General features: G+C 40.4%; 48 protein-coding genes and 3 pseudogenes (1 of these 51 running past the window's edge). 27 read left to right on the top strand and 24 right to left on the bottom strand.

All coding sequences use genetic code 11. The annotated features are described in order from the left end of the window. The 3 genes in view from B4F91_RS17445 to B4F91_RS17435 are tightly spaced (at most 43 nt apart) and all read left to right on the top strand, a layout consistent with a single transcriptional unit that may run on beyond the window. Window positions 1-1,415, top strand: partial view of a hybrid sensor histidine kinase/response regulator gene (locus B4F91_RS17445; RefSeq protein ID WP_286937348.1) — the 3' portion only. Its footprint begins 613 nt before the window's first position; 1,415 of the gene's 2,028 nt are visible here — the last part of the coding sequence; its start codon lies off the left edge, out of view; the stop codon is at window positions 1,413-1,415. Between the two features lie 16 nt (window positions 1,416-1,431). After that, window positions 1,432-1,683 (top strand): hypothetical protein, encoded by a 252-nt coding sequence (locus tag B4F91_RS17440; protein ID WP_096042852.1) that lies wholly within the window; start codon window positions 1,432-1,434, stop codon window positions 1,681-1,683. Window positions 1,684-1,726: 43 nt separating this feature from the next. Beyond that, entirely contained in the window at window positions 1,727-2,182 is a 456-nt protein-coding gene (locus B4F91_RS17435) for a PH domain-containing protein (protein ID WP_157743019.1), read from the top strand. Between the two features lie 104 nt (window positions 2,183-2,286). On the opposite strand, the gene ahpF is transcribed toward B4F91_RS17435, so the two are convergent. The 6 genes from ahpF to B4F91_RS17405 all read right to left on the bottom strand — a co-directional run bounded on the left by ahpF (window position 2,287) and on the right by B4F91_RS17405 (window position 10,374). Next, window positions 2,287-3,870, bottom strand: coding sequence for an alkyl hydroperoxide reductase subunit F (gene ahpF, locus B4F91_RS17430; RefSeq protein WP_096042850.1), 1,584 nt, complete (start codon window positions 3,868-3,870; stop codon window positions 2,287-2,289). 156 nt (window positions 3,871-4,026) lie between these two features. Next, window positions 4,027-4,596: an alkyl hydroperoxide reductase subunit C gene (gene ahpC / locus B4F91_RS17425; RefSeq protein ID WP_004587118.1), complete on the bottom strand. Its 570-nt coding sequence runs from the start codon at window positions 4,594-4,596 to the stop codon at window positions 4,027-4,029. A gap of 168 nt (window positions 4,597-4,764) precedes the next feature. Next, complete coding sequence (locus B4F91_RS17420; protein WP_286937346.1) at window positions 4,765-5,805, bottom strand: flavin reductase family protein; 1,041 nt, start codon at window positions 5,803-5,805, stop codon at window positions 4,765-4,767. 136 nt (window positions 5,806-5,941) lie between these two features. Continuing rightward, complete coding sequence (locus B4F91_RS17415; RefSeq protein WP_096042848.1) at window positions 5,942-7,087, bottom strand: aromatic ring-hydroxylating oxygenase subunit alpha; 1,146 nt, start codon at window positions 7,085-7,087, stop codon at window positions 5,942-5,944. Between the two features lie 10 nt (window positions 7,088-7,097). Beyond that, a complete protein-coding gene (locus B4F91_RS17410) occupies window positions 7,098-7,298 on the bottom strand; it encodes a hypothetical protein (RefSeq protein ID WP_096042847.1) in 201 nt (66 codons plus the stop codon). 4 nt (window positions 7,299-7,302) lie between these two features. Next, the gene (locus B4F91_RS17405; protein ID WP_096042846.1) at window positions 7,303-10,374 is read right to left on the bottom strand and encodes a hypothetical protein; all 3,072 of its coding nucleotides are present in this window, start codon (window positions 10,372-10,374) and stop codon (window positions 7,303-7,305) included. Window positions 10,375-10,495: 121 nt separating this feature from the next. Between B4F91_RS17405 and B4F91_RS17400 the strand changes: the two genes are divergently transcribed. From B4F91_RS17400 to B4F91_RS17375, 6 genes are all read left to right on the top strand, one after another. After that, window positions 10,496-11,077, top strand: a complete 582-nt coding sequence (locus B4F91_RS17400; protein WP_096042845.1) for a TetR/AcrR family transcriptional regulator — start codon at window positions 10,496-10,498, stop codon at window positions 11,075-11,077. 129 nt (window positions 11,078-11,206) lie between these two features. Continuing rightward, window positions 11,207-11,731, top strand: coding sequence for a hypothetical protein (locus B4F91_RS17395; RefSeq protein ID WP_157743018.1), 525 nt, complete (start codon window positions 11,207-11,209; stop codon window positions 11,729-11,731). Continuing rightward, complete coding sequence (locus B4F91_RS17390) at window positions 11,731-12,651, top strand: sterol desaturase family protein (protein ID WP_096042843.1); 921 nt, start codon at window positions 11,731-11,733, stop codon at window positions 12,649-12,651. The genes B4F91_RS17395 and B4F91_RS17390 overlap by 1 nt, the downstream gene beginning before the upstream one ends. 336 nt (window positions 12,652-12,987) lie before the next feature. Further along, window positions 12,988-13,407: a DUF3429 domain-containing protein gene (locus B4F91_RS17385; RefSeq protein WP_054981772.1), complete on the top strand. Its 420-nt coding sequence runs from the start codon at window positions 12,988-12,990 to the stop codon at window positions 13,405-13,407. Between the two features lie 67 nt (window positions 13,408-13,474). Next, a complete protein-coding gene (locus B4F91_RS17380) occupies window positions 13,475-13,873 on the top strand; it encodes a hypothetical protein (protein ID WP_286936981.1) in 399 nt (132 codons plus the stop codon). Between the two features lie 3 nt (window positions 13,874-13,876). Then, the gene (locus tag B4F91_RS17375) at window positions 13,877-14,701 is read left to right on the top strand and encodes a class I SAM-dependent methyltransferase (RefSeq protein WP_248450414.1); all 825 of its coding nucleotides are present in this window, start codon (window positions 13,877-13,879) and stop codon (window positions 14,699-14,701) included. On the opposite strand, the gene B4F91_RS17370 is transcribed toward B4F91_RS17375, so the two are convergent. Beyond that, complete coding sequence (locus B4F91_RS17370; RefSeq protein ID WP_286936983.1) at window positions 14,696-16,306, bottom strand: GMC family oxidoreductase; 1,611 nt, start codon at window positions 16,304-16,306, stop codon at window positions 14,696-14,698. The two genes, B4F91_RS17375 and B4F91_RS17370, sit on opposite strands and share 6 nt — an antisense overlap. A gap of 176 nt (window positions 16,307-16,482) precedes the next feature. On the opposite strand from B4F91_RS17370, the gene B4F91_RS17365 reads away from it, so the two are divergent. The 4 genes from B4F91_RS17365 to B4F91_RS17350 all read left to right on the top strand — a co-directional run bounded on the left by B4F91_RS17365 (window position 16,483) and on the right by B4F91_RS17350 (window position 20,862). Next, window positions 16,483-17,490 carry an AraC family transcriptional regulator gene (locus tag B4F91_RS17365; protein WP_273612050.1) on the top strand — a complete coding sequence of 336 codons (1,008 nt, stop codon included), beginning with the start codon at window positions 16,483-16,485 and terminating at the stop codon, window positions 17,488-17,490. A gap of 31 nt (window positions 17,491-17,521) precedes the next feature. Next, window positions 17,522-18,523, top strand: coding sequence for a Gfo/Idh/MocA family protein (locus tag B4F91_RS17360; RefSeq protein WP_064387041.1), 1,002 nt, complete (start codon window positions 17,522-17,524; stop codon window positions 18,521-18,523). A 512-nt stretch (window positions 18,524-19,035) separates the two neighbouring features. Beyond that, window positions 19,036-19,785 (top strand): FadR/GntR family transcriptional regulator, encoded by a 750-nt coding sequence (locus B4F91_RS17355; RefSeq protein WP_004587131.1) that lies wholly within the window; start codon window positions 19,036-19,038, stop codon window positions 19,783-19,785. Window positions 19,786-20,004: 219 nt separating this feature from the next. Beyond that, window positions 20,005-20,862 carry an EamA family transporter gene (locus B4F91_RS17350; protein ID WP_273605361.1) on the top strand — a complete coding sequence of 286 codons (858 nt, stop codon included), beginning with the start codon at window positions 20,005-20,007 and terminating at the stop codon, window positions 20,860-20,862. Window positions 20,863-20,937: 75 nt separating this feature from the next. On the opposite strand, the gene B4F91_RS17345 is transcribed toward B4F91_RS17350, so the two are convergent. Together B4F91_RS17345 and B4F91_RS17340 are read right to left on the bottom strand one after the other, a co-directional pair. Further along, window positions 20,938-22,116: an MFS transporter gene (locus tag B4F91_RS17345; RefSeq protein ID WP_286936987.1), complete on the bottom strand. Its 1,179-nt coding sequence runs from the start codon at window positions 22,114-22,116 to the stop codon at window positions 20,938-20,940. 78 nt (window positions 22,117-22,194) lie between these two features. Next, window positions 22,195-23,289: an NADH:flavin oxidoreductase/NADH oxidase gene (locus B4F91_RS17340; protein WP_273605359.1), complete on the bottom strand. Its 1,095-nt coding sequence runs from the start codon at window positions 23,287-23,289 to the stop codon at window positions 22,195-22,197. 415 nt (window positions 23,290-23,704) lie between these two features. Between B4F91_RS17340 and B4F91_RS17335 the strand changes: the two genes are divergently transcribed. Continuing rightward, window positions 23,705-26,122 (top strand): TonB-dependent receptor, encoded by a 2,418-nt coding sequence (locus B4F91_RS17335; protein ID WP_286936989.1) that lies wholly within the window; start codon window positions 23,705-23,707, stop codon window positions 26,120-26,122. An 85-nt stretch (window positions 26,123-26,207) separates the two neighbouring features. Next, a complete protein-coding gene (locus B4F91_RS17330) occupies window positions 26,208-27,791 on the top strand; it encodes a tetratricopeptide repeat-containing sulfotransferase family protein (RefSeq protein ID WP_286936992.1) in 1,584 nt (527 codons plus the stop codon). Window positions 27,792-27,975: 184 nt separating this feature from the next. Here the strand turns inward: B4F91_RS17330 and B4F91_RS17325 are convergent, their stop codons facing one another. The 3 genes from B4F91_RS17325 to B4F91_RS17315 form a co-directional block, all read right to left on the bottom strand. Then, a complete protein-coding gene (locus B4F91_RS17325; RefSeq protein WP_286936994.1) occupies window positions 27,976-28,209 on the bottom strand; it encodes a hypothetical protein in 234 nt (77 codons plus the stop codon). Between the two features lie 110 nt (window positions 28,210-28,319). Next, window positions 28,320-28,865, bottom strand: coding sequence for a hypothetical protein (locus B4F91_RS17320; RefSeq protein WP_286936995.1), 546 nt, complete (start codon window positions 28,863-28,865; stop codon window positions 28,320-28,322). A 114-nt stretch (window positions 28,866-28,979) separates the two neighbouring features. Beyond that, window positions 28,980-29,849, bottom strand: a complete 870-nt coding sequence (locus B4F91_RS17315) for a DUF2971 domain-containing protein (RefSeq protein WP_286936997.1) — start codon at window positions 29,847-29,849, stop codon at window positions 28,980-28,982. Between the two features lie 437 nt (window positions 29,850-30,286). Between B4F91_RS17315 and B4F91_RS17310 the strand changes: the two genes are divergently transcribed. From B4F91_RS17310 to B4F91_RS17300, 3 genes are read left to right on the top strand one after another with little or no spacing between them, the layout of a single operon-like run. Further along, on the top strand, window positions 30,287-32,140 hold the full coding sequence (locus tag B4F91_RS17310) for a CIA30 family protein (protein ID WP_288636108.1): 1,854 nt from the start codon (window positions 30,287-30,289) through the stop codon (window positions 32,138-32,140). A gap of 27 nt (window positions 32,141-32,167) precedes the next feature. Continuing rightward, a complete protein-coding gene (locus B4F91_RS17305; protein ID WP_348689199.1) occupies window positions 32,168-33,208 on the top strand; it encodes a sensor histidine kinase in 1,041 nt (346 codons plus the stop codon). Continuing rightward, entirely contained in the window at window positions 33,205-33,993 is a 789-nt protein-coding gene (locus B4F91_RS17300; protein ID WP_288636105.1) for a LytR/AlgR family response regulator transcription factor, read from the top strand. Before B4F91_RS17305 ends, B4F91_RS17300 begins: the two co-directional genes overlap by 4 nt. A gap of 16 nt (window positions 33,994-34,009) precedes the next feature. Here B4F91_RS17300 and B4F91_RS17295 read toward each other — a convergent pair whose 3' ends face one another. Then, complete coding sequence (locus B4F91_RS17295) at window positions 34,010-34,420, bottom strand: hypothetical protein (RefSeq protein ID WP_024032740.1); 411 nt, start codon at window positions 34,418-34,420, stop codon at window positions 34,010-34,012. 192 nt (window positions 34,421-34,612) lie between these two features. On the opposite strand from B4F91_RS17295, the gene uvrA reads away from it, so the two are divergent. Continuing rightward, window positions 34,613-37,174: an excinuclease ABC subunit UvrA gene (gene uvrA / locus B4F91_RS17290; protein WP_288636104.1), complete on the top strand. Its 2,562-nt coding sequence runs from the start codon at window positions 34,613-34,615 to the stop codon at window positions 37,172-37,174. Here the strand turns inward: uvrA and B4F91_RS17285 are convergent. The 3 genes from B4F91_RS17285 to B4F91_RS17275 form a co-directional block, all read right to left on the bottom strand. Further along, complete coding sequence (locus B4F91_RS17285; protein ID WP_286937025.1) at window positions 37,171-37,662, bottom strand: DUF2798 domain-containing protein; 492 nt, start codon at window positions 37,660-37,662, stop codon at window positions 37,171-37,173. The genes uvrA and B4F91_RS17285 overlap by 4 nt on opposite strands. A 76-nt stretch (window positions 37,663-37,738) precedes the next feature. Next, window positions 37,739-38,356: a LysE family translocator gene (locus B4F91_RS17280; protein ID WP_064387054.1), complete on the bottom strand. Its 618-nt coding sequence runs from the start codon at window positions 38,354-38,356 to the stop codon at window positions 37,739-37,741. Window positions 38,357-38,424: 68 nt separating this feature from the next. Next, window positions 38,425-40,887: a S9 family peptidase gene (locus B4F91_RS17275; protein ID WP_286937024.1), complete on the bottom strand. Its 2,463-nt coding sequence runs from the start codon at window positions 40,885-40,887 to the stop codon at window positions 38,425-38,427. 165 nt (window positions 40,888-41,052) lie between these two features. Between B4F91_RS17275 and B4F91_RS17270 the strand changes: the two genes are divergently transcribed. From B4F91_RS17270 to B4F91_RS17260, 3 genes are all read left to right on the top strand, one after another. Next, the gene (locus B4F91_RS17270; RefSeq protein WP_286937023.1) at window positions 41,053-42,033 is read left to right on the top strand and encodes a LacI family DNA-binding transcriptional regulator; all 981 of its coding nucleotides are present in this window, start codon (window positions 41,053-41,055) and stop codon (window positions 42,031-42,033) included. Next, entirely contained in the window at window positions 42,030-43,259 is a 1,230-nt protein-coding gene (locus tag B4F91_RS17265) for a glycosyltransferase (protein WP_286937022.1), read from the top strand. The genes B4F91_RS17270 and B4F91_RS17265 overlap by 4 nt, the downstream gene beginning before the upstream one ends. Before the next feature lie 107 nt (window positions 43,260-43,366). After that, window positions 43,367-44,593 carry a threonine/serine ThrE exporter family protein gene (locus B4F91_RS17260; RefSeq protein WP_029773039.1) on the top strand — a complete coding sequence of 409 codons (1,227 nt, stop codon included), beginning with the start codon at window positions 43,367-43,369 and terminating at the stop codon, window positions 44,591-44,593. 56 nt (window positions 44,594-44,649) lie between these two features. Here B4F91_RS17260 and B4F91_RS17255 read toward each other — a convergent pair. From B4F91_RS17255 to B4F91_RS17240, 4 genes and pseudogenes are all read right to left on the bottom strand, one after another. Continuing rightward, window positions 44,650-45,708, bottom strand: a pseudogene (locus B4F91_RS17255) (alcohol dehydrogenase family protein). A gap of 11 nt (window positions 45,709-45,719) precedes the next feature. Continuing rightward, the gene (locus B4F91_RS17250) at window positions 45,720-46,226 is read right to left on the bottom strand and encodes a TetR/AcrR family transcriptional regulator (protein ID WP_286937021.1); all 507 of its coding nucleotides are present in this window, start codon (window positions 46,224-46,226) and stop codon (window positions 45,720-45,722) included. A 418-nt stretch (window positions 46,227-46,644) separates the two neighbouring features. After that, window positions 46,645-46,816 (bottom strand): annotated as a pseudogene (locus tag B4F91_RS17245) (transposase); the annotation flags it as partial. Between the two features lie 495 nt (window positions 46,817-47,311). Continuing rightward, window positions 47,312-48,307 (bottom strand): transposase, encoded by a 996-nt coding sequence (locus B4F91_RS17240; RefSeq protein WP_286937020.1) that lies wholly within the window; start codon window positions 48,305-48,307, stop codon window positions 47,312-47,314. A 354-nt stretch (window positions 48,308-48,661) separates the two neighbouring features. Here B4F91_RS17240 and B4F91_RS17235 point away from each other — a divergent pair, with 354 nt between their 5' ends. Beyond that, on the top strand, window positions 48,662-50,569 hold the full coding sequence (locus B4F91_RS17235) for a tetratricopeptide repeat-containing diguanylate cyclase (protein WP_286937019.1): 1,908 nt from the start codon (window positions 48,662-48,664) through the stop codon (window positions 50,567-50,569). A 10-nt stretch (window positions 50,570-50,579) separates the two neighbouring features. Here B4F91_RS17235 and B4F91_RS17230 read toward each other — a convergent pair whose 3' ends face one another. From B4F91_RS17230 to B4F91_RS17220, 3 genes are read right to left on the bottom strand one after another with little or no spacing between them, the layout of a single operon-like run. Then, window positions 50,580-50,798 (bottom strand): DUF6500 family protein, encoded by a 219-nt coding sequence (locus tag B4F91_RS17230; protein ID WP_286937018.1) that lies wholly within the window; start codon window positions 50,796-50,798, stop codon window positions 50,580-50,582. 26 nt (window positions 50,799-50,824) lie between these two features. Then, window positions 50,825-51,082, bottom strand: coding sequence for a hypothetical protein (locus B4F91_RS17225; protein WP_286937016.1), 258 nt, complete (start codon window positions 51,080-51,082; stop codon window positions 50,825-50,827). A gap of 57 nt (window positions 51,083-51,139) precedes the next feature. After that, the gene (locus B4F91_RS17220) at window positions 51,140-51,391 is read right to left on the bottom strand and encodes a hypothetical protein (protein WP_286937013.1); all 252 of its coding nucleotides are present in this window, start codon (window positions 51,389-51,391) and stop codon (window positions 51,140-51,142) included. 316 nt (window positions 51,392-51,707) lie between these two features. Here B4F91_RS17220 and B4F91_RS17215 point away from each other — a divergent pair, with 316 nt between their 5' ends. Beyond that, window positions 51,708-52,133, top strand: coding sequence for a hemerythrin domain-containing protein (locus B4F91_RS17215; RefSeq protein WP_286937011.1), 426 nt, complete (start codon window positions 51,708-51,710; stop codon window positions 52,131-52,133). A gap of 84 nt (window positions 52,134-52,217) precedes the next feature. Here the strand turns inward: B4F91_RS17215 and B4F91_RS17210 are convergent, their stop codons facing one another. Next, on the bottom strand, window positions 52,218-52,631 hold the full coding sequence (locus B4F91_RS17210) for a hypothetical protein (RefSeq protein WP_064387061.1): 414 nt from the start codon (window positions 52,629-52,631) through the stop codon (window positions 52,218-52,220). Window positions 52,632-52,978: 347 nt separating this feature from the next. Between B4F91_RS17210 and B4F91_RS17205 the strand changes: the two genes are divergently transcribed. From B4F91_RS17205 to B4F91_RS17195, 3 genes and pseudogenes are all read left to right on the top strand, one after another. After that, on the top strand, window positions 52,979-55,333 hold the full coding sequence (locus tag B4F91_RS17205) for a TonB-dependent receptor (protein ID WP_288636101.1): 2,355 nt from the start codon (window positions 52,979-52,981) through the stop codon (window positions 55,331-55,333). A gap of 16 nt (window positions 55,334-55,349) precedes the next feature. Continuing rightward, window positions 55,350-57,503, top strand: coding sequence for an FAD-dependent oxidoreductase (locus B4F91_RS17200; protein ID WP_286939024.1), 2,154 nt, complete (start codon window positions 55,350-55,352; stop codon window positions 57,501-57,503). Window position 57,504: 1 nt separating this feature from the next. Then, window positions 57,505-57,671 (top strand): annotated as a pseudogene (locus B4F91_RS17195) (DUF547 domain-containing protein); the annotation flags it as partial.

The following is a 57,671-nucleotide window of genomic DNA, read 5'->3' as shown; positions in this document are numbered from 1 at the left end:
ACCAGCCAATAGTTGATAACGCGATTGAATTTTACAAAGAGGGTTCCAGCAGAGAAGCCATAAATAAAGCGGTAGAAAACGCCATAAACAAAGGTGAAAAATGGGATTTAGAGCTTGAGGTTATTACTGCACAAAACCAAGAAATTTGGATTTCGACTTTTGGAGAAGCCGAGTTTCACGAAGGTAATTGCATAAGGCTATTTGGTACATTTCAAGACATTACCGAATCAATCTTGCTTAGAGAAGCGCTAAAAAAGAAAAAAGCCGAAGCAGAGCATATGTTAGAAGATAGAAGTATGCTATTTGCTAAAATTAGCCACGAGTTACGCACCCCCCTAAATGGCATAACTGGCATGCTCACCACCTTAATAGATGAAAAAGACACTGAAAAACGAGACGAAAAAATAAAAATAGCGCTACGCAGCGCTGATATTTTACTTAACATTATCAACGAAGTACTCGATTTTTCTAAAATTAATCATGGTGAATTAAAACTAGAGCCAACCGATGTACTACTTAAAACCATATTTAGTGACTTAGCCTCTTTATATACCCCGTTATTTAAAGAAACCCATGTTGAATTAATCATAGAAAATACAATTGATGATAGCTGCTGGGCCTTTTGCGACAGTACACGCCTGAGCCAAATAACCTCTAACTTATTAAGTAACGCATTAAAATTTACCGAGCAAGGCCATGTAAAACTTAAAACACAGCTCATAAATAATAACGATGCGTTATCTCTTGGTATCACTGTTTCTGACACTGGTCGCGGAATGACCCCCGCTTTTTTAGAGTCTTTATTTTCGCCGTTTACACAAGAGGTTGACGCTAAAAATAATAAAGGGGGCACAGGGCTTGGCCTAGCAATTATAAAAGAGCTTGTAGAATACATGGGCGGCACAATAAAGGTGACGAGTGAGCTACAAAAAGGCTCAACGTTTAGCATTAATATTCCGCTAGAGCTTGGTAAAGAGCAAGTAATAGACGATATTAAATCAAAAATTGAGTTAAACAGCCATTCGCTCAGTGTACTTATTGTTGATGACAACGATATAAACCGCCGTGTGCTTGATGCCTCTCTTGATAAGTTAAACGTAAAAGCCGACTGCGCCATTGATGGCCAAGACGCTATTTTTAAGTGTAAGCAAAAGCATTACGACCTTATTTTTATGGATTGCATTATGCCAATCCTGGATGGTTTTGAAGCCACTAAAACGCTGAGAGCGCAACGTATTTGCCCTAGCGAAAGCACCTACATTGTAGCGCTAACTGCTAATACATCGTCGCAAGATAAACTAGCTTGCCAGCAAGCAGGCATGGATATGTTTGTCTCTAAGCCATTTAAGTTTCCGCATATCGAAAAAGCGCTCTCTAATGCCTTAGAACATACAGCTAAAGTAAATTCGCTTTAACTAGTAAGGATATAAAATGAAAAATATAATAAGAACATTACTTTTTACTGTACTGTTGTTAGCCATATTTAAAGGCATTTCTACAGGGCAATGGGGTTCATCAATAATCGTTGTTATTGTATCAAGCGTATTGCTATTAGTTACGTTTATCAGTGGTAAGGCATCACAAGGCCGTTCAACTTATACAAGCACTGACTCTTCAATTTATGCTAGTAATAACTCACACTCTAATAATGATTGCGGTGGGGATTCTGGCGGCTGTGATTAATAATTTAAAGCGGCCTATTAAAGCTTTGTAGAACGGAGGTATTTTGCCAACAATTAAAATTGCTAAATTCTGGCGTTCTCTTGAAGCATTTGGAGAAATTTGTACGCGAATCCTTGGCCTAGGATTAGTCTATCTAATTTTCTCATTCATAGGGCAAGAATTAATAGGTGAGCAGTTCAAAAATGATGTTCTACTAAGCTTAGTCGTCTTACCTGCAATTTATGTCTTAAAAGATTCTCATAAAATTCTGGAAGCAGTTTTCATAAAAGTTATTGCAAAAGATAACTCGATAACCGTATTTAGTGGAATACTAACAAGAAGAGAAGACAAGCTAGGCTTCAAAAGTGTCGAAAATGTTGAACAAGTAACAACATTTTTAGGCCGTATTTTTGGTTACTCTACAATCCACTTATATGCTTATGGAAGCTGGGTTAGGATACCTTTCATCAAAGATCCTAAAAGCCTTAGAGTTTGGCTTGAAGAACGAATACCTAACTAAGTTCTCAAAGTCGTTAAAAAAGCCGCCTTTGGAGAGGGCGGCTTGGGTTAACAAACAGCTTTTGGGTGTACCTATTGCTGTTACATCAAGAGACGATTTGCCTATTAAGCTGCATTTTGGTCTTGGTCGCTTTGCTCGCTATGGCGAATTAAGTAATCAAACGCCCCTAAGCTTGCTGTTGCACCACTACCCATTGCAATAATGATTTGCTTAAATGGCGTATTTGTCGCGTCACCCGCACCGTAAACGCCCGGTAATGAGGTTGCGCCTTTAGCGTCAATTTCTATCTCGCCAAACTTGCTTAGTGTAAGGTCGCTCTCTTTTAACCATTCGGTATTAGGGATCAAACCTATTTGTACAAAAATACCTGCAAGTGCTAATGATTTTTCCTCGCCTGTTACACGGTCAGTGTAATTAAGTCCGGTTACTTTTTTACCATCGCCTACTACTTCAGTGGTTTGCGCATTTTTAATAATAGTGATGTTGCTTAAGCTATTTGCTTTGCGAATAAGTACTTCGTCAGCGCGAAGCGTGTCAGCAAACTCAAGCACAGTTACATGCTCTACAATGTTAGCTAAGTCGATAGCCGCCTCTATACCCGAGTTACCACCACCAATAACGGCAACAGGCTTACCCTTAAATAGCGGACCATCACAGTGTGGGCAGTAAGCTACGCCATGGCCGCGATATTCTTGCTCACCAGGTACGTTCATTTCACGCCAGCGTGCACCGGTTGCTAAAACAAGCGATTTAGCTTTTAAAGTAGCCCCGTTTTCAAGGGTAATTTCATAACCATTACTACCGCGACCAAGCCCTGCTGCGCGTTGGTTATGCATTACATCTACATCGTATTCTTTAACATGCTCTTCAAGCTGAGCAACAAGCTTTGGACCTTCAGTGGCTTTTACCGAAATAAAGTTTTCAATAGCCAACGTATCGGCAACTTGACCACCAAATCTATCGGCAACTATACCGGTGTTTAACCCTTTACGAGCAGAGTAAATAGCGGCTGAGGCACCCGCAGGTCCGCCACCGACTACTAATACATCAAACTCGTCTTTTTCGCTTAGTGCTGCAGCTTGCTTAGCAGCGCCTTTAGTGTCTACTTTATTTAAAATGTCGGTCAGGCTTAATGCACCTTGGCTAAATGGTTCGCCATTTAAGTACACAGCTGGTACTGCTAAAATATTGCGCTCTTCTACTTCGTCTTGAAAGAGTGCGCCGTCAATCATTGTTGCTTTAATTTTGCTGTTTGTTGCTGCCATTGTATTTAGCGCCTGCACTACTTGCGGGCATGTTTGGCAACTTAAGCTTATGTATACTTCAAAATTAAGTTCTTGATTGAGTGATTCTATTTGTTCAATGTCTTCGCTTTTTGCTTTACTTGCGTGTCCGCCAGTGTGTAAAAGCGCTAACACTAAACTTGTAAATTCGTGACCCATAGGTACGCCTGCAAACGTAATGTGGGTATTTTTAACCGGTGAATGTACAACCATAGACGGGCGACGTGCGCTGGTATCAGGGTTGCTCACTACCGTAAATTTGTCGCTTAATGATGCTAAGTCGTTTGCTAAGCTTTCTACTTCTGCTGATTTTTTGCTGTCATCCAAGGCAATAAGCAGCTCAACAGGTTGAGTAAGCGATTCAAAATGGCTTTTTAATTGATTTTTAATGTTGTTATCTAACATGGCTTAACCCTTTTTAGGAAAATTTAAACAGCAAGCCTCCCATGCCAACTAATGCATGTGCTAATGAGTCCGAGTTGAGATAGGAGGCACCAACAAACGAAATGATGTTGGTTTAAGGGCAGTTACCTGCCCTCATAAAAGTGGGTAAACCTGTACTTAGATTTTACCAACTAGGTCTAGTGAAGGAGCAAGTGTGTCTTCACCTGGCTGCCAAGATGCAGGGCAAACTTCACCGTCGTGAGTTGCAATGTATTGAGCAGCTTGTACTTTACGTACTAACTCTTTAGCGCTACGGCCAATACCTAAATCGTGAGTTTCGATTACTTTAATTTCGCCCTCTGGGTTCATTACAAAAGTACCGCGAAGTGCAAGGCCGTCATCTTCAATCATAACGCCAAAGCTGCGAGTAATACGGCCAGTTGGGTCGCCAATCATTGGAAATTTAATTTTACCAATAGTGTCTGACGTGTCATGCCATGCTTTATGCGTGAAGTGAGTATCAGTTGATACTGAGTAAACTTCTACACCCATTTCTTGTAGCTGCTCGTAGTAATCAGCAACATCGCCAAGCTCAGTAGGACATACAAACGTGAAATCTGCAGGGTAAAAGAAGAAGATTGACCACTTACCTAGTACGTCTTTTTCAGACACTTCTACAAAGTCACCATTGTGGTATGCAGTTGCGTTAAAAGGTTGAATTTTTGTGTTGATCAATGAAGTGCTCATAGTATTCCTCATTTATATTTAAAGTGTTTTAAAGTTACTCAACGCAGCCAAAATGTGTGGCCTTTCGCGTTGGCTTGATTAATACAATAAGCCCATTGATAAACTAAATAAAATTGATTGTTTAGATTAAAACAATCGATTTTAATGATCGGTGAGTTTTAGCCTCTATTAATTACCTTCATGGCTAATACGTACATAGGATGACAACGGATAAGACTGGCATGATAAAATCAGGCCTGCTTTCTCTTGTGGTTCATTTAAGTAGTAGTTATTTTTCATAGTGATATCGCCATCCAGCAGCAAGCATTGACACTGTCCACACAAACCAGACTCACATGAATATGCAGGAGCAATACCCTGTTGCTTCATAGCACTTAGCAAGCTCTCTCCTTTATTTACTTCTATTGTATTAGTTCCCTGAGGATGAATTACGTTAAGTTTAGCCTGTTGTATATTATCTGCTTTAACTTCATTGCCCTCAAAAGACTGCTTATGCAAGAGTATTTCTGGTACATCTAAATCGGTTAAATGTTGCGAAACAAGGTTTAGAAATGAGGTAGGCCCACATACATGATACTCGCAGCGCTGAGCACTAGGTGCATATTTAGTAAAGTAGTCAGCTATATCGTTTTGGCTAATAGCTCCTTTGTGCCAACTAACAGCATCAAATAGCCTAGGCTGGCTGTAACTCAAAATAAAATTAAAGCGATTGGAGTACAGTTTTTCAAGTAGCTTGGCTTGCTTTAAAAAAATGGCATGTTTTTCATTTCTGCACCGATAAAATAAATTCACTCGGCTATAAGGCTGCGCGACTAATATATTTTCTATCATGCTAAAAAGGGCTGTGATCCCTGAACCTGCGGCAAATAAATATAATGTTTTTCTGGTATGGATATTACTATCATTAATTAGCGGCTTGCCTATTGGCGTGCTCACCTCAACCAAATCACCCACTTTAAAGCTATTATTAACAAGGTGAGAAACTCTTCCTTTATCAATCCGCTTTACGGTAATTTTTAGTGACTTCCATGAAGATATTGAGTAACAGCGGGTTAAATATTCACCCTCATAGTTAACTCGTATCATAACATGCTGACCTGAATCCCAAGAAAACTTAGTCTCACGTGAGCTCGGTAATGTAAATATGATTGAGGTTGTATCATTTGTTTCTTTGATAACCTCACTAATACTTAATTTATAAAATTGCATATAGATCCTAGGGCCACCGCTAAAGAGGCAAACCTTTTAGTATTTTATATCGAGTGTAAAAAATTGCTTTAACCTGCTATTTACTGCTTAGCTAGGTTAAAGCATATTAAAGCAATACGTACTTAGCCTAATTTACTTATAAATAGAGGTTTAAATAACTCATAACGACTCGCTGATGCTCTCTTATAGGTAATTCGCCAAACTCAGCACTTGGACCTAATTCAAAATTAGGGCTTTCAAAAGATTTTTGTTGTTGTTCACACACATAAATATCTTCTTTCATAAAATCAGCAGAGCCCAGTGGGTGTTGATTATCAAAATCATTGTATTTAGGACGTATACGCTTTTGCCAATACTTTTGTGAATTGCTTCCTTTCAACCAATAACTCAACCCACTTGTTGGCATTGATTTAATGCGTATTTCAACGCGTGTCTCGTTAACACTAATGGGAATAATATGAAATACAGACCAAGATGATTCGCTTTCACTTAGCCCAACCCCCGGAAACAACATAGGAACAAATACGCCCAGCATCTCTTTAGGCATAGGTTTAATTAAAGGCAGCTCAGTGTATTTTTCTAAATCAGCTGCATATGACTTTTCTAATGGCTCCCAAAAAGCAAAATGTTTGCCCTTAAAGCCAAACTCAGCCTTACTATGATCGTACATATTTAGCGTGCCGCTATGTAATTGAGCTAAGTGATAATGATCAATGTAGTTCTCAACTACAATCTTCCAATTAGCGTTAATTGTTTCCGACACAGATTGTTCTTTAAGCTCTACTAAATCTTCAACTTGATGTGGGCCTAAATGATCTTCTATCGAGCTAAACCACTGAGATATTGACTGCGCACTTTCATCTGGGTGTAGCCATATCATCCCTCGCCATATATCTACTGAGGCTGCCTTTAAACCCAAACATGATTTATCTAAATCAGAAAATTCTTTTTCTTGGTGTGGAATACCAATTAAGCTTCCTTCAAGATCGTATGTCCAATCATGATACGGACACGTGATGGACTTTTTGAGGTTACCTTGCGCTTGCAATAAGCGTGTACCTTTATGCCTACACATATTATGAAAAGCCCTAAGACGGCGATCCCGCCCCATAATAATAATGTAATTATTGAGACCTATTTGCTTGGTAGTAAAATCACCTGGAGCAGCAATATCTTCTTTAAGCGCAGCAAAGCCCCACACTTTTGAAAAAATATGTTTCATTTCTAAATCAAACCATTTTTTATCTGTGTAAGCATTGACGGGTAAACCATCGTTTTTCATAACGCTTTCCTTAAACCCAAGCAGGGTAAATAAAACAAGTAATAGCTAAAGCAAGCCAAATGGTCATAGTTAGCCAATACATTGTGGGTTCGTTTTTACGCTCATAAGTTTGCCACAACGTCGACTTAGAACGCGCTAGGTCAATAAAAAACCAGATAAGTAAGCCAAAACCAATCCAATAACTTATAGGTAACTGCATAAACCATTGCATAATATTAAACCTCATCGTAATTAAGTACACCATTAAGGTTGCTATCAACCGAGCTACGCCAACCTTTACCCGGAACGGCACATGTAAACGTTAACGTGTTATTTTGCTCTTTTGCTAGCTCAATTATTTCTGAGAGTGATAGCTGCGGCTCTGCTTGTTTATCGCTTTGAAATACCCCAATAGACGACTTCATAAAATAACCCCGCTTTTTATCGTTTATCATCCCTGTCGCAATTAGCTCACATTCTGTTGTATTGCCTCCTAACAATTTAGATACAAAAGGGGTTTTAGCACGCTCATAAAACAAATTAACACGCGCTTCAGCTTCCTCAGGACTATTTTTTGACAAGGTAATTTGTTGGCCAACGACAGGGGCTAAATCGTTATCAAACTCCATTAAATAGTCAACTAACCCTTCTCTAACTTCCTCGCTTGGTATGCCAACTTTACCTTGATTAAACATGCAGCCATTTTTTTCATCCGCACCATGTGGGCAACCTTGCTCACCGTTATCAAACACTCCACCTCGTAAAAAGTTAACTAACTGATCAGTTGCGCCATCGTGTAAAAAGCCAAAACCACGCACCTGTCTCCCCTGATGCTCTTTAGTATGAGAAGGTAAAAACCCCTCTCTATCTGGTAGTCCATACATACCAACACGGGTATATAGGTTTCTCAGTTGAGGCACTTTTAAAATATTAATTTCACCACCATGCGCTACCTCGCCTCGGGTGCCATAAAAGCCCTTAGCATGGTCAACCCCATGGCACCCTTCGCAATTAACACCATCTACACTAGCGCCATTAATATCTACATCAGTTGCCAAACCATCTGAGCGTCTTTGTCCATGAAAAAAGCGTGCCCCCATTTGTGCTGATGAAGTAAGTGAATTATCGAGCGCTCTTATCGGGTTAGGCCCAAAAGCTAAAGCCAATGAAAAATCAGCTAGTTTATCTACATCCTCCTCAAGCTTAATTATTTTAGCAGGTTTATTGTTACTACTAGCGGAACTTGCAAGCTCTATATCTAAACCAAGCAACCCCTCAAAAGCGACAATAAAATTTTTAAACGAGACTTTTTCACTTAGCGTATTATCAGTATCAACACCAAAATAGCCTATAGAGCGATCTCCACGCCAATGCATATGCCCATGGTTTTGCATTCCGCGTAAGGTTTGCGTCATCATAGGGCCTTTCATTGATGCAAATGTGCGTTTATCACCATCGCCATTAATAATAGAAAGTAACTGGCAACTTTCATCTTGAGGGCCAACGAGTGTACAACCTAGTTCAGAAATATTTTCTGTAGGGAATGGCAGTGAATTGCGGGTATTTTTTTTATCTGGGTCACCTAAATTCCAACTTAAATGATCGGTATCAGAAAAAATATGACAGCTGGCGCATGATGACTCTCCATTGCTTGAAGTTGCCTGCGCATCATACATAAACGGACGCCCCTTCACTATAAACTCAGGTTCTGAGTTGTATAAAGCAATTCTTTGTTTTTCTAAGTTATTGTTGATACCGACATGTACTATTGAGTTGTCAAAACGCGTATATACATATAAGGCGTCATTTGACTCATCAAGCAACAAACCTGCGGGACCACCCGATACATCAATATAATTTTGACTCGCGAGTGACGGCGTAAACTCCTCTCCTACGTTATCCCAGTAACTATCGCTGTCCATCATGTGTGTTGGTATAACAGCAACCTTATTAGACCCCATCGCTGCTAGGTATATATTTTTCCCCTTACTATCTACCTGCATTTGTAATGGCGTAGATAAGCTATGCGCTTTAGCTTCTTTTTGATTTTTAATATCAGCATAATCTATATGGCGATTTAAATGCCTTGGTTTAACTGATTTGGTAGATAAATCAATAACTGATATTTGGCTTTGAGCAAGTTTCCCTCTCACTGTTGAGCCCGTAAATTCTCCTTTGCCTTCAAACCGAACCGCATTATTTGCCTCAGTATTAGACACATATAAAGCGTTATTAACTGGGTTAATAGTCATATTAAACAAAGTAGTGCCAACATGCGCATAAGAATCTTGAACCGCCATTGAATCAACATCAATCTTAAACACATCTAAATCAGGTAAGTTAAAACGTACCCCATTAGAAAAGTTGCGCCCAGCTGAATCTTGCCATTGACCATTATTTTGATTGTATTTTACAATCATACTTGTCCACGGTTGTGGCTCCCCAAACGCATTAACACCGGGGGCCGTTCTACCGCCAGGTAAATAACCACTTTCTAACCCATTAGGACTGGTTATTTTGTCCATAACCTGACAAGGGTATCCGCCGTACTCATCATCTTCAAATCCGTGGCACATAACGTTTTCATGTACGGTACTCGTTTGATTACCCGAATTTAAAATACCTGCATAAACGTGCTGTTCATCTTTGCTTACTGTTAATGCTCTTGGTGTATCACCAAATAAGTTAACTATTTTTTCAGGTGTGCCGCCAAGCTCATTTCCTAAGTTTTGGCTATCAAACACCCAAATATCTGCTCTTCCAACTCCCCCTTGTGTTAAATCTCTAGCACCAACGCCCTCTTTAGCTATTATTTGTTGAGAGAATCGATGTTGACCGCGATGTGCTGTACTTACGAATAACTTACCTTGTGCAAATACAATATCGCGGGGTTCATCGCCTACGAGTAAAGTACGCTCAACGTGCCAAGGCTTACTTTGCATATTGATCACACTCACAGAGTCCGACAGGTGATTAACCACCCACGCCTTATTGTTATAAACAGCGACAGCCACAGGTTCTAATCCCACATTGATAAAACCTTCAAATTCAAGATCGCCACTTTCAACTTGTTTGTATACCTCAATGCGGTTATTCGATGTGTTGGTGACTAACAATAGCCCTTGTTCTTTAAGCTGAGCAATGGGTCTGACGGGACCTGACTCAAAATTAATATATTCACCTTCATAAGTAGGCGCCTCAATAACTGGCAACACAGGAACTGGATAAGGCAAAGGTTTCTTGGTGTTACTTTCTCCGCACCCTGAAACGCAAAGAGCAAGTAAAACATTGCTGATTATTTTTTTCATTTTAAACCTAGTTTATTTTCACATTGACAATTTAATATTAAGTTAATAAAAATAAATTGGCAACCTGAAAATTAATGATTTATTTGATATGCTAATCCAAATAGTTAAAAAGGTAGAAACAATGGCTAGACCCAGTATGGCTGTTCAGCGAAAAAAACAAATCTTAGATGCATTTGAACACTGCATTCTTACTCTAGGGTTACAAGCAACGTCGCTAGAAAATATTGCCGAGCAGGCAAATATGAAACGCACCATTCTTCGTCATTATATAGGTAACAAAGACGATATAATTTGTGCTTTAAGTGAGCGTTGGAAACTAATATACGAGCAACAATGGCAATCATTAATTAGTTGGCTTCCTAATACAAACCGCACAAGCGCGCTTATAGATATGCTTTTTACAGTAGGCAGTGAAGAGCATGTAAACAATACTATTATTGGCGAGGCTATCTTTGGTGAAGCTAAAAGATTAGCGGTATTAAAGGAGCATCAAGAGCAAATTATGAATACCTTTATTGAGCAAGTAAGCACCATAATAAGTGAAGAGTACGCAAGTATTGACGATGAAAAAGCATCGCTTATTGCTTACAGCCTTTATGCTAGTTATTTATTATCGCTTTCGTTATTACCGCTAAAAATGGGGGATGCTATTCATAAATTAAAGCAAAGTGCACATTTATTGTTAGTTAATCTAACAAAGTAAATTGTCTTATTGACAATTTACTTTGTTTTACTCTAAACTCCCTTCAAAATATTTGTTTAGAGTTAATTTATGAATTTTGTAACATCAATTGTTGTTAGTGCATTAGTAGTGATTTGTGTCTGGTGTTTAATGATCGTTCAACCATCTAAAGCACATGCTATTTCTAAACCAGTTTCTATGGGGAGTAACAAAACGTTTGAAATAATCAAGCAGCAGCCTCAAAGCAATCTAAATGAAGTAGAAAAAGGTAGTTTTTTAATTGATGGCATTAGCCAAAAAATTGCTGTTAGCGAGGTAAATACTCTGTGGGAGCACTTTAATAACGCTAAACAACTACATAACCGATTAAGAAAACAACCTAGTAGCATTATTGTTTTTTACACTGATTTTAGTGATAACTATCAAACAGCAAATGTAACCATTGGTTATAACGCTTCTGATTTAAAAAGCCCTGTAGCTCCTATAAAAGTAAGTAAAGGAAAATATACTACGTTACTTAAACGTGATTTTTATACGAACAATCAAATTGCCCAAAGTTGGTCTAGTATTAATTATCAAAAAGCGCCCATCGCTGTTTTAGAAATTCACACCTTAAATGCTAATGGTGAAACGAATAATAGTGAGCTGTATGTAAAATACGAGGAAGCTAAGTAATGTTCGACTTCTTATTCATACCTTTTACTACTGACGATATATACTGGCTTGAACAGTGGGTTGATGACTGGTTTTTTGTAGCTGCCATAACTCTTTTTTGCCTCGAAATGTTGCGTTATGCATTTAAAAAGCAATTTACACGTACTTTGTTCGGAGATAGTGTTAGTAACTTTATTACGCTTGTATTGTTCATCGGAATTATAGGTTTAGTAGCACTTACTTATGCTGGTGTATTTTTTTATGTTTATGACAATTGGCGTATTACTGAATTACCCGTAACAATGTGGTCGATTATTGGTTGTATTGTTTTAGCCGACTTAGCATACTATTGGGAACACCGTTTTCTGCATAAAAATGGCTTTGCTTGGGCTACGCATACAGTGCATCACAGCTCACCATTTTTTAATATTTCGGTTGCTTACAGACATGGGCCAATGGATTGGTTTTTTCCACTGTTTTTTCATCTACCGTTGGCGTTGATAGGCTTTAATCCATTTGTAATCTTTTTTGCAGAAATATTTGTACAAGTATTTCAGACACTTTTACACACAGAAAGCGTTAAAAAATTTCCGAAACCTATTGAAGCTATTTTTAATACGCCCTCACACCATAGAGTGCATCATGCAACGAACAAGCAATACTTAGATAAGAATTACGCAGGCATATTCATAATTTGGGATCGTATGTTTGGTACTTTTGCAAAAGAAGAAGCCCCCGTTAGTTACGGTGTATTCCCACGAATTGATAGTGTTAACCCGATAAAAATATTTTTTAGCGGTTACAGTAAGTTGTTTTCACAAATACGCCATGCGCCAACATGGCAGCATCGCTTAAACCTACTGATCAAGCCTCCATTATGGGCATGGGAACAAGAGCAAAAATTAAAAAAACAAAAAGCGCAAAGCATTAAAGCTGACTAAGTTGGTATTAACCTCTGACATTATTGCAGTTCAAGGTTTATGCTTTGGGTAAAATGAATAGTCGCATAGCTTTATCAGTGGTTACTCTTTATAAAAAGGGTGTCCACTGCATAAAGACACAACTATTTATGCCTTTATCACTAAGCCTACATATTTAAAAAACCTTTTAGCCGCCTATAAAAACCATACTTCCAAGCAGTTTGTTTATATAAGATGATCTACCTGATTGTTTTACTGCGTAAATAAACTTATCGAAAGCGCACATCTTGCAACACGTTATATTTAAAACTGCTACAATAGCCGCGCTAAAAAACACACAACATAAGGCATGCTGTAATGGAAAAATTTGTTAATCATATTCAACTTGGCTATTTGGGGTTACTACCCTTTTTAGGCTGCGTAGCGTGGCCGCTTATGTTTGGCAGTAATAGCGTTAACTTGGAGTTTTTTACTTTTTATAGCATTGCTATACTGGCATTTATGGCGGGCAATTTATGGCGCGCTGGGATGCAAAGCTACAGCGATGCAATTAAAGCGGTTGTGCCTGTTATACCCGTACCATTTTTATCGTTTATCCCGCTGGAGTGGGCGCTTGCCTGGTTAGGGGCTAGTTTTTGGTTAGTTCTTATCTTTGAAAAAGCCACACCACAATGGCAAACCTACCATCGCGATTATCAAAAAATGCGCTTTATTCTTACCTCAGTGGTATTTGTGTGTCACATACTCACCATTGGTATGAGCCTTTACCCAAAATAACCTTGCGCTGCTTAACCTACTAGGCGTAATAGTGTAACATCCGCGCACTGCTATTTAAGGACGCACCATGATTGATACATTACGCCAGCAGCTTAACGAGCTTGGCGAAAACTACGTAGAAAAAAACGCCGCTTTTAAAATTAAAGTTATTCCGTTTTTTTGCGCTATTAGCATTAAAAAAGATCACAAAAATGAAGGCCGGCTCAGCTTTTACTCAAACCAATTAATAGAAATACTGTTAGTGGTGTTATTTATGTTGTTTGGGCTTACGCTTTATAGCCCAGAGGCGGGTTTTACACATGGCCCTATTCATATTGTGTTTGCTATTTTAATTACCTTTAATTTAATTTTAAAACAAATAGCCATTGAAGGGCTTAAAACACGCCTTGCGTTTCATCGTTTGCATGGTGCTAATACAGCGCAAAATACTCAAAGTGCAGATCAAAACACTCACAAATCTAATTAAGTTATGTATTTAAATCCTAATTGGCGAATTCTCACCGTAGGCGATGGCGATCTATCGTTCTCTAATGCGGTGGTTAATCATATAAAACCGGCAAAGTTAGTCGCATCTACTTATGATAGCGCCAAAACCATAGAGCAAAAATACCAACACAATGCGCTAAGTAGTTTAAAAAAGTGTCATGTAGAAGTTATTAATTGCTTTGATGTAACGGACCCTTTATGTTGGCAAAAATTAGCTGCCCACCAGCACAGCTTTGATGTAGTTATTTTTCAGTTTCCGCTTATTCCAGCCTTTGTAGGGCGCGAAGCATTTGAAAGCAACACCCAAAAAACCAGCATGAACGTGCTTAATCGCGCGTTACTACATCAATTTATTAAATACGCTAACAATTACGCGCTCGACAAAAGCGGCCCTATGCTTTGCTACATAACCTCAAAAGATGTAAAACCCTATCGCGAGTGGAACATTGAAGGCAGCTTAAGTAATGGCCTTGAGGCTAAGTACGCGGGCCAAATGCCTTTTGATATTAACCAGTTTGATGGTTACAAAATAAGAAACGTAGACCGTGACAAACACGTAAAAGACACCAGTGGTATCACTTATGTGTTTACGCCTAAAGCAATCTCGGCGCAATCTGACGAACTAAGCACTCACCTTACAAAGCCTGCGTATTTAGGTGAAAATCATTGCTCGCTTTGTCGGGTAGGCCCTTTTATTGCCACCGAAGATGAAAACAAACATCTTAACGCTAAAAAGCACCAACAAATGCTTAAACTAGAAGATGACTGGCAGGCGTGGCTTACTCACTTTTACAACCGCAACTTATAACCCTGTTTTATAGCTCAATTTTATTAAATCAGCGGCCTTTTCAGCAATGGCAATAACAGGTGCGTTTGTGTTACCTGTTACTATGGTAGGCATAATTGAGGCATCAATAACCCTTAAGCTGCGTATCCCGTGTACTTGTAGTTTGCTATTAACCACCGCCATATTGTCGGTGCCCATTTTACAGGTGCCAACAGGGTGATATTCGGTATCGGCAGTTTGGCGAATAAATTCAATAAGCTGGGAATCGTTATTTACATCAAGCGGGTAAACAAAGTTACCACGAATTTTATCAAAGGCGGGGCTTTGCATAATACGCAGCGCTTTTTTAAGCCCTGCAAGCATAAGCGATAAATCATCAGGGTGGCTTAAATAATTAGGGTCGATAAGCGGCGCACTGCGTGGATTGCTATTGGCAAGCCTTATTGTCCCTCGGCTTTTGGGGCGCATAATACTACTGTGAATACTATAGCCATGGCCAAGGTGAACTTTGCGACTATGATCGTCCACCAACCCAATTACAAACTCAAGTTGAATATCCGGCGCAGGCGAATTATCCAACACATTAATAAACGCATGTGACTCAGCAAAATTACTGGTTAACACCCCGCTACGTTTACTAAACCACTGCGCACACCCTTTAATAATACTTGCAGCGCCTTTTACACTTACCCCAAAGGTGCCTTTTGCTGTATTTGCTTTACACAAAGGCACCACGGTTAAGTGATCTTGCAAATTACCCCCTACTCCTTCCAGTGCATGTTCCAGTGGTATGTTATGCGCTGCTAAATGCGCTTTAGGGCCAATTCCTGAAAGCATTAACACTTGCGGAGAGTTAATTGCACCGGCGCTTAAAAGCACCTCCTTTTTAGCCATTAATGTAATAATTTTACCGCCGCGCTCAAGCTCTACGCCGTAGGCAACCTTATTTTTGATTATAATCTTATTAACGTGGCTGTGGGTAAACACACTAAGGTTAGGCCTATTTAAGTGCGGTGTTAAATACGCTTTTGCAGCACTACAGCGCTCACCATTATGTTGCGTAACCTGCGAAAGCCGTGCTCCATGTTGCTCAGCGCCATTGATATCGTCATTTAACTGTATTCCTTGCTCAACACACGCTTTTAAAAAGCAAGAGTTTACCGCACTTGGCTTAGTCAGCTCTTGCACATGCAATGGCCCTTTTGTGCCATGTAACGCGTTATTAAACGTTTTATTGTTTTCGGCTTTTATAAAATAGGGCAATAAACTGTTGTAGTCCCACCCAAGGTTGCCATTTTGTGCCCAGTTATCGTAATCGTATTTATTACCGCGTATATACACCATGGCATTAGTAGAGCTTGACCCACCAAGCACTCTGCCCCGCGGTACAAAGCCACATCGGTTATTAAGCGCCTTTTGCGGTACCGTATTGTAGTGCCAACTATTTATGCCATATGGCACACTGGCCGCAATACCCGCAGGCATTTGTATTAAAGTGCTCTTATCGCTACCGCCCGACTCTATTAAGCACACACTTATATGCTGATCTTCTGATAAACGCGCTGCCAGCACACAACCTGCACTGCCTGCGCCAATAATAATATAATCAAACGTGTGGTTACTCATAGGTGCCTTTGCATCATCACTATTTAGTTCTTATTGGTAGCTGCTTTTGCTTTGTGCATCCATGCAGTTGTAAATAAGCAGTTTTATTGCAGCGTGCTATTCGCTCTATAGTGCATAGATTAAATCCTAAAAACTTGATATTTTTAGACACCTTCTTTAATTTACAGCGCCAGTGTATGAGCAGCCCAATACGTGCCACCTCTTTATATTCAATAGACTCGTTAATTAAAGAACTTGGCGCAGACCCAGCAAGCGTAATGAAAACCTGTAAGGTCAATGTCGACTTTAATAACCTTGAAAACCAATATTTACCCTATTTGAGCTATGCAAATTTATTAGAGTACTGCAGCCACACGCTTAACTGCCCAAGCTTTGGGCTTAAATTAGCAAATAAACAAAACTTTGATATTTTAGGCCACATAGCAATAGCCGCTAAAAGTGGGACTAATTTAGAAGAAGCGCTTAGCTGGGTGGTTAAATATTTACACTTACACAGCCCCGCATTGTGCTTAACAACGCACTCATTAGATAATGACGAGAGCTTATTTTTATCGTTTGAATTTAACCTAAAGCCCCTACCACAAATAAACCAAGCCATAGAGCTCACGCTTGGCTTAGCCATGAGCATAATTAAAAAATTAAGTAATAATCAGTGCAAGCCTCGCACTGTGTTTTTACCGCAAAAGCTGGCAACTAATACACTCGCATACAAAACCTATTTTGGCTGTAAAGTAATAGAGCACCGCAACAGTGCGGGCATTGTAATAAACAAAGCCGACTTATCGATAAAGCTTAATCACAATAACCTTAATAAAACCGACGCGGCCTTTAATTTTTTAGCTAAACGCAACGAACACAGTCAGTCATTACCTGCCCAAGTAAGCGCACTAATAAGGCCAATGCTGCCTATTTATCAGTGTTCAAACCAAACTATTGCCGAAGCACTTAATATGCACCCGCGTACCTTGCACCGTGAATTAGCTAAACATAACACCAGCTTTGTAAAACTGAAAGACACCACACGTCGGGCGCTAGCGGCGCATTACTTGCTTCAAAAACAATACTCTATCAGCACTATTTCAATGCTTTTAGGCTATCACGAACAAGCAACCTTATGCGCAAGTGTTAAACGCTGGTTTGGGTATTCTCCACGCGCATACAGGGCAAAAAAAATGTTAAAGTAACGGCTCTTATTATTTAAGCTAAGGAGCAGGCATGAACTTTGTCATTGTCGGTACAAATTTTATTAGTGATACCCTATTAAGCGCAGCAAATACGTTACCTGCATTTAATTTATACGGTGTGTGCTCACGCAAGCAATCAAGCGGCGAAGCCTTTTTATCTAATCACCCCAATACCGATGTAAAAATTTTCACCTCAATTGAGCAGGTATGCCAAGACCCCGATGTTGATGCGGTGTATATTGCAGCGCCAAATAGCCTACACAAGCAATATGCAGTAATGTGCCTTGAAGCAGGCAAACATGTACTAGGCGAAAAACCTTCAGCCGCTAATAGCCAAGAGCTAAACGCTATTTTAACTGCGGCTAACGCCAATAAACGCCTTTACATGGAAGCAATGATGACCACGCATTTGCCAAACTTTGCGCGACTTAAAAATGCGCTGAGTAAAATTGGTAAACCCCGTAAGTTTATTGGCCAATACAGTCAGTACTCATCACGCTACGATAAATACAAAAACGGCGAACGCCCAAATACCTTTTTACCCGAATTTGCCAATGGCGCTTTACTCGATTTAGGTGTGTATCCGCTTTACCTACTTATAGCACTTTGGGGCGCTCCACAGCGCGTGAGTGCCAGTGGGGTACTATTAGATACAGGCGTAGATGGCGCAGGCGACGTATTATTAAATTACGATGATAAACAAGCCGTTATTAGCTACTCTAAAATTTCTCAAGGCGATAACATCACCGAAATACAAGGTGAGCGCGGACGCTTACGAATACATGCCGTGTCGCAGTTAAAACACATAGAGTTTGTTGCCAATAACGGGGAGGTTGAGGTTATTTCTGATAAATTTGATGAGCACTTTATGAAATACGAAGTTGCGCACTTTATGCAAACCATAAACGCGCAAAAACTAGAGTCAGATGTTAATACACATCAGCTTGCCCGCGACGTAATGAACGTACTTGATACCGCAAGAAAGCAGCTTGGGGTAGTGTACCCTAATGATAAAAACGCAGCAGCGGACTAAAGTTGACCCCCATCCGTGGGCAATCAAGGCAAGAGCCTAGTTGTAATTATGCGCTTACTTATTTTTTATTAGGTACAGCTAAATTACACAGGCTCTTTATTAAAGCGTGTAGATTTTTAATGGTTTAATTTGCATAAATCTATTCACCATTCAACCAAGGCTGCGCCAGTTATTAGGCGAACTAGGTTACTCACCTCGCACCACCATTAACCCGCGCCTAGATTGCACACATTTCAAACCATTAAAGTTAGCTTGCTCTAAGCACGCTTATATAAATGAGCAAAGTTAACTTAGCACACAAAAACATGACCAATCAAGCTAGCCAATTATTAAAATTTATACTAAATTGGTAACATAAATAGGTTAACACCCATTTATAATATTATATGACCGTTACATCACTTTAGAATTTTGACATAATAGTGAATTTTGGGGTAACCTCTGCTAATAACAGTAGGTTTAGGCTATTTGAGCCTATTAGCCGCTATTCCTTAAGGTAATAAAGGTAGAATATGGGAAACCGTCGCTTATTTTGGCGCATTGTTGATAAAGTTGAAGCTTTGATAAACCAAGGAGAGTTTTCTGCTGGGAGTCGTTTACCACCAGAGCGAGAACTTGCCGACATGTTTGACGTAAGCCGCCCAACAATTCGTGAAGCTATTATTGCATTAGAAGTACGAGGCCGCGTAGAGGTCAAAACCGGCTCAGGCGTTTATGTAATAGAACAACAAGAAACATCTGTAAAAACAAAAGAGATCAGCGCTTTTGAGCTAACACAAGCTCGCGCACTCATTGAAGGTGAAATAGCCGCACTTGCCGCTCAATCAATCACCGATGAAGAACTAGCTCAATTAAAGCAAACGCTAATAGCCATGGAAAAAGGCTTATATGTAGAGCAAGCAGACCGCGAGTTTCACGAAATTATAGCGCGTGCTACACGTAACAAAGCCCTTGAGTATGCAGTGGCAAATTTGTGGGATTTACGTTTAAACAATTCACAAATTGTGGCTGATTATGGCAGTGTGTGTAAAAACAATAACGATTGCGTAATGGATGAGCACACCGCTATTTATAATGCGCTGCAAACACACGACGCAAGCGCCGCACGTACCGCAATGCATAAACACTTTAACCGTTTAATTAATGCATTATTTGACGCTGTAGAAGCGCGTGCGCTTGAAGAAATCAAACGTAAAAATGATGAAAAACGTGGCCTTTATTCTTTAGATGGCCTAGTTAAAAGTGCTAGCAAAACACACTAAAACGACCTAAACGTTTATAAGCCAACGATCTATTCGCTGGCTTTTTTATTTTAAGGCACTCAGCGTTTGCCTTTAGTTATGCATAATCAGCTACGCTAATTCATCGCACATATTAGTCACTCCCTCCCAAATTTAATGTGTATGCCATACAAGCTATTACTTAGCCAATAAAAAACAGATACACTGCGCAAAACTAGACGATTGTTACCAAGGAAAACAATGCAATCATCCACTAAAGACTTTTTGCTCGCGCTTGTGTGCGTTATTTTAGCAATGATCACAATTCAATCTGGCGCCTCATTTGCTAAGCAGTTATTTCCTGTTATTGGCCCCGAAGGCACTACTGCACTTAGGCTTGGCTTTTCTGCACTTATTTTGTGTTTAATATTTAAACCGTGGAAACACCTACCTGCTAAGGGTAATCGGTTATCAATTGTGGTATACGGTTTAAGCCTAGGCGGAATGAACATTTTATTTTATTACGCCATTGAACGTATCCCTTTAGGAATTGGTGTGGCGCTTGAATTTACCGGCCCATTAGCGGTGGCATTATTTAGCTCACGCGCTAAGCGCGACTTATTTTGGGTGGCGTGTGCAATTGCGGGTATTTTACTGTTACTGCCCGATATGAGCAGCCAAGAAAGCCTAGACCCAATTGGCGTAATACTCGCTCTAGGTGCCGGTGCTTGCTGGGCAGCCTATATTTTATTTGGCAAAAAAACCGGCACACAAAGCTCAGGCGGCGCAACGGTCGCACTCGGCATGACCGTAGCAGCCATTGTACTTGTACCTTATGGCGGCATATTACAAAGCAGTGCGTTTACATGGAGTGTTATACCGCTGGGCATTGGCATTGCTATTTTATCAAGTGCACTGCCCTATACACTTGAAATGGTTGCACTGCGTAATATGCCCGCTCAAGGGTTTAGCATTATGCTAAGTCTAGAGCCTGCATTTGCCGCTCTTGCTGGGTTTATTATACTTGGCGAGTTATTAACCTTGTGGCAATGGTTGGCTATTTTATTGGTGATTATAGCTTCGGTGGGTAGCTCATTTTCGAGTGTTAAAAAACAATAATCGCCTCTATAAAAAGGCCAGCACATAACTGCGCTGGCCTTTTAAATAACAAAATTTTATATAACTTGTATCGCGCTACTTTTTACTTGTCATTAAATAGCCAACTAGTGATATTACTGGCATACCCGCTGCCACTAACGCCACGCTTTCCCAGCCACCAGCTTCGTATAGTGGGCTTGCCATTAACGAGCCAAGCGCTCCGCCAACAAAAATACTGGTCATGTATATGGCGTTTAAGCGAGCTCGGCTTTGCGGCTCTAATGAATATACCACCCGCTGGCCCAGCACCATATTTGCCTGCACAGCAAAATCAATAAACATGCCCGTTAGCGCTAAAATAATAATACCGTGTGGAAGCTCAAATATACTGGGTAAAAAGCACGCAGCAGCAATCACTTTTGCAAGTAACGATAACTGATGCGTGTAACCTTTGTCGGCTAAACGCCCAACAATAGGGGCTGCAATAGCACCAGCTGCGCCTACTAAAGCAAATAAGGCGATTTGTGATTGCGATAAGCCATATTCTCTGGCTAATACAACCGGTACGCTGGTCCAAAATAAGCTAAAAGAGGCAAACATAAGCGCCTGATACAATGCCCGCTGACGCAGCACGGGCTGCTGTATTATTAGCTGCTTAAGCGATTTTAATAACTTAAAATATGTTGTATTGTGTGCTGGTTGCCTGCTCGGTATTGCAAAATATATAACACTGGCTATAAATGCCATACAGCCTGCGGCAAAATAAAATACGGCTCGCCAACCAAAGTGATCGGCTATTAAGCTTGCAACTGGCCTGGCTAATAAAATACCCAGTAACAACCCCGCCATTATATTGCCCAGTACTTGCCCACGTTTTTCATCAGACGATAGATGCGCAGCAAGCGGTATTAATACTTGCACCGATACAGAGCTCGCCCCCACCAATAAGCATAATAGCAACATTACACTTGGGCTTTGCGCTAAGCCTGCGCCTATTAAACTTAAAAATGTTATGGCTAAGGTAATGAGCATTAAGCGTTTGTTTTCGACTAAATCAGCCAATGGCACTAAAAAAAACAGTCCCATTGCATAGCCTATTTGTGTAAGCGACACAATAAAACTGGCGCTGTGCGCACTTAAACCCACATCAGGCGCTAATAACTCAATAATAGGCTGGGCATAATAAATATTTGCCACAATAAGGCCACAGCACAGAGCAATAATGCTTACTAAGGTATTATTTATTTGCACTGGCTGTGCACGTGATTGTTTCATAAATAACTCTAATTTATAAATAATAAAACCACTGCATATAAATGCAGTGGGTAGCCATGGTATATGTAAAAGTGTGGGTTACTTAATAGGTGAAGGCTGCCCATGCGGGCTAGATCGCAAGTACTGCTTAGGCGCATTAACGGTTGCACCAAGTTGCGCTGCAGCATGCCAAGGCCAATGCGGGTTATACAAAATACCTCGCGCTAGTGCTACGCCATCGGCTTGCTGCTCGCTAATAATATCTTCGGCTTGTTGTGGCTCAGTGATTAAACCTACGGCTATTACCGGCATACTTACTACCTCTTTAATAGCGGTTGCAAATGGTACCTGAAAGTTAGGTTTAACCGGTATTTGTTGCTCTGGGCTTAGCCCTGCTGTACTTACGTGAATAAAATCGCAGCCAAGCTTGTCTAATGCTTTAGCAAGCTCAATAGATTGTGCTAAATCCCAGCCACCTTCTACCCAATCAGTCGCAGAGATTCGAATGCCTACCGGTTTATGGCTTGCAAATTCAGCTCTTAGTGCTTTAAAAACCTCAAGCACAAGGCGCATACGGTTTTGCAAACTGCCCCCGTATTCATCATCACGCTTGTTTGAAAGAGGTGATAAAAACTGGTGTAACAAATAACCATGCGCACCATGTAGCTCAATTAAATCAAGCCCTAGCTCATCAGCGCGTTTTGCTGCGCTTACAAAATCGTTTATTAGCTGGGTTATATCCGATTTTGTCATAGCCTTTGGCTGGTAGGCGCTGTCATCGTAGGCTATGGCTGAAGGCGCAAGTGTTTGCCAGCCGTTTTCATCGCTAGGTGCAATTGCACCACCGCCATCCCATGGTTTTTCAGTAGATGCTTTTCGCCCTGCATGCGCAAGCTGAACGCCAATAGGCATAGGACTGTATTGCCTAAGCGCTTTTAAGCTTTTGCCCAGTGCTTGCTGGGTTTCGTTATTCCAAAGCCCTAAATCGGCGTAACTAATGCGCCCCTCTGGGCTTACCGCTGTGGCCTCTAATATTAATAACCCTGCACCACTTAAGCTCAATTGCCCTAAATGAATAGTGTGCCAATCACTAGCAGACCCCTGATTTGCTGAGTACTGGCACATAGGCGCAATAATAATGCGGTTGTCTAAAGTGAGTTCACCGAGCTTTAAAGGTGAGAATAATTGGCTCATAAATATTCCTTAAATACGCGTACTTTAGTACGAAATGCTATAGCTTACGGTATGAAGGGTTAATGGGGATCAAACTTCACTTTTATAGTGTCAAAACGAGAATAAATACCGTTGAGCAAAACATTCAACAGGGTCTTATAGGTTTTTTAACCGTATTAATACATTCAGGTAATTAACCAATATGAATGGCTATTTACATTTGCTCAACGAGTAAAATATGCTTCCTTGTACCTTAATTAGCCAATTACTTGGATGTTATACATATTTATATAATTTTTTGTTGTGCAACTAGCTATATTTATTCCAAAAAAGTGAATTAAAATTCAATTTTAATATTCCCACCACTTTAACTCCCTGATAAACTGATTAACTTATATTAACTGGTGTTAAATTTTGAATCTGGGGATCACTTTTTATGTTTAAACCAAGCTTGCTAACCTTGGCTATTTCGAGCGCTGTATCTGGCGCATTTTTATTTTCTAACTCGGCTGTGGCACAACAAGAAACCACCGCTAAAAACAAATCACTCGAAGTAATCGAAGTTACAGCAACAAGACGCAGCGGATCTGTACAAAATGCACCGCTAAACATTACCGCACTTGATGCCGATGTAATGAAAGATCAAAACATTGGCGAACTAGCCGATGTAGCGCGTTGGGTACCTGGTTTAACAATTACCGATCAAGGTGGTCGCTCAGGCTCACCAATTATAGTTCGTGGTTTAAACACTAACTCGTCGGGTCCATCATCAGACGGCGGCACCGTAGCCACATACGTTAACGAAATTCCAGTGTCAGTTGATATGCGTTTAGTTGACATAGAGCGTGTAGAAGTACTTATTGGGCCACAAGGCACATTATATGGTGCTGGTACTTTAGGCGGCGCAATTCGTTACATGCTTAAAGAGCCAGAGCTTGATTTTACAACGGTAGAAATATTTGGCGATATGTTTCAAACCCAAGAAAGTGACTCGTTAGGCGGCGAAGGCGGCTTTATAGTAAACCTGCCACTTATTGAGGATAAACTTGCAGTACGTGCCAGCTTGAACGTATACGAAGACCCAGGCTTTATTGATTATGCTTACACAGTGCGTGAGCCAGGTGTATCGCTACCGGATCCTGATTGGATCAACGCCGACGAAGTAAACAACAATATTAAAAATGTTGAAGATGCTAACGGCGAAACAACTACCACAGGCCGTATTTCTGTACGTTGGAAACCAAGCGAAACATTTGAAGGGACACTTAATTACTTTTACCAAAACCAAGACAGCGAAGGCCGTTCAATTGTTCATTACAACAGCCTAAACGATGATAACGGTTTAAGCGATATTGTAGGTAAATACGAGTCGGCTTATCGTTATGAAGAGCCGCGCGAAAAAGAAGATCAACTACTAAGCCTTGAGCTAAAAGCCGACCTAGGTTTTGCAGAGCTTGTATCGGCAACCGGTATTTCAAGCTTTGATGCCGACGGCCAACGTGACCAAACCGATTTACTTATCCGCCTAGATTACGGTTATGAAGAGTTCCCAGCGTTTTCATCATACACACGTGAAATTGACGAAGAAGATACCTTCACGCAAGAGCTTCGTTTAGTATCGCAAAGCGACAGCGACCTAAATTGGATTGTAGGCGCGTTTTACAACAAAATAGAAACCGAAGCATCAAGTAGAGAGTTTACGCCTGGGTTTGACCAATTCGCTATCGATAACTTTGGTGGCGCTCAGCTAAGACCTGACTCATTAGAATACTTAGAGCTTACAAAAAGTAAGGTCACTGAGTCTGCGCTATTCGGCGAAGTTGGCTACCAAGTTACCGAAAAATTAGATATTACCATTGGCGCACGTTTTTACGAATACGATGTAGAGGCGCAAGCAGCATTTGACTTCCCGCTTGCAAATACACTTTATGGCGATGCAGACCCTGATGCAATCACCGTTGCTTACGAAAAAGACGAAGCAGGCGATAACGGTAACTTATTCAAATTTAATGCTAAATACCAGTTTACTAATTCAGTAATGGGTTATGTAACAGTAAGTGAAGGCTTTAGAATTGGCGGTTCCAACCTTCTAGCTGTTTGCCCTGATCCTATCCCTGAAAACCAGCAAACAGGGTGTGGTAACGCTGACGAAAGGCTTTTTGATGCAGATACCACAACAAACTACGAGCTAGGCCTTAAAAGCACCTGGTTTAGAAGCCAATTACACTTTAACGCCGCTTTATTTAATGTAGATTGGGAAGATGCGCAAATTGCAGGCGCAACAGATGTAGGCCAATTACCGTACTTATCTAACGCAGGCTCTGCCAACGCAAAAGGTATTGAGCTATCTACCCGTGCTATTTTATCTGACTCGTTTACCGTGTACGCAACATACGCATACACTAAAGCAGAGCTAACCTCAGACGCCCCATTTTTATTTAATGCTGATGGCACCGATGGCGCAGAAGACGGCGACCGCTTACCGGGCTCGCCAGAGCATCAGTTCTCAATGGGTGTAAACTATCAAACAGATGTGTTTAACGACAAAACCCTTGATATTAACTACGGTTTAACCGCACAAAGTGATGTAATTTCAAAAGTAGGTTTGCATGACAATGGCGAAACCCTGCCAGGTTACAGCTTAAGTAATATTTCTGCTAAGCTAACGGCTGATGAGTGGTCTACTACTTTATACATTGATAACGTATTTAATAAATACGCCGTTACATCAGTACGTCGCTCAGATGCCGATATAACAACTGCAAACGGTGCCGACATACAACGTAACTACGGCCACTATATAAATCGCCCACTTACGGTAGGCGTTAAATTTAACTACAAATTTGAAATATAATTTATAGTCACTTTTAAACAATGTTATAAGGCTCAAATTTATTTGAGCCTTTTTTCTTTATTAACACATAAATAAAACAAACATCATGCAGCCAAACTTAAAGCACCTTCATCAAAGCGCCATTGAGTATTTAAACCAAGGTAATATACAACGTGCCCATAAAGCCCTCGTTGAATTAGTAACGCAAAAAAATGACTTTGCTGATGGCTACTTTTTACTGGCCATGGTTAATTTACGCGTAGGGCAAATTCACAAAGCCATAAAGCTAATAGAAAAAGCCCTTAGCCTTGGTAAAAGCATTGAATACAGCGCGCAGCTTGCAAAGTGTTACGCATTAACAGGTGAGCTTACCAAAGCCAAAAACACCGCTTTAGCGATACCCGTTGAGCAAATAAAAAAGAGTCTTGATGCAGACACCCTAGGTGTAGCGCTTACACAAGCAGGCCTGCACAAAGAGGCACTAAACTACTTTAACTGCGCTATTGAACTGGCTAACCATGCAAATAAACAGCAACCACAGTTTTATTATAATTTAGGGGTAAGCGCTAAATTTTTAGGCCAATTTGAACAAGCCAAAAATGCCTTTGAAAGCGCCATTGCGCTAAACCCACTTCACCATGCAAGCCATTTCGCATTAAGCGACTTAACCAAAGCCACACAACAAAATAATCATATAGCGCGCTTAAAAAACGTGTTTAAGCAAGTAACACACCCCGATGCAAAATTACACATTGGCCACGCACTTGCAAAAGAGTACCAAGACATAGGCAAGTTTGATGATGCATTTAACAGCCTAGAGCAAGGAAAAGCCACTAAACGCGCTATGCAGCCTTTTGATCATAAAAGCTCAGCCGCATTATTTGCACACATTAAACATTTAAGTGAGCAGAATAAACACGCGCTAACACACGGCAACCCAACGCAAGAGCCTATTTTTGTATTAGGTATGCCCCGCTCTGGCACCACATTGGTTGAGCGTATTTTATCGAGCCACAGCGATGTACAATCAGCCGGTGAATTACAAGACTTTGGCCTAAGCGTTAAAAAATTAAGCCAAACTCAAACACCGCATGTACTCGATACTCAAACACTCACTAAAGCTTACGAGCTTGATTTTAATCAGCTTGGGACAACGTATTTAAACTCCACTCGCGTAACCACCGGCAGCCATAAGCACTTTATAGATAAACTCCCGTTTAACTTTTTTTATATCGACTTAATAACCAAAGCCCTACCAAACGCTAAAATTATTTGTATGCTGCGCGACCCAATGGACACCTGCATTGGTAACTACCGCCAGCTATTTACCATTAATAACCCCTACTACGCATACTCGCTCGATTTACTCGACACCGCCAAATTTTATAGCCGCTTTTACAAACTCATGCAGCACTTTAGCGCCCTGCATAGCAATATAAAATTAGTAAAATACGAAGAACTAGTCGCCCAGCCCGAGCAGCAAATTAAAGAGTTAGTCAGCTTTTGTAATTTAGAGTGGCAAGCACAGTGTATAGACTTTCACTTAAACACCGCGCCGGTCTCTACGGCTAGTAAAGTACAAGTACGCCAACCACTTAACAACAAAGCAATTGGGCGTTGGAAGGCGTTTAAGCCCCATACTAATGCAGCAGTGGAGTACCTTTTAAGCCAAGGTATTAGTGTTGAATGAGCGTTTTATTTTGAGCAGGGCAGAATCCAAATAAGTGACTTGTGTAAGTGTAGGTCGGATAAGCGAAGCGCCATCCGACACAGTAAAATACCTTGCCAATTATTATCAATTTTTTATGTTGTCGAGTGACTGGAGAGTGCCATAAGCGGACGTTAGTAACCTTAGACTCTTGTTATATTTACGTTTAAACAGCACTGTCTTTTGAAAGCAAATGTGACAAAAATAGTGGCAGTAAACTATCAATTAATTGAGAATTGCTTACGCTAGTTTTATTGAGCAAAACCCAACCATCAGTTCCCATAACTTCGATGGATTTAATGTTGATATTTTCAATTTCAGGTTTTTCTGAACACCAATAACCTGATATGCGAAAGCTCCCAAAGTCTGTATTTAAACGACTAATGTTGAAAAACTGCATCAAACCTCTTTGTAAATATTACGCCCAGCTTAAGCGGACAAAAATAATGGGCTAAAAATTACTGAGGAACGAAACATAGCCCACTGTTTTTGTCCGATTTTAAATTCTTCTTAGCTTACGGTTGCACCAATAACAGCAGCACTTTTCACCGCTAAATCCAAATAGCGCTCGGCTTCTGATTGAGAAATAGCAAAATCTGGTAAGTGGCTAGCTTTATTACGTATTTGTCTTAGTTGATTAATTAGCTCAATGCTTTCAGGTGAAAACTTACCTGATGCAGATAAATTATCTAGAATCATTTTCGGATTAGTTCTTTTAAGCGCAGCGCCAGATGTTAGACTGTTTTTCATTGCAGCAGTTTCTATAAGTGTCCATGCTTCGACAACTGCCGCTCTTGGTGAAACATCTGCAATACGAAGCAATTGCTCTTTCTGGCTTAAGTCAGCATCCGACACTTCAACTTTAGGCTTTTTGATACTTTCTGCACTTTTCTCAGCTTCACTTAGGCTTTTCCCAAAGCTGGCTTCCACATCTTTATATTTAAAAGATGAAACTCGCCCTAATAGTTGGCGGACTTCAGATCTAAAAATATAAGAAATCCAAATTACAGCGGAAGGCCATGCTAAAGCTTTAATCAATTCTACAAAGTGTTCCATAATTTCCTCAGTAAACTAATGCCGCCTTAAGCGGTGAGTAACAGTATGCTAAAATGTGAAACGAAGTGGAACCGAGCAAACTATTACGGATCCAACTTTAAGGTTTTATTCACTTTACCAACTCTTAAATGGGATTTTTGATGTTCTTACATTAACATCATTGAAATCAGCTGATTTGAGCAACATAGACACTGAACTAGCGCAATTATGTGAACTTGCGTTAGGACCAACAATAACTTCACCAATAGCATCTTTAGAGAAACTTAAAATAGATAATGTAATGTATGGAACCAAATGACTAATTCCTGCTCGAAAATTGATTGAACAGGCAGGGTTTTCAGCGGTAATTCTCCATTCAGATTCTTCATGAAAGCCAGCGTCTTTAAACAATGGGGCTAACTTGTTTATTGAATTACACAAATTATTTAAAGCTGTATCTGCTTGTTTTCTTCCATCACCTTCTGTGACATATTGTTTATAATTTAACTCATGTTCTACTCTGCCTTTGCTATCAAAAGCATCATAATCTTGTCTACTAACATAAGGCTTAGGAAATTCAGCTTGGCATTGTTTAATCAACGCGCTCATCTTTTGAAACTGCTCTTCCCTATTGTATATACACTTATTCAAATTCAAGCCATTCTCTATACAAAACTTCTCTAAAATTTCACTTTTAAACCCAATACATACGCCTCTTCCTGGTGGGCAATAACCTCTCCACTGACTTAATAAATCAGGTTTTTCGCTGAACGATGAAACATAAACATCATTATGTTTCATCTCATCTAAAGCTTTACGCATAGAAAATCCGAATGGTGATAAATAATCATCATCTATATAAATCTCATTAGACAATAAAATTGGAGCATTTAGAGCATGAATATATTCAGTAGAGTCATTCAAGTATTTACAGTGACTAGCCCAAAGACTATTACCATTGATAATTCCAATTAGTCCATCAAGACTCGTATAGTGATAAAGCATCTGTACTCCTTGTAAAGCTAACAACTTATTGAACACCGTTTTGGTAGTTTATAACACACCAAAATGGCGTATATTACATACTCTGATAATTTCACCAATAATTCCCTTTGTAAACATGTAATTAAAACAGCTAGGAATCAAGCATGTCAATTTGTCTCAGAAAGGCGGTTAATAATGTTATTGGACAAAATTAGATTTCTACTCAAAGCACTAGAATAAATTTAACTTTTCCAATGACCGCTTCTCGCTCTTAGCGGCCCTTTAAAAACTTAATTTAGTTAGCTTGAGCACCCCACCACAACGCTTATTTACTTTTGTGTCGGTTCAACTGCAAATAATGTCGATTCAGATAAACATTAATGAAGCTGGTTAAAAAACTCGCTAAATTCCTTATCAACAAAACGCCAAATACCTATTTATTGATAAGGAATATAGTCATGAACATTATTACAAAAACAGTTATAGCACTGAGTTTAGCAAGCCACTTTAGTGCGCACGCCATTGACCTGCGGGTCGATAACATTCGTTTATACCAAAGCAGTTCGCAAAGCTTTTCTGCGCCGAGTTCGCTGTATATTGATGATGGTAAAATAGTAAGCATTACTAAAGCGACTGACCAACGACAAAACGCCGATAAAACTATTAACGCCAACAACCAATATGCAATACCTGGCTTAATTGATTTACATGTACATTTGGGTTCATCGGGCAGTAACTTTACTGAGTTTCAGTATTTGCCGGTTCAATCGCACTTTAATTCTAATTTGTATTTAGGCGTAACAAACATTGTTGATTTGTTTTCGTTTGAGCAAACCCTAAACGAAGCCGCTCAATTAAAAGAAGCCCAACTAACCCCTAACCTTTTTTATGCAGGTACATTGTTTACTAACCCTGGCGGGCATGGCACGCAGTTTGGCGGTCACGCATACGAAATTGCAAAAGATGAAGACATAGCAGCACTATGGCAAAAACATATAAGCACTAATCCACATGTAACTAAAGCGGTTATTGAAACCTTTGGCGGTGTGGGTAAATCGTTAACTGATAGCCAATTAAGCGAGCTAGGTAAACGCTCTAAAGCGGCTAATTTACCGTATTTTGTGCATGTTTCTACACTAAACGATGCTAAACGCGCTATTAAAGCCGGTGCAACGGCTCTAGCCCACGGTATTAATAGCGAAGCGATTGACGATGAATTTATTACGCTAATGAAACAACATAATGTAACCTATATTCCTACCCTTGCGGTGTATCATAACCATAGCGATGAAAAGCATAACCATACTATTAGCTCACAAAGCGAGTTACTAAAAACCATTCCCGAAAAGCTTCAAGGGTGTTTGTTTGAAAACGTGCCTGCACCTTCAAAATGGAAAGAGCACGCGTGGGTGGAGCGTAAAACCGCTTATGGAAATATACAAAAGCTACATAAAGCTAATATAACTATTGGTACAGGCTCTGATGCCGGAAACCCTTACACGCTGCACGGTACTGGGTTACACAACGAGCTAGATGCCCTTAAAAAAGCAGGCTTAACAAATGGTGAAATAATTAATGCAGCCACTGTTAACGGCGCAAAAGCGATTAATAAAGCCGAGAGCATTGGCAAGCTGGCTAATGGCTTTGAGGCAAGCTTTGTAATGCTTAAGCAAAACCCGCTTGATGATATAAACCACATTCACACCATATCAGAGGTTTACAAATCAGGTATACAAGTAGACCGCCCAGCCTTAATTGCTCAAAACAAAGCCATAAAGCCCCAAGGCCCCGCTTGTAATGAAGAAGTTAAAAGCAGCCAAGCGCAACATGTTATTGATGATTTTGCCGGTGATACACCATGGCAGGCCTTGAGCGACTCGGTAATGGGTGGTCAGTCTGTGGCAACACTTACCACAAATAAAAACAGCTTAACTATTGATACAACCATTACAAAGCCAACCAGCTTTGGCGCATGGGCAGGCGCTGAAATAAAATTTACATCGCCGGCTGATGCCTCTGCATTTAAAGGTATTCGACTAACATATAAAGGTTCAAGTACGCCTTTTGCCTTGTCTGTTTATCATAATGATGTAAAAGATTGGGATCACTTTAGTGTACTTTTAAAACCGCGCGATGAGTGGACAACGCTTGATATTCCTTTCACTACATTTAAACAATTTGGCTTTGGTAGCCCCGTTACGTGGTCGGCCACTCAATTAACTGGAGTAAACCTAATGTGGCGTAAAATGCCAGGCGCAAGCAATGAACCATTAAAAAACACACTACAAATCAAGGAGCTAACTTACTTTTAAAAGAGTAGCAGTCAAAACACAAACTCTTTGGGTTTTGACTGTTTTTTGTTATGGTTTAATCAATTACAAAAAGAAGCACCTATTATGCTCAAACATCCTTTTTATAAATACAGCTTTTTTATTTTACTTGTTGTAGATATTGCTTATGCCCTTGGGCTTATAATTGCTAACTCTGCGCCCTTTACTGCGGGTAGTGCACTCGCTGCTACCGTGTGGTTTGTTACTTTTTACTGGGTTCCTGTTTGGAGTGCGGCAGCGGTTATTTTTTATCTGCGCAATAAACACATTAACAAAATAGCGTTTGAATGGTTAATTGTCGTTGTATTTATGGCACTTGGTAATGTGCTTACCGATACAGTACTCACACAGCTTTTTGATGGGCACAAATCGATGGGGGTGTTTGTTGTTTTTAACGGCTTACTTTGGGGCTCGTGTATTTACTTTACCAGTATTTTTATTGAAAACAAAAAACGCGCAACAGCCGAAAAACACGCGCTTAAACAAGCCCAACTTGCTACATTGCGCTACCAACTAAACCCACATTTTATGTTTAATAGCTTAAATACAATTTCGGCTTATATTCATACAAACCCTGATTTAGCCGATGAAGTACTGCATGAACTGGCTGATATTTTAAGGTACTCCCTCGACACGGCAGAGCAACAACAAATACCTTTACAGCAAGAGCTTACAATAATAGAAAAGTACCTAAATATTGAAAAAGCCCGCTTTGGCGATAAACTCAAAGTTAATTACCACATTCCCAATACGCTTAAAAACATATCGCTGCCCCCGCTACTTATTCAACCAATTATTGAAAACGCCATTAAACATAACGCCAAACAAACGTCGTTAATACTTAATATAACGCTTAGTGAGCTACCTAACGGCGTTAAAATACAAATTAGCGATAACGGTAAGGGTTTGTCGAGCGAGGTAATAAAACACGGCCATGGCAGTGGTGTAGGAATGAAAAACATACTAAAACGCGTTAAGCAACTTGGTAAAAGTAAGGTACTACTGAGCAATAATAATGGTGCAGTGGTTACGTTGGAGCTAACACTATGAGCAGCAAAAACCAGCCAAATACAGTAACTAAAATGCGCGTATTATTTGCCGATGACGAGCTTCCCGCTCGCGAAAAATTAAGCCATCAATTGAGTTTAATGGAGCATGTTGAAGTAGTGGGTATGGCCACAAATGGCAAAGAGGCCATATCATTAATTAATGAGCTAACTCCGGATGTGGTATTACTTGATATACAAATGCCTGAAATTAATGGCTTAGAGCTTATTGATTTACTTAACTACCAGCCCATTATTATTTATACAACCGCGTATGACCAATTTGCAATTGAAGCTTTTGAGCACGCCTCAACTGACTACTTACTCAAGCCTTTTCCTATTGCTCGATTAAAAAAAGCTCTCGCCAAAGCGCAGCAACAACTAGAGCAACAACGTGCACATACGCTAGTCAATCACGAACCCAACGAGCAAACGTTTACATTAACCAAAAACACTATAAATAAGCTCATTAGTAAAAACGGTGAACGTATATTTTTACTCTCCCCAAGTGACATTAAATTTATTAAATCGGAGCAAGGCAATAGTTTGGCGTGGAATGGCGATACATTTCATCATTTAAGCGATACGCTCGATCAGCTCGAACTTGCTTTAGCAGAACATAATTTTGTACGAATTCATCGAAGCTATTTGGTTAACGTTGACCACATTAAAGAAATACAGCGTTGGTTTAACGGCAAGCTAATGGTGATTGTAAATGATGATATAAAATCTGAACTAAGCACCAGCAGAGCCGGTGCCGATAAACTAAAGCAATTGCTACATATTTAACTTATCTAAAAACATGTTACTGATCATTACTGGTATACACACTTAAAATAGGAAACGTATGCTCAGCAAACGATACCGTTACCGACTGTGTTTGATTGCCTTTAAAGCCTAATTTAAATTCACTTGGTGTTAGCCTGCTGCCATCTGCAAACAGCGCTAACACGTGTTCTTGATTAAGCTCTCGCTTGCCAGAGGCTAAATTAGTAAGGGTAATAACCGCCCAACGCTCTCCTATTTTGTTGCTCATAAGTACATAGTTTGCAATAGAAAAGTCAGACTTTTTAGGCGTTATATTATTATCGTTTGGAAACGACAAGTGCATGCTATTTGGTATGGCTCGGTCAACGTTTAGTACATTATTTTGCGCTGCACACACATTGGCGCAAAGTACCAATAAAAATAAAAAGCTAACGACAATTTTTGCCACAATTAAACGTCCTTTTAAATCTCGAATTTTGCATGCTTGATTGAAATTTATACTCGCAGTTTTTACCTATTATGTAAACACTCTATTAAACGCTCAGCAAACTAACTAAGCGCTCATTCAGTGACACCCCATTAGTATTAATACTTTGCGGCACGTTAATAAACACATGGTTATTAAACAGGAGTAAATTACATGGCAACCACACCTAAAAAGTTACATGAGCTTAGTAATGCGCAATCGGCTTTATTAAACCCTGAGCACAGCATTCAAGTACGAGGCGCGCGTGTTCATAACTTAAAAAATGTGGATGTAAACTTGCCCCGTAATTCACTTGTTGTTTTTACTGGTATATCGGGCTCGGGTAAATCATCGCTCGCCTTTGGAACATTATTTGCCGAATCACAGCATCGTTATCTTGATTCGGTATCGCCTTATGCGCGCAGGTTAATAGACCAAGTAGATGAGCCCGATGTAGATTCGATTGAAGGGCTGCCACCCGCAGTAGCACTACAACAACAGCGTGGAGCACCCTCGGTACGCTCATCGGTGGGTAGCGTGACCACTATTTCTAACGCGCTGCGAATGCTTTACTCACGCGCGGGCGAATACCCCAAAGGGCAAGGTATACTGTATGCAGATGCATTTTCGCCTAACACGCCACAAGGTGCCTGCCCAGAGTGCCATGGTATTGGCCGTGTATTTAACGTAACCGAAGAGCTGTTAGTGCCCGATCCGACTAAATCAATTAAAGAGCGCGCCATTGCAGCATGGCCGCCAGCTTGGCAAGGTAAAAACCTAAGCCGTATTCTTACCTCGTTAGGTTACGATATTAATAAACCGTGGAATACCCTGCCTAAAAAAGCCCGTGATTGGATTTTGTTTACCGACGACACGCCCACAGTGCCCGTGTTTCCCGAGTACACGCTTGAGCAAACCCAAGCGGCTATTAAAAATGAAGAAAGCCCAAGCTACATGGGTACATTTATAAGTGCTAAACGCTTTGTTTTACAATCATTTGCCAGTACCCAAAGCCCACGCACAAAAAAGCGCGTGTCGCAGTATATGCAAATATCACAATGCCCACAGTGCGAAGGCAAAAAACTTAAAAAAGAGTCGTTATCGGTTAAAGTAGCAGGCCTTGATATAGGCGAAATTTCGCAGTTAACACTTGGCGAGCTGGCAGAAAAACTCAGCATTGCTGCCAATAACCCCGCTAAAAGTAACGCAGCCACCCCCGAAAAAACCATTGTGGCAAAGCGCATCACAAGCGACATTATCAAACGCGTAGAAGCACTCACTAAGCTTGGTTTAGGGTATTTATCGCTTGAGCGTACGACGCCATCGTTATCAGCTGGGGAATTACAACGCTTACGGCTTGCAACGCAAATTCGCTCAAAATTATTTGGTGTTGTGTACGTGCTAGATGAACCTTCGGCAGGTTTACACCCAGCCGATACGCAAGCACTTTTAAGCGCCCTAGATGAGCTAATAGCGGCTGGTAACTCAGTATTTGTGGTGGAGCATGATACAAGTGTAATTCGCCACGCCGATTGGGTGGTTGATGTAGGGCCAAATGCGGGTTCGCATGGCGGTAATATTGTTTACAGCGGCCCAGTTGAAGGCTTAGAGCAAGTGAGCAACTCACATACAAGTCAGCATCTTTTTAAACATAACAATAACGCAAAGCCAAATCATCAAACACAACGTACGCCAGCAGCCTGGCTTAAGCTAAGTGGTATTGAGCGTAACAATTTACACAACATCAGTGCCGAATTTCCGCTTGGGGTTATTACAAGTGTTACGGGGGTTTCTGGCTCAGGTAAATCAAGCTTAGTAAGCCAAGCCTTAGTCGAGCTTATTCAAGATGCTTTAGGACAAAAAACGCCGCCGCCAATGCCTACCGATGAAGCCGACTTGCTTGATCAAGAACTCCAAACACCAACCCATGGCAAAATAACCGAGGGCCTTGAGCATATAAAGCGCCTAATAACGGTTGATCAAAAAGCCATTGGCCGCACGCCTCGCTCAAACCTTGCTACTTACACTGGTTTGTTCGATCACGTACGTAAATTGTTTGCCAATACTAAAGAGGCAAAGGCGCGTAAATACGATGCAGGTCGTTTTTCGTTTAATGTGAAAAAAGGCCGCTGCGACAACTGCGAAGGCGTAGGCTTTGTAAGCGTGGAGCTGTTATTTTTACCAAGCGTGTATTCGCCTTGCCCTGTGTGTAACGCCAAGCGCTACAACCAAAAAACACTCGACATTACCTATAAAGATAAAACCATTGCCGATGTGCTTAATTTAACGGTGGAGTCAGCGCATACATTTTTTGCCGATGAACCCGCTATTTTACGTGCGCTAAATGCGCTCTTACAAGTAGGCCTTGGCTATTTACGTTTAGGACAACCGGCTACTGAGCTTTCGGGCGGAGAGGCCCAGCGCATAAAGCTTGCCACAGAGCTGCAACGTGCACAGCGCGGCGATACGCTGTATATTTTAGATGAACCAACCACCGGCCTACACCCAAAAGATGTAGCCATGTTGATGGCGCAGTTAAATGGCTTAGTTGATGCGGGCAACACCGTTATTATGGTTGAACACGATATGCAAGTAGCCAGTAACAGCGATTGGGTTATTGATATTGGCCTAGGAGCGGGGGACGAAGGTGGCTTAATTGTTGCTCAAGGTAAACCAGAAGATGTGGCTCAATCTAAGCATAGCCGCACGGCAACGTTTTTAAAAAGCGCACTTTAGCTTTTTAAAAACCGCTCTAATTTAGGTTTTACGGTAACCGACATAACAAGCATTAATGTTAAACCAATGGGTAGCGCGGCTAATAACCCCTCTACCCACGCGGTATAAAATAAGCGCATATTGGCAAAACCTATATTGTTAGTAGCGGTTACAAACGCCATTAGCGACTCCATGGTAAGCGCCATAAAAACACTAATCACTAAATTGCGTTTTAGCTCACTTGCTTTTGGTAATAACTTAGCCACCAAGGTATTCATAAGGGCTGTCATTGCTAACCCCACAGGAGCCATAACCAACACCGCACTTAAAAACGAGATAAACCAATCCATATAAAAATGCTCAGTCATACCTACATTTGTGTAAGTCATAATACCTGTTAAGCTGCCGCCTACAAAAACAATAATACTTACCATCGCCATTATTTTATAAGTGATCGGTGTTTTTTTAGGCTCTACGAGCGCAGAATTTACTAAAGTAGGCGTATTCATTAAACAGGTATTTCTCTTAAAATAGATGACAAAATCAACTATATCAAATTAATTGATAATATCAACTGTTATTTAATTACCCTAATGCCAGCCATATGCCTACTAGCACCATAAGGCTGCCTGCAATTCGGTTCATCCATTTTATATTATCACCACGGCTTAAAAATAAACGTAGGCTTTTACCGCCTGTGGCGTACGCTAACATGCAAATAAATTCGCTTATCATAATAACTAAAACAAGCACTAACAGTTGCGGGGCGAGTGCGTGTTCAACGCTAATAAATGGCGGTAGTAAAGAGATCATAAACGCCCAGCCCTTTGGATTAGCAATGGCAGTTACAAAGCCTTGCGTAAATAGCGACTGGCGACTTACATCATGCGGTTTTTGTGTATCAATCGACATTTTACCTTTTGCGCGCCACATATTTATACCTATATAAATTAAGTATGCACCGCCTACCCATTTTAAAATATCGAACGCATTAGGGTAATTTAGCATTACGCTTGCAACACCTAATACCGCAGCAATAGCAACACTTGCGACCCCTAACAGCTCACCTATCATCATCCATAATGTGCGCCTTACACCTATGCTCATACCTAATGTCATGGCAAGGGTCATACACATACCCGGTGTGATAGATACAAAAAAGAAGGTAGGAATAAAAACGGCAAGCGCTGCAACATCAATCATTTTTTCTCTCTATATTAAAAGCAAAAAACGCGGCTAAAGTAGCCGCGCTATTGGTTACCTATTATCTACTATTGTTCAGTACTTGCCACTGGCTGAGTAATGACCTCTACTGGCTTTGCGGTATCACTTAATAAATACTTATCTAGCCATTGCTCTTGTTCCCACAGTACATGCAATAAGCTTTTACGTGCGCGGTAGCCATGTGCCTCGTAAGGGAGCATTACTAAGCGAGCGTCTTTACCTAAGCCTTTTAGGGCGGCGTACATGCGCTCACTTTGCATTGGGAAAGTTCCAGAATTAGGATCTTCTTTGCCGTGGATCATTAGCATTGGCTCGTTAATTTTTTCAGCATGGAAAAACGGCGACATGTTTGCGTACACACTTTGTGCTTGCCAAAAATCACGCTCTTCACCCTGAAAACCAAACGGCGTTAAGGTACGGTTGTAAGCACCACTGCGAGCAATACCGGTTTTAAATAAATCGCTATGCGCTAATAGGTTTGCCACCATAAATGCACCGTACGAGTGCCCTGCTATAGCAATGTTGTTTTTATCGGCAATGCCTTTTTTAACCAGCACATCAACCGCAGCTTTCGCACTTGAAACTAGCTGCTTTCTAAAGTTATCGTTTGGCTCGCTGCCATCAATACCTACAATAGGCATTTTAGGGTCGTCAAATACGGCAATACCTTTAGCAAGGTAAGGCATAGGGCCCCAATAGCCAATGTAAGTAAATTCGTATGGCGATTCGCGCACTTGTGATGCTACGGCTTTATCTTTGTATTCAAGTGGGTACGCCCACATAAGTACAGGTAACGGGCCTTGGGTTACATCGTAACCTGGTGGTAAATAAAGCGTGCCCGAAAGCTCAACCCCGTCATCGCGTTTATAACGTAATTGCTCTTTTGTAACCCCTTTAAATGCAGGGTACGGATGAGCAAAATTAGTAAGCTGCGTAAGAGTATCGTTATCTAAATCACGAATAAAAAAGTTAGGTTGCTCGGTTTTAGACTCTCGCACAGTTATAAAGCGCTCGCCTTCGTCGTCAAGCAATGCACGAACACGCTCGTAGTATGGCGCTTGTGATTGCCATAAACGCTTGCTGCTATTCGTTTTTACATCGTACTGGTCTAAAAACGGAATATTACCTTGCTCAGACGCGCCGTTACCGCGCAGATACATATAACGCCCGCCAACAATTTTAATAACGTTGGCGCCTAAATCGTTACGCTCGTATATAAAGCTACCTAGGTTTTTATACGCATCGTTATAGCTTCGCTCAGAAAAAAGCACACGGTTTTTATCTGCATTGCGTGGCTGAATAACATACGTACGCACTTGGCGGTCGCTAAAGCGCCAGTCGCTAAGCATGGCAATATTTTGATTACCCCAAACTATACCAGCATAGCGGCGCTCTACTTTAGCAAACAGTTTTGGCTCGCGTTTAAACGGCGCGCGTAGGCTATAAATATAATCATGGTGCTTAACATCGGTTTTCATGTCGCCGCCATCTTGCGCTTCGGCCCAAATAACTTCTGCGCCTTGATCCGCGCGCCATTCAAAATCGCGGCGGCCGGTGCGAACACTGTCATAGCCTTGTGGAATGTTATCGGCAAGCGGTTGTTTTACAAGCTCAGCTAATGCGTAACCGCGCATTCCCCATATTTGCCAAGTGCTGGCAAAACGGCTGTACGGTACTTGATACGAAAACGGCTCGTTTATCGCAGCAACTAATATATTGGTTGAATCTGGCGATACCGAAAACGATTTAAATAATGCAGGGCTGCCAATGGCTTGTGTATTGCCATCAAGCGTTACGTAAGCTAATTGCCCTTGGCCGTAAAATTTAAACTGTGCTTCGTCAAACGGGCTGGTTAATAAGTTTTGATAGGTACGCGCTGGGGCTTTTTCGCCTGTACTTTGTTGTATTACAGGCACTACATTTTGACTGCTGTTTTTTAACGCGGGTTTACCTATATTAACCGCTAAATTTGCAACCAGTGCGCTGCTATCGGGTAGCCATTGGTAAGGCGTAGCGGTAATAACCGAGTTAAGCGCTGCATTTGAGAGCATTTTCGCTTGCTTTGTCTCTACACTGTAAAGCCATAAATTTGCTTGGTTTTGTTGCTCTACAACAAACGCTAAATATTTACTGTTAGATGACCATTTAGGCGAGCGAATAATACCGTTTGGTAAATTATTAATATTAATAACGGTGCCGCTTTGCACATGCTTAAGCTCAAGCGCGCTGTATTTAGCGCTAACACGCGAGCGTGAAAAGTTAGCAGGGTTAAGCTTTATACCCGCAAGTTTAAGCTCATCTTTAGCAAGCTCGTCAAGCGTCTCTACGCGCTTACGCTCAAATAAAGCAAGCCATTGGCCATCGCTAGATAAAAAACTAGTGGGTGCTAATTTGGCATCTACCACAGCGGCTAGCTCAGGCGAAGGTGTTTGATAACCTTGCTCAGCATAGCTGTTTGGCATTATTACAACACAACAAATAAAGGCAACTAACAGCCTAAATGCGTTCATGTTTTTATCCTTTTGTTATTTTTAAGATTATAAAAGGTATATAAACATGTTTTGCTCTGTTCATAAAGCATTAAGCTTTAAATTACAGGGCTAAAAGATGACTTAAACGCATTATATACGCTACACTACGCAGCTATTTACTCACTACTGCGCGCTTAAAATACCATGCCTAACAAAGCTAAATCGGTCACTATTTTTGATGTTGCCCACCGTGCGGGGGTGTCTAAATCGACCGTATCATTGGTGCTTACGCAGAGTAATAAAGTAGCCGATAAAAGCAAACAAAAAGTGTTACAAGCCATAGATGAGCTAGGCTATGTGTATAATCGCGATGCAGCAGCTATGCGCTCAGGGCGCTCTAATTTAGTGGTTGTAGTGATTGACGATTTAACAAACCCGCTTATGGCATTGCTTGCTAAAAATATAGAGCAGGCTTTGAGCGAAGCTTTTTTTCAGGCCATTATTGTTAGTAGTAACAACAGCGTAGAGCGCCAAACGCAGCTAATAAATAATTTAAAAGAATACAAAGTGGCTGCATTTATAATTTGCCCTGTGGCTAGTACCTGTGCCCAGTGGCTCGACAACCTTGCTGCTGCCTACCATGTTATTAGCCTAATGCACGAAGTACCTTACAGCTCAGCCCCGTGTGTTTTACCCGACTACACTAAAGCAAGCCATGTAGTAACATTGCAGCTAATAAATGATTCGCCTAAAAACATACTGTTTATGGGTGATGAAAGCTTATCTGCACAGGGTTTATTAAGTGGCTTTAATAGTGCGTGTAAAAAACACAATATAACCCCTGAGCCAGCTATTACGTGCACAAAAAGCACCCCATTACATGCTAAGCAAATATTTAGTAGCACATTACTTAATAATCCGAGTATTGACGCGGTTGTATGCGCTAATAATATAATTGCGCATGGCGTTTTAGCCGCCGCCCCGCATTTGAAAAACAATATAGTAAGTTGCTTACATATTCCTGATATTACCGAAATTCAACCTCGCTTTACTTGCGCCAATATAAACACGCAAGAGCTTGCTAAGCGCAGTATTTTAGTGCTGCAAGAACAACTTCAAACAAACACTGCACCAGTAAAAACACTGGTAAATGTAAACCTACAAATTAGAGAAACACCGAAATGAAAAAAGTGCTGGTAATTGGTTACGTATGGCCAGAGCCAAATTCGTCTGCTGCGGGTACGCACATGATGTCGTTATTAAACGCGTTTAAAGCGCAAAATTGGCAAGTAGAATTTGCCACCCCAGCACAACGCACCGAGCACATGGTAAACCTAGATCACTTTGGTATAACCAGTCAAAGCATTGCCCTAAACTGCGAAAGTTTTGATGAGTACGTTAAAGCGTACAACCCAGACATAGTGATGTTTGACCGCTTTATGATGGAAGAGCAATTTGGCTGGCGTGTAGATAAACATTGCCCCAATGCCATTAAAATACTCGATACCGAAGATTTACAATGCCTACGTAATGCGCGCCACGAAGCGCACAAAGGCGAGCGAGAATTTACCACCAGCGATTTACATTCAGACATAGCTAAACGCGAAATAGCCGCAATATTGCGCTGCGACCTAAGCTTAATTATTTCAAGCTTTGAAATGCAATTACTTAGTAGTGTATTTAACGTAGAAGCCAGTTTATTACATCATCTCCCTTTTATGGTCGATTTAACGGCTTTACCTGCGCAAACTAAATCGTTTGAACAACGTGAGCACTTTATGACCATAGGTAACTTTAGACACGCCCCCAACTGGGATGCCGTGCTGTACTTACAAAAAATATGGCCGCTTATTCGCAAGCAATTACCAAAAGCAGAACTGCATATTTATGGCTCTTACCCGCCACCAAAAGCAACAGCACTTAATAACCCTAAAACCGGTTTTTTAATAAAAGGCTGGGCCGATAACGCCTATGAGGTAATGCAAAGCGCACGCGTATGTTTAGCCCCACTTCGTTTTGGCGCAGGTATAAAAGGCAAGCTGCTAGAAGCAATGATAATGCAAACCCCTAGTGTAACTACCGACATAGGCAGTGAGGGCATGCACAACGAACTACCATGGCCTGGTAAAGTGGCTAATAATACCGACGATTTTGCAAATGCAGCCGTTGAGCTTTACACCAATCAAGCCGGTTTTACACACGCGCAGCAAGCTGGCAATACGCTACTTAATACCTTGTACGACAAAGTAAAATTAAGCGCGGCGCTAATTAATAAAATTGACTCAATAAGCAACGATTTAAAAGCGCATAGGGAAAAAAACTTCACCGGACAAATGTTAAAACACCATACTATGCGCAGTACGCAATATATGGCGCAATGGATTGCTGAAAAAAATAAAAAATTAGATTAAAAATGACTAGACTCCTACAGATTTGTGTTTAAAATCGCGCCCATTACAAATGGGCGTTTTAGCCTATACTTTTAGCTAATTTATTTACACACTGGTCCATACAAGATTTGAAAACTGCAACCTTTACTGAAAAACGCAAATTTATCGTTAAATTAGGTAAAATGCTTCATAAGTACGGCACCCCTGCGTACCGCCTAGAAGCACACTTAATGGAAGTGGCCACTTACTTAGGACTTAAATCGTCTTTTGTTATGTCGCCAACTTCGGTAACGTTTGTAATTTGGACTGATGGCCACGAAGACGAATACACCCACGTGGCACGCGTAGACCCAGGCGATCACGACTTAGGCTCACTTGCCGACACCGACGACTTAGTTAATCAAATGCTCGACGACAAGCTCACCTTACAAGAGGTTGATGCTCAGCTTGATGCCATTTACGACATGCCAAACCCGTACAATAAATTTGTTACCGGTATTGCTTTTGCAACATCGGGGGGTGCATTTGCCATGCTAATGGGTACCAGTTGGACAGACGTTATTTGGTCTGCGTTGCTTACTTTAGTGGTGTATGTGTTTGTACTGTGGTCGGGGCGCTCAAAACGGGTTGCTCACATGCTAGAGCCCCTGGTTGCTATAGTATCGGCAGTGCTGGCTTGTGCAATAAGTGTGTATATTTCGCCCGATATAAATATACGGTTAGTGGTGCTTTCAGCCATTATTGTATTTATACCTGGTTTAGCGCTAGCGCTTGGTTTAGCAGAACTTGCAGCTAGGCATTTGGTGTCGGGTACGGCGCGGGTTATGGACTCGTTTATGCTGTTATTTAAACTGTACTTTGGCGCCTTTATTGGCATAGGCATTGGCTTTGCCATATTTGGCCAAACCGATTTTGTACAGCCTGAGCCACTACCGCGCTGGACTGCGTGGCTGGCTATATTTTTACTTTGTAGCAGCTTAATAGTGATATTTAGAACCAAACTTAAACATGCTGGATGGTCAATCGCATCTGGTTTTATAGCCTATGGCACGAGTATTGGTTCGGCTATGTACCTTGACTACACGTTAGGCACGTTTGTTGGTGCGCTTTCGGTTGGAGTGTTTAGTAACTTATTTAACCGCGTTGCAAATGCGCCAGCTTCCATTGTTGCCATGCAAGGCTTAATTGTACTGGTACCCGGCAGTAAAACGTATATTGGCTTAAACTCGCTTATTGAAGGCCAAGACTTTGTTTACGCCGAGCATATAGGCCAGCAAACGTTTTTAATATTTATGTCGCTTGTAGCAGGGCTCATATTTGCAAACGTGGCTTTACCGCCTAAAAAAAGCTTATAAGCTTGTTACCATTTAAAAGCCCGCTTACTTTGTAACGGGCTTTGTTGTTTAACGCGCTATTCGCTATGGGCGATAGTGAGTACAATTTTTCCTACGTGTTGTTTTTGTGCAAACACTTTTTGCGCTGTAACAATTTCGCTCAATGGGAATGTTTGCGCCACAATAGGCTTTATTTTTTCTTGTTCAATAAAGTTAACTAAGCTTTTAAATACCTCAGGCTCTATAACTGTACAGCCAAAAAAAGTTAAATCTTTTAAGTACAAAGTACGTATATCAAGCTCGACTAATGCCCCGCCAATAGCGCCCGACACCGCATAACGCCCCTTTGGTTTTAATACCTCCAGCAGTGCAGGCCATTGCTCACCGGCAACAAGGTCAATGACTACATCAACACTGTTTTTACCTAAGGCTTGAATTAAATCATCTTCACGAAATATAACTTTATCGGCACCTAACTCTTCAAGCTGCTGCGCCTTACTTTTACTCGTAATGGCAATAACAAAAGCGCCACGTGCTTTAGCTAATTGCACTGCCGCTGAGCCAACACCACCAGAAGCGCCTGTAATTAAAACAGTTTGCCCTTGCTGTGGGTTTGAGCGAAACAGCATGTTTTCGGCCGTAGAATATGAGCACGGAAAAGAGGCCAGCTCTTCATCACTATAGTTACTATTGATTTTATAAGCGTGAATAGAGTCAACGCGGGTAAATTGTGCGAAGCCACCATCACACTCAGAGCCAAAATACCATGGCGATTTAAGCGTTTCGCCATTAGCTTTAATTAAACATGGCTCAACAATAACGCGCTCACCAATACGGCTTTGATCTACGTTTTTACCAACAGCCACAATTACGCCGCATACATCTGCCCCTTGAATACGAGGAAAAACAAACGCATCACCAGACCAACTTGCATCGTCTTTACTGCTTTGTTTTTTAGCGTACTACGCCGTGCGGGTATTAAGATCTGTGTTATTAACACCTGCCGCCATGACTTTTATAAGTACATCTGTTTGTGCAAGCCCTGGCAACGGTAAGTTAGTTGCATACTTTAATACATCAAAATCGCCATGCTCGGTAAGCTGTACAGCGTGCATTGTGCTAGGTAAATTTGCCATTGGTTGCTCCATTATATTAATTTAAGAATATTGTTTTTTGCTGATGTAACCGCCTCATCGCCCATAACTGGCCATGCACTCGACACTCCCTCATGCAGCAAAAACAAGCTACTAGCCAACGATGAATTTAAACCTTGCTCACCTAGCAGTTTTTTTACGTCATTTTTATGTGTTTGCACCGCAAGGCTAATAGCTTCATCTTCAGGGAACGCCGACAACGCATTAATAGATAAACAGCCATTAGGCGCAAATTGCACCATCCACGCTTTTAGTTGATCAAACATGTGCAAAACCGCCTCAACTCCCGGAGCAGGTGCATTTTTAAGTAAAAAATTAATATAGCGATTATGTCGGTACTCAAGCGCAGCAATGATCATTGCCTGCTTTGACGGGTAATATTTATAAAGGGTGCGCAAACTAACGCCACTGAGTTTTTGCAGCTTAGCCACACTAGGCTCAGCAAAACCATGTTGACTAAAGGCCACCTCAAGTGCAGCAGCTATATCTTGTTTTAGCAAAGTGTTTAACCCATGTAGAATGAATGCTCTACCCAATATGGTAGAGCATTCATTCTACATGTCAACCAATACAGATTTATACAAAATAATAACTTTGACACCCATTATAAATTAACAGGCTAGGAAAGCCCTAGAGTCCAAAATATATGAGGATATTTATAGATATGGCATCCCTTTAATCTTTCTTAGTCATAATAAAGCCATAACTATGACACCCACTCTAATTATTTATAAATTAACAATGTAGTAAGAAATATTTGGTTGGATTTATATTTGATTTGAGATGTTGAGTGGAAATAGAGATGTTTGAGTTTATATACTTACGCTTTTAGTCATAATCTTATGGCCATTAAGAAACTTCATGCACCGTAAAAGCTCAGCAAAGCTAAATGACATACTATTTATTTAATGCGTTTTATTAGGCTAATAATTTTTTACTGTTTGAATAGCTAGGCCTTCGCTTAATAGCTTGATGTTTACAATAACTATCTAATGAACTTACGCGCCCCACCGCTCCATGAAAAACATTGCCAAATTCGGTTGTAAGTTTTAACCAGTTCTCTGGCCGCTATATTCAGGCGTATCAATAATTCAGGTGTTGAATAATAACTTTGACACCCATCTTAAATTAACAAACGAGGTAAGCCCTCGAGTTCAAGATATATGAGGATATTTATAGATATGGCATCCCTTTAATCTTTCTTAGTCATAATAAAGCCATAACTATGACACACACTCTAATTATTTATAAATTAAAAGTGTAGTAAGAAATATTTGGTTGGATTTATATGTTGATTTGAGATGTTGAGTGGTAATGGAGATGTTTAAGTTTATATACTTAAGCTTTTTATCATAATCTTATCAAAATAATAATTTTGACACCCACTCTGATTATTTATAAATTAACAATGTAGTAAGATATATTTGGTTGGATTTATATATTGATTTGAGATGTTGAGTGGTAATGGAGATGTTTAAGTTTATATACTTAAGCTTTTTATAATAATCTTATGGCCAATAAGAAACTTCAGGCACAATAAAAGCTCAGCAAAGCTAAGTGACATACTATTTATTTAACGGTTTTATTAGGCTAATAATTTTTTACTATTTGAATAGCTAGGCCTTCGCTTAATAGCTTGGTGTTTACAATAACTATCTAATGAACTTACACGCCCCACCGCTCCATGAAAAACATTGCCAAATTCGGTTGTAAGTTTTAACCAGTTCTCTGGCGCTATATTCAGGCGTATCAATAATTCAGGTGTTGAATGCGCAATAAAGCCTATTTTATCAGCTCGAATACATCTGCCTGTTAATTCCACTAACTCTAAATACGTTTTTAATTCGAATGGTAAACCTTTTGGCATGTATTTTTTAGGCTTTCCTGCAAAGCGTAATAACTGTTTTGGCTGCTTAACTTTTAACGCCTGGTTGCTTTTAAGTGCAATTGATTTTATGCGTTGTTTTACGCTCGTAAAGTGCGAATCCTCAGGTGTTTCAGCCGCTTTGGCGCGTATTGGATTTAAATCTACATATGCCATGCACGCCAACAAAGCAACTTCATCTAGTAACGCTTGAGATTTAAATCGCCCTTCCCAAAATCGCCCTGTGCAGCCATCTTCTTTGTTAGCTCGCCTTGCAATATTTTCGTTCAATGCTCGCATAAACCAGCTAATACTACTTAAGCGTTCTCGATACAGCTTTAGGCTCTCGTTTAAAAACCAATGTTCGGTAGCCGATAACTTCTCACCGCGTATAAATTTATGAGTGATAGCAGTGCCTTTAAAAAGCTTATGCCAACGAATTGCTATTGCTTTGTCGCTTAACCTATTAGCTTTTTTATCATCTACATACAACACAATATGTGTATGATTACTCATAACTGCGTATGCACAAACATCTATACAAAATACCTTTGCAAGGCTGATAAGCTTATCCTCTACCCACCCTCTTCTATGCGCGTAATTTTGTCCTGTAAAAGGGTCTTCACCACACAAATATGCCCGGCGAACACAACGTGAAATACAGTGATAATATTTTGTATCTGCCAAACTTATTTGGCGCTTTCGAGCAATAGCCATAACACAACCCTGTTCATTATTTAAGCTAAAGCGTAGTCCGAGCTTGTGTTTTATACAACTATTATAATGGGTGTCATTATTATTTGTGTTTAGATGGGTGTCATAATTAAGTTTTAGATGGGTGTCTTGATTATTTTTATGGGTGTCATTATTATTTGTGTTTAGATGGGTGTCATAATTAAGTTTTAGATGGGTGTCATGATTATTTTTTTAATAGTTTTCATACTTATTTACTAGAAAGTGCAGTTTTCAAAGGGATATGGTGGTGTATTCCCAATAAAGTATTAACTTGTTATTTACAAGCAATGCTATAGTTAGTTATATCGTTTTAGGTGTTGATTCAGTAAAAAATAAATGACGAACAATATAATAATAAAAATCAATATGGTGTGGTTTCGCTTTTTTGTGCTCCTGTTATTTTTACTAACTAGTAGTGCTACATTTGCCAATAGCTCTTCACTAACTTCATCTGATATAAAATCAATCCAAAGCCTGCTTAGTGATATTAAAGCCAACAAGCTAGATTACCTTTTACACCAAAAACAACTAACCCACGCTTATAATGTCACTAAACATACAAAGCATAAACAGTTGCACCTTGAAGCGGCTGCCTTATATTCAGAGCTACTTTTTCGACAAGAACAATACACCGCGCTAGGTACCCATTTGCTAATGTATTTAAAGAGTACTGAGCTTGTAACATATAAAAACAGTCACTTACTATTTTTAGAGGCTCAGCTTAAGCTTTTCGCAATTAACAAAGAGCTAAGTAATGCGCAATCGCTTGCTAATCAACTGCAAACGCAGGTAAAACAGCTTTCTCCTAACGAACAAATCATTGTTTTTCGGGCTATAGCCTATTACTACACCGAAACCGACGAACTTAAAAAAACGCTAAGTGCGGCATTAACAGGTTTAGAGCTTGCTATAAAAGAAGAAGACATAGCCTCGCAGGGCTACTTTTTTAGAAAAATTGCCGACGCTTACAACTACCTCTACAAAGATGATAAAGAAAAAGCCATTTATTATGCCCAAAAAGCGGTAGATGCCTACGAGCAAACAAGCGACGGCCTATTTACTGCTAAAGCTTATTGGAGTTTAGGGAACGTATTACTTGAGGTCGGTCAGCCTAAAAACGCGCTTGTATACTTAAATAAAGCGCTGGCTTATTTTAGCAAAGTTAATATGAAAAAAGGTTTAGCCTTCGCTCAATATTCTATTGCAAATATTCAATACCTGCAGGGTAATTACGATACAGCTTTAATGCTTGTAAACAAAAACATTGCACTTGCAAGCTCAGCCGGCATTAATGACATGCATTTAGCATCAATGATTTTATTATCAGACATCTACACAAAGCAAAATTTATTAAATAAAGCCAACCAAGTAAACGACGAAGTATTTTTAAACCTAGATAAATTTAGCCGCAGCATTTATAAGGCTGATTTTTTAAGCAAACGCTATAAATTAAAGCGCCAGCTTAACTTCACCGAAGATGCATTTAAAGCTATTGAAGATGAGCTTGCTTATACAATAAAACACTACGAAGCCACCAGCGAAACCAATATAAAAACTTTACAAGTTAAATTTGAAGTAAAAGAAAAAGAAGACAAAATTTTACAGCTAGAATACGAAAAAGACATAAACAAACTGCAGGCTACAGAAGAACACCAGCAAAAAATAATTTGGCGCTTAAGTGCCTCAATTGCCTTTATTTTGGTCATCGTGTCGCTATTTTTATTTTACCGCCAAATGCGCCAACGTAAAAAATACCATGCTATAGCATTAACCGACTACCTAACTAACAGCTTAAATCGGCGTGGCATTTTGCAAAAAGCAAATGAGTGTTTATCCCAGCAGAGCCTAGCAATAGCTATTGTCGATTTAGATTACTTTAAAGCTATTAACGACAAATTTGGCCATGATATAGGAGATTTAGTACTTATAAAATTTGCTCAAGCAGCAAAAGACACACTAAGTACTAACGATAAGTTTGGGCGCTATGGCGGCGAAGAGTGGCTATTTGTTTTAAAAACGCAAAACCGGGATAAAATAAACAACTTTTTTGAAAATCTTGAAAATAAGTTAACGCAGTACTGCAGTCATATTGAGGCATTGCCAAGTAAAACACACGTTACCTTTAGTGCTGGCGTGGCAATAAGTGATGCTAAAAGCGACTCACTCAGCGAGCTAATTAAACGTGCAGACCAACAACTTTATAAAGCAAAAGAAAATGGTAGAAACCAAATAGCAATCGCGTAAATATACGTTATTAGTCACCTTCAATAATCATTTGTTTTATTTTTATCGCTTTTTCAAAGTGATCTAACTTATGGGTGTGTATCCACCACGTAGCGGCTTGCAACAGCAGCTCAGGATCCGTATTTTTATTTGCAAAAAAAGCGTAAAAAGAAAGGCCTACGTTTTCGCCTTTGGCTGCTATTTTTTTATCGCATACAGCTATAATTTTTGCTTTTAGTTCTTCCTGCATACATACCTTATTTAATTGTATTTTAATTATCTAAATATACCGTTTAAAAAACTAACTATTAGCTGTAAAAGACTTCTATCAACAAAACTATGATCCTCAAACTCTTTATTAGGCGTATTTACTTTTGTAGCTTTGCATTCATTATTTAGCGGCTCATTTTTATGTATATTGGTTTCATAAGCTATATCAGCTTGCTCCATACATTTTGCAGAGCCCGCATAAGGCTTTGCCGCACAGCCAGTTAAAAATATACACAATGAAAATACAATTAAAAACGCTTTCATATTCAATCCTATTTTACGCCCCCTTGTGCTTTAAATTATAGCTGTAAGTTTACTTACTTAATCGGCTATTAAAACAAGTAGATCAATAAAAAACACACCAACTTCATCAAAAAAAGTGTCGCCTTTAGCATCCTTTTTTATTTGAGCGCTTACACATTCATTGTAAACCTTTAAGCTTGTTTTAGCGCCATTTAGCTCAGTCATTTCTGCCTCTTGTATGCATACACGTCGTTCAGAATGCTCGGCTGTACTACATGCACTTAATAACGCGCACAGCAATAATGCTGTAGTGGGGCTTTTTAAGTTCATCCTTAAACTACCCTAATATCTAAAGTTTTATAAAAATATATGTAAGGCAAGTATGTACAGCTTTTACCCAAATAATGCGCTACTTTACCATCTCAATAAAATACCCAACCAGTAAAAATATGTAAGCTTATGTAGCGTCAAAAGCAATCACCTCTTTTAATCTGAAAAAATTGCAGCTGTTTATGTGTAAAAGTTACAGAGCAACGCCATCCAAACCAGCCAAAAGTACATTAAAATCAATTATATCAACACATTAAAATCTGGCACTGCGCTTGCTTTTAAAAGTTTATAAAGCAATTACAGCAAGGAAAGAGTTATGAATATTTTTGAAGCGCTACGTCACGACCACGATAAACAACGCGAGTTAGTAGATGCCCTTATTCAAACGCACGGCGATACGCAACAGCGCCACAAGCTAATGGACGAGCTAAAAACTGAATTAGAAGATCACGCAAAATTTGAAGAGCGTTATTTTTATAACCCACTTATGTTTGACGATCTAACGCACGAAAAAGCACGCCACAGCGTTGCTGAACACCATGAAATTGACGAATTAATTGAACAACTTGAAGACACAGAAATGAGCTCATCTGCTTGGTTAGTTGCAGCTAAAAAATTGCACCATTTAGTGCATCATCATTTAAGTGAAGAAGAACATGAAGTATTTCAATTAGCGGGTAAAGCCCTAACCGAAGCACAAAAAGAAAGCCTAGCTAAACAGTATAACGATGCCATGCATTAGTTATTAATTAAACCGACTTCCATACACTCCCTTGTGTACTTATTGGTTATAAGCCGTATGGCTTATAACCTTTTTTTTGCAGCGCTACTTAATGGTAAATTTAACGTCTTGCTCGCGTAACACATACAGTGCAAAACACGCTGCCCACATTGGCCACGCTGTAAAAAACAATAAGTTATTAAAGCCATCAATATACTGATTATAAGATGAAAGCGTAGAAAGGCCGTGCATTACAAATATAACGCCATAAGTAAGGCGCTTTTTAATACCCACTAAAAAAGCCAACACTAAAATAAGCTGTAACGCCCCCAGTACATAAGCAACCACATCTGTAGAGCCGCTAATACCATAAAAATGCTCAAAAATTCGAGCGCTATGCCCAGGGTTAACAAACTTATCAAACGTCCACATAATCATTACAATAAATACGCCTAGGCGTAGCGAAAAAAGCGACCACTGCAAACGATTTTGAAAGTCAGTACCTGTTGTACCAGTCATAAAATTTCCTTAAAACTAAATAATTTAATGTTGAAACTAGCAAGACCGCTCAACACATATTTTATTTCATCTTAATGTATAATTTTTTAATAAATTCGGTGCCCTGCTTTTGGTTTGTTTGCGTATAAAACCGCTATTTATAAATTACGACCTATTATGGCAATAACTAACTACAGTATTTGTAAAACAAAAACATAGTGCCTAAAACTGAATAACGCTTTTGAGCAATGTGCTAAGCTTTTAACGTTTCATTCTAAAAAACAAAAAGAATTAATATTTACTGAAAGTTATTCACAATGCTGCAGGTCTTTATTGCCACATTCACACTAACCAAAATGAGAACCCTTTTGAAACATTCATATTTGGCACTTTTTATAGCCGCTTCACTCACACCTAATTTTTATGCTCATGCGGCACAATCTGCAGCTAATACCGACTCAATTGAACGTATTGAAGTAGCAGGCCAAACGATTAAATCTCAAGGGCTTTCTGTAAAAGGTGCCACTATTAACGGTCCCTTCGGCGACAACCTTGCACTGCAAGATATAGCACGCTCAGTCACGCCTATTTCAAGCGAGTTAATAGAGCAACTAAATATTACTACCCTACAAGACGTACTAGCCGTAAGCCCAAACACTTACTCTGCAAGTGGCTTTGGTGCGCCAAGCTTACCTACTATTCGTGGCCAACTGGGTGAGCTTTTTCAAGATGGTACACGTCGCCAAGCTGGTAATAATGGCTTTGGTGTGCCGTTATCGTTCAATTCTGTAGAACAAATAGATGTAGTAAAGGGTGCACCGCCGGTTTTATTTGGCTCAAGCCAACGTAACGGTGGTTTTGTAAATTTACACTCAAAGACTGCCTCTACAGATGAAAGTAAAGGTAAAGTTAAGCTCTCAGCGGGGCGATGGGATCAATACAGTGCGCAAGTAGATTACACTGCCCCCATTATAAAAGATAAAGTGGGCCTTAGAGTAAGTTACGAGCACCTTGATGAAGGCAGTTACTACGATTACTCAGGCACTAAAAGCGACAGTTTATTTGCAGCACTACGCATATTGCCCGATGATAAAAGCAGTTGGGATATTAACTTTGAGCTATACCAAGTTGAATTTACCGACAACGCAGGTATTAACCGCCCTACCCAAGCCTTAATTGATGATGGCCTTTATATTACCGGCCAAGGCGTGCAAGCCAATGGCAGTACCGTGCCTGCAGCGGGTTCAATTGTTTCGCCTACTGGGCAAGTAAAAATAGATCGCAGCACCGTACTTACCGACCCTGATAACCAAAACGAAGCTACAACTTATTTAATTCACAGCATTTATAAGCGCGAGCTAAGTGCTAATGCCTCACTTAAAAACATTACGTATTTTCAGCATTTACAGCGTGAAGAAATAGCCCAAAACAGCTTTGTAGAAATTATAGACGGCGCTGATACAGCGCAAAACCGTACTGAGCTTACTTACCGTTGGAATAGCGACCAGCAAACAATTTTTGCTTTTGACGTACGCTATAACAAAGTACTTGGCTACAGCCAATTTACTACCGAGGCCGATTTACCTATTGATTTAACTGGCCCACTTTCAAACCGTCGCATTCCCTTAACCGATGCACAAAAAGCACGTTTAGTAGAGCTAAGCCCAGGTGTATTTGTATCGCCTGGTGGTCAATACGACTTAGATAACGATGGCAGCGGCGACTTTAACCTATCAGACACCACCGACTCACGTTCATGGCAAACCGGGATTGCTATTCAGCAAGACTCAGATTGGGGCGATAAACTTCATACAAGTGTGGGTTACCGCGTTGACTTTTACGATGTAGAAGCAAACGATCCTATTGCACCACAAGGCCAAGTTGCTGCAAGCGACAGCATTAACGAAACCCTGCATTCTGGCCAAGTTAGCTTTAATTACAAATTAAATAGTGATTACACCACCTATGGTGCAGCAAGTTATAACGAAGCCACATCAAACAGTATGGCTGGCGGTACATCGCTTGGCAGCGATAACACAATTAGCGCACAAAATTTTGCAACCGAAAACACCTTAGTTGAGTTTGGCTTAAAGTACGCCCCAACCGACAGCGACTGGTACGCTGATGGCGCGGTATTTAGCCAGCGCCGTAGTTTACGTAATCGCGACGGCAGCAATACAGGTATTCGTACTACAGGTTTTGAAAGCCAAGTATTTTACGATGCCTACCCTTATTGGCTAAGTGCGGGTTACAGCTATATTGATGCTCGTTACGACAATTCTGCAAGCAGTCAAGATTCTGCTCAAGTAATCGATGCATTTGACAATTCACGCCCAGATATTATTGCAGGTACCGGCGTTGGCGCACCAAGTTTTACCGCGTTTGCACCTTCAAACCGCCAAGTTCAGGGCATTCCTGAGCAATCGTTCAGTTTTAACGGAAATTATTCAATTAATTCGAAATGGCAAATGGGTTTTTCAGGTCTATATACAAAGAGTTACCCATTAGACTTTTTAGCAACAGTTAAAATTCGTGATCAATACACGCTAAACGTTAATACTAGCTACGCATTTACGCCTAGCACTAAGTTGCGATTAGATGTAAACAATGTCACTAATCAAAAAAACTGGCGCCCAGTATTTGAAGGGGGTTACTTTGGCGCAACATTGGCATTTCCAGAACTGCCAATAAACGCAAAATTAACACTAACCCATAATTTTTAAGAGCGGTTGAGAGAACATGATTAAAAAACTATTTTTGGTATTGATTGCAGCAGCGGCTATAGGCTTGTTCTTTCACTTTAATTTACACCAGTTACTTACGCTTGAAGGCTTAAAAGGCTCGATGGATCAATTTAGCCAATATAAAGAGCAATCACCATTGTTGGTTTTTGGTGGCTTCTTTTTATTATACGTAGTGGTAACGGCTCTCTCATTACCGGGGGCGGCTATATTAACACTAGCCGCAGGTGCATTATTTGGCTTAGTTGAAGGCTTACTAGTAGCCTCGTTTGCCTCTACGGTAGGTGCTACGCTTGCCTTTTTAGTATCGCGTTACTTATTGCGCGATACAATTAAACAACGTTTTCCTGAGCGCTTAGACGCTATTGACGCAGGCGTTGAAAAAGAAGGTGGCTTTTACTTATTTACGCTTAGATTAGTGCCTGTATTTCCGTTCTTTTTAATTAACTTATTGATGGGTGTTACCGCCATTAAAGCATGGACCTTTTACTGGGTAAGCCAAATAGGCATGCTGGCGGGTACATTTGTATTTGTAAACGCGGGTACGCAACTTGCGCAAATTGAAAGCTTATCAGGCATTTTATCGCTCGATCTTATTTTATCGTTCGCTTTATTAGGTGTGTTCCCTTTTATTGCTAAAGGAATCTTAAACGTGTTTAAAAAACGTCGCGTATACAAAAACTATACTAAACCTAAAAAGTTTGACCGTAACATGATTGTTATTGGCGCAGGTGCTGGCGGCTTAGTAACAAGCTACATTGCAGCAGCGGTTAAAGCCAAAGTAACGCTAATTGAAGCCGGCGAAATGGGTGGCGACTGTTTAAACTACGGGTGTGTGCCAAGTAAAGCCGTTATTAAAAGCGCTAAAATTGCCGAGCAAATTCGCCACGGTGAACACTATGGCTTAGAAAACGCGACACCGCAGTTTTCGTTTAAAAAAGTAATGGCACGTGTACATAAAGTAATTGCCGACATCGCCCCGCACGATAGTGTTGAGCGTTACACTAACCTTGGGGTAGATGTAGTTAAAGGCTACGGTAAATTATTAGACCCGTGGACTGTAGAAATTAAGCTTAACGACGGTGGCACGCAAACATTAACCGCCCGTACTATTGTTATTGCCACTGGTGCACGCCCATTTGTACCGCCACTTCCTGGTATTGAAGAAACAGGCTATGTAACAAGCGATACATTATGGACTAAATTTGCTGAGCTTGAAGAAGCCCCGAAAAAGCTTGTTGTACTTGGCGGTGGTCCAATTGGTAGTGAACTTGCACAAAGCTTTGCACGCTTAGGCTCAAATGTTACGCAAATTGAAATGGCTGAGCGTATTATGATCAAAGAAGACTTAGAGGTGTCTACCTTTGCTCACGAAGCGCTTACTGAGAGCGGCGTAAACATTTTAACCTCGCATCAGGCACTGCGCTGTGAAGCGCGCGACGGTAAAAAGTTCATTGTGGTAAAGCATAATGATACCGAAATCGATATTGAATACGATGAGCTACTATGTGCTGTTGGCCGAAGCGCTCGCCTTAAGGGTTACGGCCTTGAAGAACTTGGCATAGAAACTAACCGTACTGTAGTTACTAACGAATACCTAGAAACGCTTTACCCTAATATTTTTGCAGCAGGCGATATTGTTGGCCCGTATCAGTTTACGCACGTAGCCGCTCATCAGGGTTGGTACGCAGCAGTAAATGGCTTATTTGGTAACCTTAAAAAGTTTAAAGTAGATTACCGTGTGATCCCGTGGACCACATTTATTGACCCTGAAGTAGCACGTGTTGGTTTAAACGAGCAAGACGCTATTGATAAAGGCATAGACTATGAAATCACTCGCTTTGAATTTGAAGAGCTAGACCGCGCAATTACCGACAGCGCCACCAAAGGCTTTATTAAAGTAATTACACCAAAAGGCAAAGACAAAATACTCGGTGTTACTGTGGTATCTGAGCACGCTGGCGATTTAATTGCTGAGTTTGTACTGGCAATGAAACACGGGTTAGGCCTTAACAAAATATTAGGCACTATTCACAGCTACCCTACTTGGGCTGAAGGTAACAAGTACGCAGCAGGCGAGTGGAAACGCGCTCACGCACCTGAAAAAGTACTTAACATGCTTGAAAAATACCACACATGGCGCAGAGGCTAATATGTTTAAAACACCTTTAAAAGCGCTATTGTTAGGGTCTGCTTTACTTGCAACATCGTTTGCAACGTCATTTTCGGCCCAAGCTCAAAATATGCACGACAGCTGGAATACATTATTAAACAACCATGTTGTAGCTATTAATCATGGCCACAGCACAGAGGTTGATTA

Origin of the sequence: Pseudoalteromonas sp. UBA6610, from assembly GCF_002433295.1 — a bacterium.
Lineage (GTDB): Bacteria > Pseudomonadota > Gammaproteobacteria > Enterobacterales > Alteromonadaceae > Pseudoalteromonas > Pseudoalteromonas atlantica.
The sequence above is the reverse complement of the archived record's forward strand: the minus strand, read 5'-3'. Positions and strand labels throughout refer to the sequence as shown.

Coding starts and splice junctions, on each gene's coding strand:
- B4F91_RS17440 (WP_096042852.1), top strand. CDS start 1,432: ATGAAAAATATAATAAGAACATTACTTTTTACTGTACTGTTGTTAGCC.
- ahpF (WP_096042850.1), bottom strand. CDS start 3,870: ATGTTAGATAACAACATTAAAAATCAATTAAAAAGCCATTTTGAATCG.
- ahpC (WP_004587118.1), bottom strand. CDS start 4,596: ATGAGCACTTCATTGATCAACACAAAAATTCAACCTTTTAACGCAACT.
- B4F91_RS17420 (WP_286937346.1), bottom strand. CDS start 5,805: ATGCAATTTTATAAATTAAGTATTAGTGAGGTTATCAAAGAAACAAAT.
- B4F91_RS17415 (WP_096042848.1), bottom strand. CDS start 7,087: ATGAAAAACGATGGTTTACCCGTCAATGCTTACACAGATAAAAAATGG.
- B4F91_RS17410 (WP_096042847.1), bottom strand. CDS start 7,298: ATGCAATGGTTTATGCAGTTACCTATAAGTTATTGGATTGGTTTTGGC.
- B4F91_RS17405 (WP_096042846.1), bottom strand. CDS start 10,374: ATGAAAAAAATAATCAGCAATGTTTTACTTGCTCTTTGCGTTTCAGGG.
- B4F91_RS17400 (WP_096042845.1), top strand. CDS start 10,496: ATGGCTAGACCCAGTATGGCTGTTCAGCGAAAAAAACAAATCTTAGAT.
- B4F91_RS17395 (WP_157743018.1), top strand. CDS start 11,207: ATGATCGTTCAACCATCTAAAGCACATGCTATTTCTAAACCAGTTTCT.
- B4F91_RS17390 (WP_096042843.1), top strand. CDS start 11,731: ATGTTCGACTTCTTATTCATACCTTTTACTACTGACGATATATACTGG.
- B4F91_RS17385 (WP_054981772.1), top strand. CDS start 12,988: ATGGAAAAATTTGTTAATCATATTCAACTTGGCTATTTGGGGTTACTA.
- B4F91_RS17380 (WP_286936981.1), top strand. CDS start 13,475: ATGATTGATACATTACGCCAGCAGCTTAACGAGCTTGGCGAAAACTAC.
- B4F91_RS17375 (WP_248450414.1), top strand. CDS start 13,877: ATGTATTTAAATCCTAATTGGCGAATTCTCACCGTAGGCGATGGCGAT.
- B4F91_RS17370 (WP_286936983.1), bottom strand. CDS start 16,306: ATGAGTAACCACACGTTTGATTATATTATTATTGGCGCAGGCAGTGCA.
- B4F91_RS17365 (WP_273612050.1), top strand. CDS start 16,483: ATGAGCAGCCCAATACGTGCCACCTCTTTATATTCAATAGACTCGTTA.
- B4F91_RS17360 (WP_064387041.1), top strand. CDS start 17,522: ATGAACTTTGTCATTGTCGGTACAAATTTTATTAGTGATACCCTATTA.
- B4F91_RS17355 (WP_004587131.1), top strand. CDS start 19,036: ATGGGAAACCGTCGCTTATTTTGGCGCATTGTTGATAAAGTTGAAGCT.
- B4F91_RS17350 (WP_273605361.1), top strand. CDS start 20,005: ATGCAATCATCCACTAAAGACTTTTTGCTCGCGCTTGTGTGCGTTATT.
- B4F91_RS17345 (WP_286936987.1), bottom strand. CDS start 22,116: ATGAAACAATCACGTGCACAGCCAGTGCAAATAAATAATACCTTAGTA.
- B4F91_RS17340 (WP_273605359.1), bottom strand. CDS start 23,289: ATGAGCCAATTATTCTCACCTTTAAAGCTCGGTGAACTCACTTTAGAC.
- B4F91_RS17335 (WP_286936989.1), top strand. CDS start 23,705: ATGTTTAAACCAAGCTTGCTAACCTTGGCTATTTCGAGCGCTGTATCT.
- B4F91_RS17330 (WP_286936992.1), top strand. CDS start 26,208: ATGCAGCCAAACTTAAAGCACCTTCATCAAAGCGCCATTGAGTATTTA.
- B4F91_RS17325 (WP_286936994.1), bottom strand. CDS start 28,209: ATGCAGTTTTTCAACATTAGTCGTTTAAATACAGACTTTGGGAGCTTT.
- B4F91_RS17320 (WP_286936995.1), bottom strand. CDS start 28,865: ATGGAACACTTTGTAGAATTGATTAAAGCTTTAGCATGGCCTTCCGCT.
- B4F91_RS17315 (WP_286936997.1), bottom strand. CDS start 29,849: ATGCTTTATCACTATACGAGTCTTGATGGACTAATTGGAATTATCAAT.
- B4F91_RS17310 (WP_288636108.1), top strand. CDS start 30,287: ATGAACATTATTACAAAAACAGTTATAGCACTGAGTTTAGCAAGCCAC.
- B4F91_RS17300 (WP_288636105.1), top strand. CDS start 33,205: ATGAGCAGCAAAAACCAGCCAAATACAGTAACTAAAATGCGCGTATTA.
- uvrA (WP_288636104.1), top strand. CDS start 34,613: ATGGCAACCACACCTAAAAAGTTACATGAGCTTAGTAATGCGCAATCG.
- B4F91_RS17285 (WP_286937025.1), bottom strand. CDS start 37,662: ATGAATACGCCTACTTTAGTAAATTCTGCGCTCGTAGAGCCTAAAAAA.
- B4F91_RS17280 (WP_064387054.1), bottom strand. CDS start 38,356: ATGATTGATGTTGCAGCGCTTGCCGTTTTTATTCCTACCTTCTTTTTT.
- B4F91_RS17275 (WP_286937024.1), bottom strand. CDS start 40,887: ATGAACGCATTTAGGCTGTTAGTTGCCTTTATTTGTTGTGTTGTAATA.
- B4F91_RS17270 (WP_286937023.1), top strand. CDS start 41,053: ATGCCTAACAAAGCTAAATCGGTCACTATTTTTGATGTTGCCCACCGT.
- B4F91_RS17265 (WP_286937022.1), top strand. CDS start 42,030: ATGAAAAAAGTGCTGGTAATTGGTTACGTATGGCCAGAGCCAAATTCG.
- B4F91_RS17240 (WP_286937020.1), bottom strand. CDS start 48,307: ATGGCTATTGCTCGAAAGCGCCAAATAAGTTTGGCAGATACAAAATAT.
- B4F91_RS17235 (WP_286937019.1), top strand. CDS start 48,662: ATGACGAACAATATAATAATAAAAATCAATATGGTGTGGTTTCGCTTT.
- B4F91_RS17230 (WP_286937018.1), bottom strand. CDS start 50,798: ATGCAGGAAGAACTAAAAGCAAAAATTATAGCTGTATGCGATAAAAAA.
- B4F91_RS17225 (WP_286937016.1), bottom strand. CDS start 51,082: ATGAAAGCGTTTTTAATTGTATTTTCATTGTGTATATTTTTAACTGGC.
- B4F91_RS17220 (WP_286937013.1), bottom strand. CDS start 51,391: ATGAACTTAAAAAGCCCCACTACAGCATTATTGCTGTGCGCGTTATTA.
- B4F91_RS17215 (WP_286937011.1), top strand. CDS start 51,708: ATGAATATTTTTGAAGCGCTACGTCACGACCACGATAAACAACGCGAG.
- B4F91_RS17210 (WP_064387061.1), bottom strand. CDS start 52,631: ATGACTGGTACAACAGGTACTGACTTTCAAAATCGTTTGCAGTGGTCG.
- B4F91_RS17200 (WP_286939024.1), top strand. CDS start 55,350: ATGATTAAAAAACTATTTTTGGTATTGATTGCAGCAGCGGCTATAGGC.